The 57671-nt window shown below is 44.6% G+C and carries 53 protein-coding genes and 4 tRNA genes (1 of these 57 running past the window's edge); 18 read left to right on the top strand and 39 right to left on the bottom strand.

Features of this window, described 5'->3' with window-relative positions; translation table 11 throughout:
• Positions 1-1103: the 3' portion of a CsiV family protein gene (locus AACP44_RS00285; protein WP_339337837.1), read on the top strand. The gene continues 43 nt to the left of window position 1, outside the view; only the last 1103 of its 1146 coding nucleotides appear in the window; its start codon lies beyond the left edge, outside the window; the stop codon is at positions 1101-1103.
• Here the strand turns inward: AACP44_RS00285 and AACP44_RS00280 are convergent.
• Positions 1063-1794, bottom strand: coding sequence for an S-methyl-5'-thioinosine phosphorylase (locus AACP44_RS00280; RefSeq protein ID WP_339337835.1), 732 nt, complete (start codon positions 1792-1794; stop codon positions 1063-1065). The two genes, AACP44_RS00285 and AACP44_RS00280, sit on opposite strands and share 41 nt — an antisense overlap.
• A 23-nt stretch (positions 1795-1817) precedes the next feature.
• On the bottom strand, positions 1818-2942 hold the full coding sequence (locus AACP44_RS00275; protein ID WP_339337833.1) for a mechanosensitive ion channel family protein: 1125 nt from the start codon (positions 2940-2942) through the stop codon (positions 1818-1820).
• A 339-nt stretch (positions 2943-3281) separates the two neighbouring features.
• Here AACP44_RS00275 and AACP44_RS00270 point away from each other — a divergent pair, with 339 nt between their 5' ends.
• Positions 3282-3599 (top strand): DUF6763 family protein, encoded by a 318-nt coding sequence (locus AACP44_RS00270; RefSeq protein WP_339337831.1) that lies wholly within the window; start codon positions 3282-3284, stop codon positions 3597-3599.
• A gap of 403 nt (positions 3600-4002) precedes the next feature.
• Here the strand turns inward: AACP44_RS00270 and AACP44_RS00265 are convergent, their stop codons facing one another.
• Both AACP44_RS00265 and nfuA read right to left on the bottom strand, forming a co-directional pair.
• Positions 4003-4212, bottom strand: coding sequence for a cold-shock protein (locus tag AACP44_RS00265; RefSeq protein WP_007224698.1), 210 nt, complete (start codon positions 4210-4212; stop codon positions 4003-4005).
• A gap of 325 nt (positions 4213-4537) precedes the next feature.
• The gene (nfuA, locus tag AACP44_RS00260) at positions 4538-5149 is read right to left on the bottom strand and encodes a Fe-S biogenesis protein NfuA (RefSeq protein ID WP_339337824.1); all 612 of its coding nucleotides are present in this window, start codon (positions 5147-5149) and stop codon (positions 4538-4540) included.
• A gap of 249 nt (positions 5150-5398) precedes the next feature.
• On the opposite strand from nfuA, the gene metH reads away from it, so the two are divergent.
• The 4 genes from metH to AACP44_RS00240 all read left to right on the top strand — a co-directional run bounded on the left by metH (position 5399) and on the right by AACP44_RS00240 (position 12920).
• Positions 5399-9088, top strand: coding sequence for a methionine synthase (metH, locus tag AACP44_RS00255; protein WP_339337822.1), 3690 nt, complete (start codon positions 5399-5401; stop codon positions 9086-9088).
• Between the two features lie 431 nt (positions 9089-9519).
• Positions 9520-11178: a nitrite/sulfite reductase gene (locus AACP44_RS00250; protein ID WP_339337820.1), complete on the top strand. Its 1659-nt coding sequence runs from the start codon at positions 9520-9522 to the stop codon at positions 11176-11178.
• Positions 11168-11650 carry a DUF934 domain-containing protein gene (locus AACP44_RS00245; RefSeq protein ID WP_339337818.1) on the top strand — a complete coding sequence of 161 codons (483 nt, stop codon included), beginning with the start codon at positions 11168-11170 and terminating at the stop codon, positions 11648-11650. The genes AACP44_RS00250 and AACP44_RS00245 overlap by 11 nt, the downstream gene beginning before the upstream one ends.
• 100 nt (positions 11651-11750) lie before the next feature.
• On the top strand, positions 11751-12920 hold the full coding sequence (locus tag AACP44_RS00240) for a cation:proton antiporter (protein ID WP_339337816.1): 1170 nt from the start codon (positions 11751-11753) through the stop codon (positions 12918-12920).
• 71 nt (positions 12921-12991) lie between these two features.
• Here the strand turns inward: AACP44_RS00240 and AACP44_RS00235 are convergent, their stop codons facing one another.
• Positions 12992-13921: an FAD-binding protein gene (locus AACP44_RS00235; protein WP_339337814.1), complete on the bottom strand. Its 930-nt coding sequence runs from the start codon at positions 13919-13921 to the stop codon at positions 12992-12994.
• A complete protein-coding gene (locus AACP44_RS00230) occupies positions 13921-14670 on the bottom strand; it encodes an electron transfer flavoprotein subunit beta/FixA family protein (protein WP_339337812.1) in 750 nt (249 codons plus the stop codon). Before AACP44_RS00230 ends, AACP44_RS00235 begins: the two co-directional genes overlap by 1 nt.
• A 349-nt stretch (positions 14671-15019) precedes the next feature.
• Here AACP44_RS00230 and AACP44_RS00225 point away from each other — a divergent pair, with 349 nt between their 5' ends.
• Positions 15020-16663 (top strand): electron transfer flavoprotein-ubiquinone oxidoreductase, encoded by a 1644-nt coding sequence (locus AACP44_RS00225; RefSeq protein WP_339337810.1) that lies wholly within the window; start codon positions 15020-15022, stop codon positions 16661-16663.
• Positions 16664-16720: 57 nt separating this feature from the next.
• On the opposite strand, the gene AACP44_RS00220 is transcribed toward AACP44_RS00225, so the two are convergent.
• The 24 genes from AACP44_RS00220 to AACP44_RS00105 all read right to left on the bottom strand — a co-directional run bounded on the left by AACP44_RS00220 (position 16721) and on the right by AACP44_RS00105 (position 40703).
• The gene (locus tag AACP44_RS00220; protein ID WP_339337808.1) at positions 16721-17260 is read right to left on the bottom strand and encodes a DUF1285 domain-containing protein; all 540 of its coding nucleotides are present in this window, start codon (positions 17258-17260) and stop codon (positions 16721-16723) included.
• 37 nt (positions 17261-17297) lie between these two features.
• Entirely contained in the window at positions 17298-17885 is a 588-nt protein-coding gene (locus AACP44_RS00215) for a hypothetical protein (protein ID WP_339337806.1), read from the bottom strand.
• A gap of 127 nt (positions 17886-18012) precedes the next feature.
• Positions 18013-19194 carry a phosphoglycerate dehydrogenase gene (locus AACP44_RS00210; protein WP_339337804.1) on the bottom strand — a complete coding sequence of 394 codons (1182 nt, stop codon included), beginning with the start codon at positions 19192-19194 and terminating at the stop codon, positions 18013-18015.
• A gap of 43 nt (positions 19195-19237) precedes the next feature.
• Positions 19238-21115 (bottom strand): SurA N-terminal domain-containing protein, encoded by a 1878-nt coding sequence (locus AACP44_RS00205; RefSeq protein WP_339337802.1) that lies wholly within the window; start codon positions 21113-21115, stop codon positions 19238-19240.
• A gap of 155 nt (positions 21116-21270) precedes the next feature.
• Positions 21271-21543, bottom strand: coding sequence for an HU family DNA-binding protein (locus AACP44_RS00200; RefSeq protein WP_339337800.1), 273 nt, complete (start codon positions 21541-21543; stop codon positions 21271-21273).
• Between the two features lie 204 nt (positions 21544-21747).
• Positions 21748-24186: an endopeptidase La gene (lon, locus tag AACP44_RS00195; protein ID WP_339337798.1), complete on the bottom strand. Its 2439-nt coding sequence runs from the start codon at positions 24184-24186 to the stop codon at positions 21748-21750.
• A gap of 211 nt (positions 24187-24397) precedes the next feature.
• A complete protein-coding gene (gene clpX / locus AACP44_RS00190; protein WP_339337796.1) occupies positions 24398-25687 on the bottom strand; it encodes an ATP-dependent Clp protease ATP-binding subunit ClpX in 1290 nt (429 codons plus the stop codon).
• Positions 25688-25836: 149 nt separating this feature from the next.
• A complete protein-coding gene (clpP, locus tag AACP44_RS00185) occupies positions 25837-26466 on the bottom strand; it encodes an ATP-dependent Clp endopeptidase proteolytic subunit ClpP (RefSeq protein WP_339337794.1) in 630 nt (209 codons plus the stop codon).
• A gap of 121 nt (positions 26467-26587) precedes the next feature.
• Positions 26588-27919, bottom strand: coding sequence for a trigger factor (gene tig, locus AACP44_RS00180; RefSeq protein ID WP_339337792.1), 1332 nt, complete (start codon positions 27917-27919; stop codon positions 26588-26590).
• A gap of 80 nt (positions 27920-27999) precedes the next feature.
• Positions 28000-28084 (bottom strand) — tRNA-Leu (locus tag AACP44_RS00175).
• A 188-nt stretch (positions 28085-28272) separates the two neighbouring features.
• Complete coding sequence (locus AACP44_RS00170; protein ID WP_339337790.1) at positions 28273-29652, bottom strand: hypothetical protein; 1380 nt, start codon at positions 29650-29652, stop codon at positions 28273-28275.
• Positions 29653-29692: 40 nt separating this feature from the next.
• A complete protein-coding gene (locus AACP44_RS00165) occupies positions 29693-30778 on the bottom strand; it encodes a beta-N-acetylglucosaminidase domain-containing protein (RefSeq protein ID WP_339337788.1) in 1086 nt (361 codons plus the stop codon).
• A 76-nt stretch (positions 30779-30854) separates the two neighbouring features.
• Entirely contained in the window at positions 30855-31628 is a 774-nt protein-coding gene (locus AACP44_RS00160; protein WP_339337786.1) for a TatD family hydrolase, read from the bottom strand.
• A gap of 95 nt (positions 31629-31723) precedes the next feature.
• Positions 31724-32713, bottom strand: a complete 990-nt coding sequence (locus AACP44_RS00155; RefSeq protein ID WP_339337784.1) for a DNA polymerase III subunit delta' — start codon at positions 32711-32713, stop codon at positions 31724-31726.
• Positions 32713-33354: a dTMP kinase gene (gene tmk, locus AACP44_RS00150; RefSeq protein ID WP_339337782.1), complete on the bottom strand. Its 642-nt coding sequence runs from the start codon at positions 33352-33354 to the stop codon at positions 32713-32715. Before tmk ends, AACP44_RS00155 begins: the two co-directional genes overlap by 1 nt.
• Before the next feature lie 26 nt (positions 33355-33380).
• The gene (gene mltG / locus AACP44_RS00145) at positions 33381-34442 is read right to left on the bottom strand and encodes an endolytic transglycosylase MltG (RefSeq protein ID WP_339337780.1); all 1062 of its coding nucleotides are present in this window, start codon (positions 34440-34442) and stop codon (positions 33381-33383) included.
• Positions 34435-35271, bottom strand: a complete 837-nt coding sequence (gene pabC, locus AACP44_RS00140) for an aminodeoxychorismate lyase (protein ID WP_339337778.1) — start codon at positions 35269-35271, stop codon at positions 34435-34437. Before pabC ends, mltG begins: the two co-directional genes overlap by 8 nt.
• 10 nt (positions 35272-35281) lie before the next feature.
• Positions 35282-36523, bottom strand: a complete 1242-nt coding sequence (gene fabF, locus AACP44_RS00135; protein WP_339337776.1) for a beta-ketoacyl-ACP synthase II — start codon at positions 36521-36523, stop codon at positions 35282-35284.
• Between the two features lie 177 nt (positions 36524-36700).
• Entirely contained in the window at positions 36701-36937 is a 237-nt protein-coding gene (acpP, locus tag AACP44_RS00130) for an acyl carrier protein (protein ID WP_007226680.1), read from the bottom strand.
• Between the two features lie 222 nt (positions 36938-37159).
• Complete coding sequence (fabG, locus tag AACP44_RS00125) at positions 37160-37897, bottom strand: 3-oxoacyl-ACP reductase FabG (RefSeq protein ID WP_339337769.1); 738 nt, start codon at positions 37895-37897, stop codon at positions 37160-37162.
• Positions 37898-37913: 16 nt separating this feature from the next.
• The gene (gene fabD, locus AACP44_RS00120; RefSeq protein WP_339337767.1) at positions 37914-38843 is read right to left on the bottom strand and encodes an ACP S-malonyltransferase; all 930 of its coding nucleotides are present in this window, start codon (positions 38841-38843) and stop codon (positions 37914-37916) included.
• A 36-nt stretch (positions 38844-38879) separates the two neighbouring features.
• A complete protein-coding gene (plsX, locus tag AACP44_RS00115; protein WP_339337765.1) occupies positions 38880-39887 on the bottom strand; it encodes a phosphate acyltransferase PlsX in 1008 nt (335 codons plus the stop codon).
• 20 nt (positions 39888-39907) lie between these two features.
• Positions 39908-40090, bottom strand: coding sequence for a 50S ribosomal protein L32 (rpmF, locus tag AACP44_RS00110; protein WP_339337763.1), 183 nt, complete (start codon positions 40088-40090; stop codon positions 39908-39910).
• Between the two features lie 46 nt (positions 40091-40136).
• Positions 40137-40703 carry a YceD family protein gene (locus tag AACP44_RS00105; protein ID WP_339337761.1) on the bottom strand — a complete coding sequence of 189 codons (567 nt, stop codon included), beginning with the start codon at positions 40701-40703 and terminating at the stop codon, positions 40137-40139.
• A 155-nt stretch (positions 40704-40858) separates the two neighbouring features.
• Between AACP44_RS00105 and AACP44_RS00100 the strand changes: the two genes are divergently transcribed.
• Positions 40859-41437, top strand: a complete 579-nt coding sequence (locus tag AACP44_RS00100; RefSeq protein ID WP_339337759.1) for a nucleoside triphosphate pyrophosphatase — start codon at positions 40859-40861, stop codon at positions 41435-41437.
• Here the strand turns inward: AACP44_RS00100 and AACP44_RS00095 are convergent.
• On the bottom strand, positions 41427-42065 hold the full coding sequence (locus AACP44_RS00095; RefSeq protein ID WP_339337757.1) for an HAD-IA family hydrolase: 639 nt from the start codon (positions 42063-42065) through the stop codon (positions 41427-41429). The two genes, AACP44_RS00100 and AACP44_RS00095, sit on opposite strands and share 11 nt — an antisense overlap.
• Before the next feature lie 5 nt (positions 42066-42070).
• Complete coding sequence (gene rluC, locus AACP44_RS00090) at positions 42071-43060, bottom strand: 23S rRNA pseudouridine(955/2504/2580) synthase RluC (RefSeq protein ID WP_339337755.1); 990 nt, start codon at positions 43058-43060, stop codon at positions 42071-42073.
• A gap of 804 nt (positions 43061-43864) precedes the next feature.
• On the opposite strand from rluC, the gene rne reads away from it, so the two are divergent.
• The 8 genes from rne to AACP44_RS00050 all read left to right on the top strand — a co-directional run bounded on the left by rne (position 43865) and on the right by AACP44_RS00050 (position 50094).
• Positions 43865-46420, top strand: coding sequence for a ribonuclease E (rne, locus tag AACP44_RS00085; RefSeq protein WP_339337753.1), 2556 nt, complete (start codon positions 43865-43867; stop codon positions 46418-46420).
• Between the two features lie 178 nt (positions 46421-46598).
• Positions 46599-46686: transfer RNA gene (locus AACP44_RS00080), tRNA-Ser, on the top strand.
• A 208-nt stretch (positions 46687-46894) separates the two neighbouring features.
• The gene (locus tag AACP44_RS00075) at positions 46895-47584 is read left to right on the top strand and encodes a Bax inhibitor-1/YccA family protein (protein WP_339337751.1); all 690 of its coding nucleotides are present in this window, start codon (positions 46895-46897) and stop codon (positions 47582-47584) included.
• Positions 47585-47653: 69 nt separating this feature from the next.
• Positions 47654-48046, top strand: coding sequence for a sulfurtransferase complex subunit TusD (tusD, locus tag AACP44_RS00070; protein ID WP_339337749.1), 393 nt, complete (start codon positions 47654-47656; stop codon positions 48044-48046).
• Positions 48047-48048: 2 nt separating this feature from the next.
• Complete coding sequence (tusC, locus tag AACP44_RS00065; RefSeq protein ID WP_339337747.1) at positions 48049-48411, top strand: sulfurtransferase complex subunit TusC; 363 nt, start codon at positions 48049-48051, stop codon at positions 48409-48411.
• Positions 48412-48417: 6 nt separating this feature from the next.
• The gene (gene tusB, locus AACP44_RS00060) at positions 48418-48717 is read left to right on the top strand and encodes a sulfurtransferase complex subunit TusB (protein ID WP_339337745.1); all 300 of its coding nucleotides are present in this window, start codon (positions 48418-48420) and stop codon (positions 48715-48717) included.
• Positions 48718-48721: 4 nt separating this feature from the next.
• On the top strand, positions 48722-49054 hold the full coding sequence (locus tag AACP44_RS00055) for a TusE/DsrC/DsvC family sulfur relay protein (protein ID WP_339337743.1): 333 nt from the start codon (positions 48722-48724) through the stop codon (positions 49052-49054).
• Between the two features lie 17 nt (positions 49055-49071).
• Entirely contained in the window at positions 49072-50094 is a 1023-nt protein-coding gene (locus AACP44_RS00050) for a glycosyl transferase family protein (RefSeq protein WP_339337741.1), read from the top strand.
• Positions 50095-50098: 4 nt separating this feature from the next.
• Here the strand turns inward: AACP44_RS00050 and galE are convergent, their stop codons facing one another.
• Entirely contained in the window at positions 50099-51115 is a 1017-nt protein-coding gene (gene galE / locus AACP44_RS00045; RefSeq protein WP_339337739.1) for a UDP-glucose 4-epimerase GalE, read from the bottom strand.
• Positions 51116-51235: 120 nt separating this feature from the next.
• Between galE and trmA the strand changes: the two genes are divergently transcribed.
• The gene (gene trmA / locus AACP44_RS00040) at positions 51236-52333 is read left to right on the top strand and encodes a tRNA (uridine(54)-C5)-methyltransferase TrmA (RefSeq protein ID WP_339337737.1); all 1098 of its coding nucleotides are present in this window, start codon (positions 51236-51238) and stop codon (positions 52331-52333) included.
• Between the two features lie 12 nt (positions 52334-52345).
• Positions 52346-52642 carry a 4a-hydroxytetrahydrobiopterin dehydratase gene (locus AACP44_RS00035; RefSeq protein WP_339337735.1) on the top strand — a complete coding sequence of 99 codons (297 nt, stop codon included), beginning with the start codon at positions 52346-52348 and terminating at the stop codon, positions 52640-52642.
• On the opposite strand, the gene AACP44_RS00030 is transcribed toward AACP44_RS00035, so the two are convergent.
• The 6 genes from AACP44_RS00030 to AACP44_RS00005 all read right to left on the bottom strand — a co-directional run bounded on the left by AACP44_RS00030 (position 52625) and on the right by AACP44_RS00005 (position 57125).
• Positions 52625-53014, bottom strand: coding sequence for a hypothetical protein (locus tag AACP44_RS00030; RefSeq protein WP_339337733.1), 390 nt, complete (start codon positions 53012-53014; stop codon positions 52625-52627). The two genes, AACP44_RS00035 and AACP44_RS00030, sit on opposite strands and share 18 nt — an antisense overlap.
• Positions 53015-53914 (bottom strand): hypothetical protein, encoded by a 900-nt coding sequence (locus AACP44_RS00025; protein WP_339337731.1) that lies wholly within the window; start codon positions 53912-53914, stop codon positions 53015-53017. It lies immediately after the preceding gene.
• Between the two features lie 19 nt (positions 53915-53933).
• The gene (locus AACP44_RS00020) at positions 53934-54557 is read right to left on the bottom strand and encodes a dUTP diphosphatase (protein WP_339337729.1); all 624 of its coding nucleotides are present in this window, start codon (positions 54555-54557) and stop codon (positions 53934-53936) included.
• Positions 54558-55590: 1033 nt separating this feature from the next.
• Positions 55591-55667: transfer RNA gene (locus AACP44_RS00015), tRNA-Asp, on the bottom strand.
• A gap of 104 nt (positions 55668-55771) precedes the next feature.
• Positions 55772-55847 (bottom strand) — tRNA-Val (locus tag AACP44_RS00010).
• Positions 55848-56510: 663 nt separating this feature from the next.
• The gene (locus tag AACP44_RS00005; protein ID WP_339337727.1) at positions 56511-57125 is read right to left on the bottom strand and encodes a hypothetical protein; all 615 of its coding nucleotides are present in this window, start codon (positions 57123-57125) and stop codon (positions 56511-56513) included.
• Between the last annotated feature and the right edge of the window lie 546 nt (positions 57126-57671).

Here is a 57671-nt window from a genome sequence, read left to right as displayed (position 1 = left end):
CCAATGGTGCAGTTTTGGCTCAAAGCGCCAATCAAGAGGTGGCAGAACAGCAATGGTATCAAATTGAAGTACTGATTTTTGCCTATCAAGATACGGCTGATAACACTGCCGAATTATGGCCCAAGGAGTTAGGTTTAAAATACCCCGATCGTATTGTTGAATTAAAAAAAGCTAGCCAAAATGAAGTGCTACTGAATAATTGGCCTGACAATGCAGAAATCATTGAGTCAGAGCCTAGTGCTTCCACGGCTGAGATATTACCCGAGGAAATCGCTGAGCCGATATTTTTAGCAGAACCATCTCTAGCAGCACCATCCTTACCAGAAGCATCCTTACCAGAAGCATCTTTACTAGAACGATCTTTACTAGAGCCATCTTTATCAGAACCACCCTTACCAGAATTATCCTTACCAGAACCACTGTTAGTCACCCTAAAAGAACAACCCTTCACCCTCCTACCGCAAGAAGAGCAGAGCTTTAGCACGATAAAACAGCAGCTATTTCGCCAAAAAGACTTGCGCCAATTATTTCATGGCGCCTGGCGACAACCCATCGGCAAGCGCAATGACTCTGAAAGCTTGCTAATTCGAGGCGGCGATCAATTTGACAATCATTTTGAGCTGGAAGGATCGATTAGTTTTGGGCTAGAGCGCTATCTCCATATCACCACCAATTTATGGCTTAGTACTTTTGTTAGCAATGCAGGCCGCATGGAAAACCCCTGGCCTGTTTTACCTAAAGCCCCAATAGTTTCTAGCGCCAATGACCCCGAGACTGCTATCAATGGACCAGCTCAGGATGTCTTTAATCAGACTAGTTCCAACACAGGCTCTAACATGATTATGGCTAGCAATCATGTTATGAAAAACCCGTTCCTCGATTTGACACACAGCCAATATGCGGTGGATCAAACATCGACCATGCGCCAGTCGCGGCGAATGCGCAGCAATGAACTTCACTATATTGACCACCCATTGATGGGATTATTGGTGAGAATTACACCGTATGAATTTCCTGAACCTGCACAAGAACCTACACAAGACGTCGCTATTGATGCTGAAATTAACCAAGCTCAGCCAGCGCCGCAATCAGTAATGCCCTAACCTTTATCATTCCAGCATCAATAACACAGCGAATATCATCCATCGCAATCAAACCATCACTGCGTCCCGCCGCCGGATTAACCACTAAACAAAGGCTGGCATAATCCATATCCAGCTCTCTGGCTAAAGCGGCCTCGGGCATTGCCGTCATACCGACAATATCACAACCGTCTCTGTCCATACGATTGATCTCTGCCGCTGTCTCCAAACGTGGTCCCTGAGTAACACCATAAACCGCTTTATCTAACAACGGTAGAGAACAACCAACCGCGGCACGTTTTAATACGTCACGTAAATTGCTGGAAAATGGATAGCTAAAATCAATATGCTCTAACTTGTTATCAGTTTGATCATACAAGGTATGTTCTCGGCCATAGGTATAATCAATCAATTGATCAGGTAATACCAAAGTACCTGCCGTCATAGATGGTGCGATACCACCAACCGCGTTAACGGCTAGTATTTTACTAACGCCTAATTGTTTCAGTGCCCAAAGGTTCGCTCGGTAATTAACTTGATGCGGTGCAATAGTATGTGGATTGCCATGACGAGATAAGAAACAAATCTGCTGCCCATCAATCTCTGACTGTATAATGGATGCCGAGGTATACCCGTAGTGATTATGGCGCTCACCCACCACCTCGCCATCGCTAAAGGTGTTTAATCCTGTTCCACCAATGATGGCAATCATCTTGGGCAATCACTCCTTATTATTTATCCTTGTTGCTTATTTTCAGCATTTATATCAACGCCATCAGGAATAACAACCGTCGAGGTCGGAAAGGCAATATCGGCCTTATGTTTAAAAATAATATCCAGAATTTCTAGTAAGACCCGCTGCTTCACCTGATGATATTCCACCCAGTCTGTGGTTTTGGTAAAGGTATAGATAAAGAAGTCCAACGATGAGGCGGCAAAACTATTGAAATTAACAATAAGGGTTTGATCTGAGTCGATGTCTTGATGATTTTTTAGTAAATCTGTCACATCATCCACAATCGCTTTTATTTTGTCAGCATCTTCATAGCGTATACCAATGGTTTCATAGATCCGACGGTTAAGCATACGCGAGGGATTTTCAACCGAAATATGGCTAAAGGTTGCATTGGGAATATAGAGCGGACGCTTGTCAAAGGTACGAATGCGAGTTTGGCGCCAACCGATATGCTCTACCGTACCCTCTATTTCCTGATCCGGGGAGCGAATCCAGTCGCCGACAGCAAAAGGCCTATCAAGAAATACCATTAAACCGCCAAAGAAATTAGCGAGTAAATCTTTCGCCGCAAAACCAACAGCAATACCTCCGATACCGCCAAAGGCTAATACACCCGAAATACTATAACCCAGCGTTTGAAGTGCTACTAGAGTCACCGTAATGACCACCGCAGCTTTAATTAACTTACCCAACGCCAATACCGTTGTGGAATCAACCGGCTCTGCTGAATACTCATCGGAGATTAAACGGCTTTCTATTTGCTTGGTGAGACGAATCAGAAACCATGCCAACAAGGCAATTACTGCAAGTTCCCGTGCTGGCCCCAGCGTGCTAAACACAAAGGCCTCCGACTCAACGACCAACACCTCTAACACCCAACTAAAACCAACAAACCAAACCAGCCAACCTGCCGGTGCATGCGCGGCTTCTAATAAGGCATCATCCCAAAGGGTATGCGTTTTTTGCAATTGTTGCTCCAGTTTGCGCAAAAACAGACCAACCGCATAACGGGCTAGTAATGTTAGCAATACCAGAGTAAACACTTCCCATATCCAAGGGTACTCCACAAGATTAATACCAAACAGTGGCGATTCTATCGATGGTGATTTTGCTGATGTATTCATAAATGGTCACGCAATCGGTTAAGTGATGGACCTAGGTAAAACATAACGAACAATGGGGCCCGCCAATAATCGTTAAACACTAGTTATGTTTAATCAAAATTTTTATACAAATTAATCGAATTCAAAGTTATTTTTAGAGTAAAAAACTCTAAGAAACCCTTTTATAGAACATCACCACTACATTTACAAATTATAAGCCATTGAATCACAATCGGTTTTCACAATTGCTGCCATTATTAGAGCATAGCCAAACTGAAATCGCTAAACCAGCCTGATATGGACAGTTGGATTTTACATGGTACCTTGAATATAAAACATCTAATAAGCAGAGGGCGTGAAATGAAAAGTACCACACCCCAAGTTGGCAATTGGTATAAAGAAATCCAACAAGGATTGACCTTTGAAGTCGTGGCAATCGATGAAAAGACTAGAAGTATAGAGGTTCAACTCATCGATGGAGCCGTGACAGAGTATGACTTCGAAAACTGGAACGAAATGCTATTAGAACAAATCGAGGAGCCTGAAGATTGGCGCAATGCCTATGAGCTTAGCTCTGAAGACTATCTCGACCCTGACGATACAATTCACCCCGAGGAATGGGGTCCGGTCAATATGATAGAAACCGATATTATTAATGGCATGCTTGACGATGTTTGAGAGTAGGATGGATGCCTTAAATTTCGACACCTCTGAAAACCATCCACCTATTAAGTAATTTAGCCTGCCAGATTATTGTCTTTTCCTTTGTTAGGGCGTCTTGGTTAATTTAACTTTTCTTGAAACTTAATATTCAATTACAATGACTTAGGACTAAATCCTAAAGTGAATAATTAAGTATAGACAGAAATTAACCCGAGAAAGAACCTTTAAAAATCCGATCACCAACCCGGCAACTCAGCAATTTTTTAACAGGCACAAAAAAACCGCGACAAGCGCGGCTTTCAGTTCTATTCGCACAAGCGAATAAAAACAATAACGGCCTAACAGCATAACCCGTCACAAGAAACAAGGCTTAACTAAAACCTTATTCCCAAGCAAATTCAGCGTACTTATAAAAAAATTATAGAGGTACTACGTTCTCAGCTTGTGGGCCTTTTTGACCCTGAGTTACTGTGAACTCAACTTTCTGGCCTTCAGCCAAAGTTTTGAAGCCTGAAGAGTTGATTGCGCTGAAGTGTACAAACACATCAGGGCCAGACTCTTGCTCGATAAAACCAAAACCTTTGCTTTCGTTGAACCACTTAACGGTGCCAGTAGTTTGATCAGACATATCTCAATCCTATTTTACTTATTAGCCATTGCTAACATTTAACATTCAACCTATACACACAGATGCATGCAGAGCATTCTAGCCGGGAAATTTGGTATTGATTATGAAGAACAGGACGAACTACTGCAGTTGAAGCATCGTAATGATTGACCATAAAAAAAGCCGTATTTTCAAGCTGAGTAGATTGTAACTACTTTACTAGGCTCGTCAATCACTTTATGCAATATTTTTAGTGGCAAATAGCGGTTATACCGGCGGTTTTGATGAAATTTGTTATTAAAAATCTGTTAGGTAAATAATCTTTAATATATATCGCGTAAGGTAATTATTTGAAATAAGCATGGGAACGGTCGGTGTGGTCGGTCATGTCCATGACTGCACTTAACTCAGGCACCTGCTCTAAAAGACTCTTTTCAACGCCGTCTTTTAACGTAGATTCCACCATACCACAGCCCTGACAACCTCCACCAAACTGCAATATAGCAATATTTTCGTCGGTGACCTCCAGCAGTGATACTTCACCGCCATGAGCCGCCAATGAAGGGTTCACCTCATTAAAAAGCACATAATTGATGCGATCCTCTATTGAGCTATCCGCATTTACCTGAGGCAACTTGGCATTGGGCGCTTTAATCGTTAGCTGGCCTCCCATTCTATCTTTGGCATAATCGACAAAGGCATCTTTAAGGAACGGAATACTCCTAGTCTCAAAGCGTGCGGTAAACTTCTCATAGTCAACAAGAATATCTTCTTGGTTTATATCCGCATCACGACAATAAGCAATGCAAGTCTCTGCCTTTGGTGTGCCAGGCGCATTAACAAACATACGGATACCTAGCACATCGTCTTCCTGACTTTCCAAAAGTTCAGCAAGATAATCCTGCGCTGATTCAGTGATGGTCATCTTTAATTCTGTTGCTGCCTGCACTTCTGACATGACTGATATGCCCCTAAAACTCAACGATTTATCGACTTCAAAACCTCGAAAACTATATCAAAATATTTCAATATAGTTTAAGATGCGTTTTTTTTGCAACCCTGCAGACCTGCATTGGCGCGTTAATCGGCTATTATACTGTGATTGCAAGGATACAGAGAAGCAACTAAATCAGTTAATTTACTATTTCTACCGTTAAACCCTAGATATTTTAAGGGCTTACGGTTGTTTATTACCTACAGGCTACACATGACAAGCAAAAATTCACGTATCGCCACCCTCAAGCAGGCGCTAAAAAATCGTCTGTTAATTATAGATGGCGCCATGGGCAGCATGATTCAATCGTATGGGCTTGAAGAAGCGGATTACCGTGGTGACCGTCTGGCCGATTATGATGTAGATATTAAGGGCAATAACGATCTGCTCTCGATTACCCAGCCGCAGATTATTGAACAGATTCATACCGCCTACCTCGATGCCGGTGCTGATATTATTGAAACCAATAGCTTCAACGCCACCCGCGTCGCTCAGGGTGATTACAAGCTTGAAGACTATGCTTATGAAATCAATGTCGCAGCCGCCAAGGTTGCCCGCGTTGCTGCTGATAAAGCCAGTAAAGCAACACCGGATAAGCCTCGTTTTGTAGCTGGCGTACTTGGCCCTACCCCAAGAACAGCGTCTATCTCCCCAGATGTTAACGACCCAGGTGCACGTAATATCAACTTTGATCAACTAGCTGATGATTATTACCAGTCAACCAAAGGCTTAATTGAAGGCGATGTCGATCTGATAATGATCGAAACAGTTTTTGATACCCTAAATGCCAAAGCGGCTATTTATGCCGTTAAGCGCTGTTTTAGAGAGCTAGGTATTGAACTGCCCATTATGATTTCGGTTACCTTTCCGGATATTAGTGGCCGTATATTATCAGGACAAAGCCCCGAAGCTTTCTGGAATGCCATTGCCCACGCCCAGCCATTAATTGTCGGCACTAACTGTGGACGTCGCTTTAAAGAAATACGCTCCTTTGTAGAAGAGCTAGCTAACGCTGCTGATTGCTATTTTAGCGGCCATTTTAATGCCGGCCTTCCTAATGCTTTTGGTGAATACGATGAAACACCTGAGGATATGCTCGAAGATTTAAAAGGCTTTGCCGACCGCGGCTTTTTAAATTTAGTCGGAGGTTGTTGCGGCACCACACCTGAACATATTGCTGCTATTGCAACTATTGCATTGGACTCAAAACCCAGAGGTATTCATACACCCTCACCAGCCTGTCGTCTAAGTGGTCTAGAACCTTTCACTATTAATCCTGATTCATTGTTTGTAAACGTTGGCGAACGTTGTAACGTCACCGGTTCGGCAAAGTTTAAGCGCCTAATTATTGACGGCGATTATGATACCGCCCTTGATGTCGCCCGTGAACAAGTTGAAAACGGCGCTCAGATTATCGACATCAACATGGATGAAGGCATGCTCGATGCCGAAACAGCCATGGTGACGTTTTTAAATCTGATCGCTTCAGAGCCAGATATTTCTCGGGTACCGATTATGGTTGACTCCTCTAAATGGGAAATTATCGAATCGGGCTTAAAATGCATTCAGGGTAAAGCCGTGGTCAACTCTATTAGCCTAAAAGAAGGCGAAGCGGAGTTTATTGAAAAAGCTCAGTTGTGTTTGAACTACGGTGCCGCGGTTGTGGTTATGGCCTTTGATGAAGAAGGCCAAGCGGACACCCTCGCTCGTAAAAATGAAATTTGCCTTCGCTCTTATAAAATACTGGTGGATACCGTCGGCCTACCTCCTCAGGATATTATTTTTGATCCGAATATTTTTGCTATTGCCACCGGTATCGAAGAGCACAACAACTATGCCGTTGACTTTATTGAAGCCTGTCGGTTTATCAAAAGCAACTTGCCGCATGCCCTGATTTCTGGTGGTGTCAGCAATGTCTCCTTCTCATTCCGTGGTAATAACCCGGTACGCGAAGCGATTCACTCGGTGTTCTTATATCACGCGATCAAAGCCGGGCTGGATATGGGTATTGTTAATGCCGGCCAACTTGCCGTCTATGACGATTTACCTGTCGAACTTAGAGATGCCGTTGAAGATGTAATCCTAAACCGTCGTGATGACAGCACTGAAAGGTTGTTGGATATTGCCAGTGATTACGCTGGCGACGGCGCCAAAAAGCAAGTTGAAAATCTTGAGTGGCGCGAGTATTCCGTTGAAAAACGTATTGAGCATGCCTTGGTTAAAGGGATTACCACTTATATTGTTGAAGATGCCGAAGAAGCCCGAGTTAATGCCGAGCGTCCAATTGAGGTTATCGAAGGTCCTTTAATGGACGGCATGAATGTGGTTGGCGACTTATTCGGCGACGGTAAAATGTTTTTACCGCAGGTAGTAAAAAGCGCCCGTGTTATGAAGCAAGCGGTGGCGCACTTACAACCGTTTATCGAACAGGAGAAGGATGATAGGGCCACAAGCAACGGTAAAATCATCATGGCCACGGTTAAAGGTGACGTACACGATATTGGTAAAAATATTGTCGGGGTTGTATTGCAATGCAATAACTATGAAGTGGTTGACCTTGGGGTTATGGTTTCCTGTGATGAAATTCTTCGTGTCGCCAAACAAGAGAATGCCGATATTATTGGCCTCAGCGGTCTGATTACTCCTTCGTTGGATGAAATGGTTTATGTCGCCAAAGAAATGAAAGATCAAGGGTTTTCAATCCCCTTAATGATCGGTGGAGCCACTACATCAAAAGCGCATACTGCGGTTAAAATTGAACCGCAGTATGATCAGGCACCGATTATTTATGTACCTGACGCCTCACGAAGCGTGTCAGTGGCAAGCGCTCTACTGAGCGAAAATCAGTACGAGAGTTTTTGGCAGCAACGTAAAGACGAATATGCCGTTGTACGCGAACGCGTTAAAAATCGAAAACCTAAAGCCAAGCCGCTGAGCTATGAGGCAGCAAAAGCCAATGCCCCGACCATTGAGTGGGACAATTACGCCCCGCCAAAACCCAGCTTTCAAGGCATCAAAGTTTTTGAAGATTACCCACTTGAGGATTTAGTCGACACTATCGATTGGACACCATTTTTTATCAGTTGGGATTTGGCCGGCAAATACCCGAAAATTCTTGATGATAACGTTGTTGGCGAAGCAGCTCGCAGCTTGTTTGATGATGCCCAAATTATGCTGAAAAAGTTAATTGATGAAAAATTACTCACTGCTAAAGCAGTCATTGGTTTCTGGCCTGCCAACCAAGTCAATAGCGATGATATTGAAGTGATAACCGGTGATGATCAACCAACCACTTTGCATCATATCCGCCAGCAAACAGCAAAGCCCAATGGCAAGCCCAATTTCAGCCTTGCTGATTTTATTGCGCCAAAAAGCACTGGCTTAGAAGATTATATTGGTGGCTTTGTGGTTACTGCCGGCATTGGTGCTGAAGAGCTGGCAAAACACTATCAGCAAGCTGGCGATGACTACAGAGCGATTATGGTTAAAGCATTAGCTGATCGCTTAGCTGAATCATTTGCCGAGCATATGCACTTACGTGTCCGCAAAGAATTCTGGGGTTATGCCGACAACGAAGAGCTAAGCAACGAAGAGTTAATCAAAGAACGTTACCACGGCATCCGTCCTGCGCCGGGCTACCCAGCCTGCCCTGACCACACTGAAAAAGCGACATTATTTAAGCTGCTATCAGCTCAGGACAATATTGGTGTTGAATTAACCGAGCATTTCGCCATGACACCGGCGGCGGCAGTCAGCGGCTTTTATTACTCGCACCCAGATTCCAGCTATTTTGCCACCGGCAAAATCAGTAAAGATCAGGTGGATAGTCTTGCAGCGCGTAAAGGAATGACGGAGAAAGAAATGGAGCGTTGGTTGTCGCCAGTTTTGGATTACGACCGTTAGCAGGCAAAAAAACGGCCATCAAGGCGCTCGACTGAGCGCCTTAGATAGATAATTAAGAGGCCATTCCACTCAGCCAAAACACCACGGTGCCCACAACTAGGACAATGATCGCTGTGGCTGCATAGGCATCATTTAAGCCATCGTTATACTTTGATTCTTGATCTGACATACTGCTCGTTCCTCATCAGGTATTACTAGTTGGGTGATATTTTACGGGGCGGCATTATAACAATATCTCGTTAAATCAAAAAGGGGATTTGGCGTGTAGCCAAAGCTTGTCTTGGTAAGTTGGGCGCATTTTTAAGACAAGCCTAGCCCTTCAGTCAATATACCCAGACATTTCATAAACTTATCTCGCCCAATGCCGCTAAATTTAGTACAATCGCGCGTCATTTTTAACGCAAATATCAGTTTTATACGACAAGGTCCTAATGTATATATACGATGAACACGATCAGCGCCTGGTAGACGAACGGGTTAAACAGTACCGCGGTCAGACCGAGCGCTATCTGGCCGGTGAAATCACCGATGAGCAATTTTTGCCGCTGCGCCTGCAAAATGGCCTCTATGTACAGCGCTTGGCACCGATGCTGCGTATTGCTATCCCCTATGGCACCTTTAACAGCACCCAGATGCGTAAACTGGCTCATATTAGCCGTCATTATGATAAGGGCTATGGTCACTTCAGTACTCGCCAGAACTTGCAGCTAAACTGGCCCAAACTGGAACAAGTGCCTGATATCCTCGAAGAACTAGCGTCAGTACAGATGCATGCCATCCAAACCAGTGGTAACTGTATCCGTAATACCACCACCGACCAATTTGCCGGTGCCGCGGCCGATGAACTGGAAGACCCACGTCCCTATTGTGAAATCATCCGCGAATGGTCAACCTTTCACCCTGAGTTTGCCTTCTTACCGCGTAAATTCAAAATCGCTGTGTGCGCCTCAGCAGCAGATCGGGCAGCCATTCATATGCACGATATTGGCATTGAAGTAGTCCATAATGCTGATGGTGATACTGGCTTTCGCATATTAGTCGGCGGCGGCTTAGGACGTACGCCAGTAATCGCCACAGAAATTATAGATTTCTTGCCTAAACAGCACCTGATCACCTACTTAGAGGCGATCTTGCGGGTATATAACCAACTCGGTCGTCGCGACAATAAATACAAAGCCAGAATCAAAATTCTGGTTCGGGCCACTGGCATTGAAGCCTTTCGTGAAAAGGTCGAGAAAGAATGGGCAACCATCAAAGACGGCCCTGCTACGCTTACTGAGGCTGAATTCGATAGAGCGAAGTCCTTTTTCCATTCTCCGGATTATGCCTGCATTGACGATGATGTTGCTGAAGCCGCTCTTGCCGAACAGGCTGCACAAAACCCTGCTTTTGATAATTGGCTAAAACGCAATGTCGAAGCTCATCAGGCACCTGGCTATGCAATTGTGACCCTATCACTTAAAGCCACCGGTTATGCCCCTGGCGATCTTACTGATAAACAGATGGAAGCTGTTGCCGATATGGCTGATCAATTTTCCTTCGGTGAGATTCGCGCCAGCCACCAACAAAACCTAATTCTGGCCCATGTACGCAAAGATCAGCTACTAGCCGTATTTGAACAAGCCAAAGCGCAAAACTTTGCCACGGCGAATATTAATTACCTAACGGATATGATTTGCTGTCCGGGCGGTGATTTTTGTGCGCTAGCCAATGCCAAGTCACTACCGGTCTCTGAAGCCATACAGCGTAAATTTGATGATATGGATTATCTCTATGATCTGGGCCCTATCGACCTGAATATCTCAGGCTGCATGAATGCCTGTGGTCATCATCATATAGGCCATATTGGTATTTTAGGTGTTGATAAAAAGGGGCAGGAGTTTTTCCAAATCTCTCTTGGCGGCAGTCAAGATAAAGATGCGTCACTAGCAAAAATTCTTGGTCCGTCATTTTCCGCTGCTGATGTTCCAGACGTAGTAGAGAAAATTCTTGATACCTATATTAATAACCGCACCGAAGAAGAAACTTTCCTCGATACCTATCGCCGTGTTGGCATCGATCCGTTTAAGGAGACAGTCTATGCCAAATAAAATCATTAAAGATGGTGCTGTAGTAGAGGATCAATGGCAGGTATTGGATACAGAAGCCACTGAAGTTCCTGAAGGTGCTGTTATCGTTCCCCTATCCTTGTGGACTCAGCAAAAAGACGCGCTGGCACAGCGTGATCAATTAGGAATTTGGCTAAACAGTGATGAATCCCCACAACTGATTGCCGATAGCCTGGCAAACTTTGCGGTTATTGCGATTAATTTTCCAGCCTTTGCCGATGGCCGCGGCTTTACCTATGGCCGTGAATTGCGCGAGCAGCATCAGTATCAAGGTGAAATTAGAGCCATTGGCGAGTTTATCCGCGACCAATTATTCTTTCTGAAACGCTGTGGTTTTAATGCTTTTGCACTTGATGGTGTTGACCTTAATAAAGCACTGGATAGCTTTGCTGACTTTAGTGATGCTTATCAGGCTGCCATAGATCAGCCAGAGCCTTTATTTAAACGACGTTAAAAAAAGACAAAACCCACTATTCAATTGTCTTTTAAGTGGTCTTTTTATAGGTTTAACGTAATAATCCTGTTGTAAAGATTTTGAGCGACCGACAATTATCATGGATCCCAACAGCATCACCTTTGCTTTTTTTCTGATCTTCTCAGGCGCTGCCGTGCTCGCCTCGCTGGCACTCTATACTCGCCAACCGTTGCTGATTGCCTACATCGTCTTGGGTGCGTTGATAGGTCCCTACGGAATGGGCTATGTCACCGACCTAAAACTATTATCGGATATTGCCCACTTCGGTATTATCTTCCTACTATTTTTGCTCGGCTTAGATATGCAACCGCAGGCTTTAATGTCTACCATGAAGAAAGCCTCATGGGTGGCGATCATTAGTTCTATTGCCTTTGCTGCGATTGGTTACGCGGTTGCCTGGAGTTTTAATTTTACCCACACCGAATCCATTATTATCGGTGCGGCCATGATGTTTTCCAGTACCATTATCGGCATTAAATTATTACCGACTACCGTCCTTCATCATCGCCATATGGGTGAGATGATGATTGGGTTATTATTAATTCAAGACGTTATCGCTATCTTTGTCTTGCTAATACTACTCAGCGGCAACCTCGGTGAATTTGATTTGATGTTACTTGGCAAAACGGTTATCGCCCTACCGCTGTTTATCCTTTTTGCCGTTGGCTTTGTTAAATATATTTTACTGAAACTGATTCAATCTTTTGATCGCTTCCATGAGTATATTTTTCTGCTGGCTATTGGCTGGTGTTTGGGAATGGCAGAAGCAGCCCATGCCGTTGGATTGTCCGCAGAAATTGGCGCGTTTATCGCCGGAATCTCTTTGGCCACTAGTCCTATCTCGCAATATATTGCCGTTAACTTAAAACCGCTGAGAGATTTTTTTCTGGTGCTATTCTTTTTCTCACTAGGCGCTCGCTTTGATTTAACTGTGCTGGGGAGTATTTTATTGCCCGCAGTAACATTGGCGATATTAATTATTGGCTTAAAACCGGTAATCTATTATGGCCTGCTACGTAATGTTAGCGAAAGAAAACCCTTGGCCTGGGATATTGGTTTTCGTTTGGGGCAAATCAGTGAATTCTCATTATTAATTGCCTATGTCGCTACAGGTGCGTCATTAATTGGCAAAGAAGCCTCTCATTTGATTCAAGCTACAGCCATTATCACTTTTGTAGTTTCATCCTATATCGTGATATTTAATTGTATGACCCCGATTTCGGTGTCCGATAAAATGCGACGAGATTAACAAAACCAGGCATAATCACCAGCCATAAAAAAACCCGGCAAAAGCCGGGTTTTTTTATCTAACAAATCAGCTTAAAGCGCAGAATCCAACTCAGGTACTGCGTCAAACAAATCAGCCACTAGGCCGTAGTCTGCAACCTGAAAGATCGGTGCCTCTTCATCTTTGTTGATTGCAACAATGATTTTACTGTCTTTCATACCCGCCAAATGCTGGATAGCACCGGAGATACCCACAGCAATATACAGATCTGGAGCAACGATTTTACCCGTTTGACCCACCTGCATATCATTAGGTACAAAACCCGCATCAACCGCTGCACGAGATGCACCAACGGCCGCACCGAGCTTATCGGCAACAGACTCAAGCATGGAGAAGTTCTCACCATTTTGCATACCGCGACCACCAGAGATAATAACACCGGCAGCCGTCAGTTCAGGCCGGTCACTAACGGCAACTTCTTCACTAACAAAGCTTGAAATACCCGCATCATGTGCAGAAGCAACTGTCTCAACAGCGGCAGAGCCACCTTCTGTTGCAGCGGCATCAAATGCAGTACCGCGAACGGTGATAACTTTAATCGCATCAGCTGATTGAACCGTGGCAATAATGTTGCCGGCGTAGATTGGACGCTTAAATGTATCCGCACTTTCAACTGCAGTAATGTCAGAGATTTGTGCAACATCCAACAATGCCGCTATGCGAGGTGCAACGTTTTTGCCGGTAGTCGTAGCGGCGGCTAATACATAACCGTAGTCTTTGGCTAACTCGGCAACCAAAAGACCAACATTCTCAGCCAGCTGATTTGCATAGGCGGTATTATCGGCTATTAAGACTTTACTAACACCGGCGATTTTTGCAGCAGCTTCACCAGCAGCAGCACAATCAGAACCGGCAACCAATACGGTAATATCACCACCAATCGCAGCAGCAGCAGTCACTACATTTAACGTAGCACCCTTGATAGAAGCATTATCGTGTTCAGCTAAAATTAAAATACTCATTAAATCACCTTCGCTTCATTTTTTAGTTTATCAACAAGCGCTTCGACTGAATCCACTTTGATTCCCGCTGCACGTTCTGCTGGCGGCTCAACCTTAATAGTGGTTAGACGAGGTGCAATATCAACGCCTAGGTCGTCAGGTGTCATTACGTCTAATGGCTTTTTCTTTGCCTTCATAATATTTGGCAGAGAAGCGTAACGCGGCTCGTTCAAACGAAGGTCGGTAGTAATAATGGCTGGAAGATTTAAATTAACTGTCTGTAAACCACCATCGATTTCACGGGTTACACTCACTTTACCGTCAGCGACAACCACCTCGGAAGCAAAAGTTCCCTGCGGCAGACCAGCCAATGCCGCCAACATCTGACCAGTTTGGTTGTTATCACCATCGATAGACTGCTTACCAAGAATAACCATATCTGGCTGTTCTTTATCAACAATCGCTTTTAATAATTTAGCGATGGCCAGCGGCTGTAGTTCTGTGTCGGTTTCAACTTGAATACCGCGATCAGCACCCAGCGCCAAAGATGTGCGGATTTGCTCTTGGCAAGACTTATCACCCAAAGAAACAGCGATGATTTCGGTAACGGTGCCCGCTTCTTTTAAGCGTACGGCCTCTTCAACTGCAATCTCACAGAATGGATTGATAGCCATTTTTACATTGTTCAGATCAGCGCCAGTACCATCAGAGTTGGCCCGCACTTTTACATTAGCGTCAGCAACACGCTTAATAGGAACAAGAACCTTCATTAGATTCTCCGTTTTGAAGTCATGAATTTAGCCAACCGCGGTAAAAAAGCCCTAAATAGCGGCTAGCTTCGAAAAAACGCGCGTATGTTGACGCTTGTAGCCCCTAAGGTCAATAACTTTTTATCGCAGCTAAACATGCATAAACTAGCAAAATATAGTCTTAAAAAGCCCTTTTAGCCGCTCCATTGGCTATATCCATCTCTCCTACTTAAAATTCCTGCCATTAAGCATCGCTGCCTGTTGGCACTTTTATAAGTGAACTTATATACTTAGCCACCTTTGAGTGCTCGGGACAAGTCATCAAACCCCGCCTGAGCCGCCATAATTGTTTAGTATGAGGACTTTAGTTGTGGAACGTGAATCTATGGAATTCGACGTAGTCATCGTCGGTGCCGGCCCTGCAGGGCTATCAGCTGCCTGCCGTCTTCGCCAGCTTAGCGAAGATATCACGGTTTGTGTGGTAGAAAAGGGAGCTGAGGTGGGCGCCCATATTCTGTCCGGTGCTGTTATGGATCCCAAAGCGATCACTGAGCTTTTTCCCGACTGGAAAGAGCGCGGCGCACCCCTTAATGTCCCTGTCACCAGAGATAAAGTGATGTTAATGAATAATCAGTCGAGCGCGATTAGTGTGCCACTGCTATTCACACCCGGCTTCCATAACAAGGGTAATTATGTCGTTAGCTTGGCCAATGTGTGTCGCTGGTTGGCGGAACAAGCTGAGGCTATGGGGGTAGAAATCTACCCGGGCTTTGCCGCCGCTGAGGTGCTATATAACGAAGATGGCAGCGTCAAAGGTATTGCTACAGGCGATATGGGCGTTGCCGCTGATGGCAGTCAAAAAGACTCTTATATGCCGGGTATGGAGCTACATGCCAAGTACACGGTATTTTCTGAAGGCTGCCGTGGTCATCTAGGCAAACAATTGATCAACAAATTTAATCTTGATGAAGGTTGCGATCCCCAGCATTACGGCATTGGTTTTAAAGAAATCTGGCAAATCGACGAATCCAAGCATCAGGCTGGATTAGTTATTCATACTACGGGGTGGCCTGCCTCTAAAGGAACTGCCTCAGGCAGTTATCTATATCACTCTGAGGGCAATCAAGTTGCTATTGGCTATGTTGTACCGCTGAGCTATGACAATCCACATGTCTCGCCCTTTGATGAATTCCAACAGTGGAAACAGCATGAAAAAATCAAATCTTATCTCGAAGGCGGCACCCGTATTTCGTATGGCGCCAGAGCTTTGATTAAAGGCGGGCCACAATCTCGTCCCAAAATGAGCTTTCCCGGTGGTTTGTTAATCGGTGATGACGCAGGCACCTTGAACTTCGCCAGAATCAAAGGCAGCCATACTGCAATGAAGTCAGGCATATTGGCTGGCGACACGCTTCACGCTGCATTAACCGCTGAAGGTGCTACTGCCGGCGGGGCTGACCTAGTTGATTATGCTGATCGTTTTAATTCATCCTGGCTTAACGATGAACTGCATAAATGGCGCAACTTTGGCCCACTGCTACATAAATTTGGCGGTATGGTTGGCGCTGCATTGGCCTTTATCGATCAAGGTATTTTTCAGGGCAAACTGCCGTTTACCCTACGCGACAAAACACCAGATCATGAAACCCTAAAACCCGCCGCGGATATGCCGAAAATTGACTATCCGAAGCCTGATGGTGTGATCAGTTTTGACAAGCTGTCTTCAGTCTTCCTTTCAAATACCAACCATGAGGAAGATCAACCGTGTCACCTAACATTAAAAGATGCTGATATTCCACTGTCGCAAAACTTACCTATGTTCGATGAACCCGCCCAACGCTACTGTCCTGCCGGTGTTTATGAAATCGTTGAGGAATCCAGTGGCGATAAGCGTTTTCAGATTAATGGTCAGAATTGCGTGCATTGCAAAACTTGTGACATTAAAGACCCTGCACAAAACATTGTTTGGATAGCACCAGAGGGGCTAGGTGGTCCTAATTATCCTAATATGTAGTGTGAATTCGTATAGAAAATTACTTGCCGGGCATCCACGGATGGATTTCCAAGAAACTCACCCAATGGCAAACTCAAGACCTTCACTAGCAACAACAAACCCCCCGTTTTTTTCAACCGCCAAATCCGCCAGCCGGTAAAATACCGCACGAACAAGTTTGGCTGTTAGCTTCTGCTCCAAACAAACAAAAGGAATGGCTTCATTGGAATTTCCAACACTAGAGACTGTTAAGGGATATTTCTCACCCAGCGTATATTGATCATCAACGTTGCTAGTGAAAATAATTTTTTGATCGGGCTGGCCTGCATTGACAACATCCATATCCACTATAATCAACGCTGTTTGCTCCACCTGAATACGCCATTTCTCAACCGGTGTTAAGAGATAATAATCACCATCCTCTTCGCGTCGCAAAATAGTAGAAAATAATTTAATTAACGATTGACGCTTGATTGGAAACCCATCGTGAAACCAATCACCATTGGCCTTAATCACAATATCGATATCACCACATAACTCTGGATGCCAGAGGTCCAGCGGCGGTTTTTTGGTCTGTTGTTTGAGGTGCTGCTCTATATTTTCTAATCCAGTTTTCATAAACACGACCATTAACGATAACAAGAAAGTAGAACGGCTAATTAACTGCGCGGTAACCCGTCAAACTATTGCCAACAAACGCAACAGGCTTGGCCAATAAACCAGGCATCTCATCGCCCCAGAAACTCCAATGTTGAGTGTTAGCACTCAATAGTATTTTTTCCACGGTAGAAGAGCTGACAACATCAACTACAGTGAGTATTAATTGAATACGGCTATAGTTGGTAGTTGGTTTAACGGTGTCAGGTTCAATAACGGCATTTAAATCAGCCACCTCAACATACACCAAATAGTTATTTCCATGCACTTTAGTCAGAGCTATTGCATCATCTATGGCGTCTTTGGACGCTCCTCCCTGCACATGATTAAAGTAAGGTGCCAGACCCTTGGCAATGACTTCACTTAAAAAAATAACATCGACATTATCGATAGCATCGCTCACTACACTAATACGATTATTGGTACCAATAACTCGGTGATGCCAGCGAGTGACTTCAAATTGATTAATAATGCCAATTGCTCTGGCATAGTGACTTGTTTGATCAACAATAAAAGATGACTGACAGGCCTGTAATAACAGCGCGAAAACAATTAGCAGGCTAAGTTTTATTGTGTTGAATAACATGATGCTTACCCCTTCCACTCGCTGAACATAATTGACAGTAGAACTATGCCCTCTACCTCGTCAATCTTTCGGTACAAAAAAGGGCTCTCGTAAGAACCCTTTGATAGTCGCTGAGGCCAAAGTTAATTTAGCCAATCAAGCGAACATTGATCACACCCTCAATATCAATCATTTGCTGGATGACGCTTGCTGGCGGAACGGTATCAACATCAATTAAATTGTAGGCAATTTCATCGCGACTTTTATTAAGCATATCGACCACATTGATATTTTCATCAGCTAAAATCGACAGGATATTACCCAGAATTTTGGGCACGTTACGGTTGCTGATAGAAATACGAACACTTTCACAATCTGGCGTACGATCAAGATTTAATGGCGGAAAGTTAACAGAGTTTTTGATATTACCGTTCTCAAGGAAATCTTTTAGCTGGTTGGCCGCCATCACCGCACAGTTCTCCTCTGCTTCATCAGTACTAGCGCCGATATGAGGCGTTAACACTGCACCCTTAACACCAATCAATTCAGGTGAAGGAAAATCAGCAATATATTTAGCCAATTTGCCGGACTCTAACGCTGCAATCACAGCTGCAGTATCAACGATTTCCTCACGAGCAAAATTCAGTAAGATAGCGCCCTCTTTCAGGTTTGAAAGTAGATCACTGTTGATCATACCGCGCGTTGCATCCAAGACGGGTAAATGCAGAGTAATATAATCAGAGCGTGAAACCAATGAAGCAATATTATCAACTTTTGTAATATTGCTGGATAAACGCCACGCAGCGTCGACAGATAGCGCAGGATCATAACCTGCAACCTGCATACCTAGATTTAATGCGGTATCGGCCACCATTGATCCAATCGCACCCAAGCCAATAACACCTAGCGTCTTACCGGCTAATTCATTACCTTTAAAACGCTTTTTTTCCTTTTCCAGTAATTTGCTCATCTCCGGACCATCGGTCATATCGGATAAGGTATTGACATAGTCGATACCTTCCAGAATACCGCGCGAACCCAGCGTCAAAGCAGAAACAATCAATTCTTTAACCGCATTGGCATTGGCACCCGGGGTATTAAAAACAGGAATACCCTGCTCCGTACAATAATCAACTGGGATATTGTTATAACCGGCACCAGCACGTGCTATACCCAAAACTGATGAAGGAATATCTTCAGGCTTTAGTTTATGGCTTCGCAATAAAACGCTATCGGGATTTGAAAATTCGCTAGCGATCTCATAGCCATCACGTGGCAGCCTATCCAAACCTTTAATGGATATTTGATTTAAAGTGAGCACCTTGTACACCGTTAAAAACTCCTAAAATAAATATAATCTGTTCTAATCAATATTATAAGATATCGATTTCCGCATTATTTCTCAGCGAACTGATAAAGTTAGCGATGCTACGATTGCTAACGGCACGCTGAAGTTGTTGTTTTAAGTCACGCTGCTCTGCGGTAGAGAACTGTTGCAAATTGCCATTCTTTACTGCTTCTAGCTGAATAACCGCAACATCTCCGTTAGCCAGACTAACGGCCTTATTAACCACTGTATTGCTAGAGGCAGGAATGGCAAATACGGCCGATAACAAATCAGCTGTAACAGAAGCAGTATTACGAGTAATATTTTGTTCAGCCTGCCACTCATAACCTTGCGCTTTAGCTACATCCTCTAACGAAGCACCAGAGGATAAAGCGGCAATATAATCTTCAGATAGCTGAAGGGCTAGTTCCGTCGATTGCTCGGCAGTTAACTGAGTCATAATAGCTGCTTTGACTTCAGCAAATGGTCTAGCTGCTGGCGGCCGATGCTCGACAACATTAATCACGATAAAATGATCCGAGGCCAGCTCCAATACTTCACTATTGTTACCATCTTTTAATACATCCTCACTGTACGCTGCTGCTAACACTTGTGAGTTCGCCAAAATACCATCCGCTGTTGACTGACTGATAAAATTTGACTGGCTACGTTCTAATGAAAGCTCTTGTGCAGTAGCGGAAAGCCCCTCCGAGTTGAAGGCTAGATCGCGCAGGTTTTCAACGGCTTTAATAAAATCAGCTTCGGCAGCGGCAAGCTGTATGCGTTGACTTAATACTAGTTTGCGATCCTCAAATGAGGGCTTATCGCCTAATTTGATGTCAGTAGCCTTAATTAAATGAAAACCGGCATCGGTTAAAACCGGCGCAGATACTTGATCAAGGGCTAATTGCGCCAATGCGGCTTCAAATTCTGCTGGGAAGGTATCACCCTGAGTGTAACCCAGATCACCGGCATTACGGGCAGAGCCTGCGTCATCAGAAAATTCGCTGGCAAGAGCTTCAAATGAATCACCATTATTCAGTTTAGTGACTAACGATTCAATTTTTGCTTTGGCCGCCTTCTTATCATCCTCATCACCAATCTCGATAAGAATATGGGACGCACGACGCTCTTCACCGGTTTCAAAAGATTCCATTTCCTCTTCATAGGCTTGCACAAGGGCTTGCTCAGAAACTGGCTTAAAGAAATCCTGCTGCTTCAGTTCGATATACTCAAGCTTTACTTGATCTTCAGATTGAAAATTATCGATATTGGCTTGGTAATAGGCTTGTAGCTGCTGGTCATTAATCGAAATCTGGCTAGAGATCTTTTCGCTGGGCAGCAAAAAATAACGAAAACTTCTTTGTTGCCCAACTATACTGGCGACTAACTCAAGCTCAGCCTCGGTAACAAACGCAGAACCGGCAATACCTGCATTGAGCTGGTTGGTGGTCATATTGTCGGATACCAACTGCTTATAATAGGTCGATGTATAACCGTTATTGCGCAAAACACTTTGATAAAGCTGGGGCGAAAACTGACCATCTTGCTGATATTGACTCATCGCAACAATAGCCTGATCAATGGCTACAGCGGATACCGTAACCGATTCATCAGTAGCCGCCTGAATAATTAACTTCTGCTGTATTAAACGATCAAGAACAGGCCCACGCAATAACTCATCGGTCAACAACGATGGATCTGCATTTTCCCCCATCTGATTAAACAGTCTGCGACGCTCAAGGTTGACCAACTGATCTAGCTCAAGCAGGGTAATTTCTTCACCATTAACGGTAGCAACAGTTGCTGGACCCCCACCACCAACCAGGCTATCAATACCAAATAAAGCAAACGGTATAATGATTAGACCTATAATAAATTTGGCCACCAAGCCTTGGCTATTATCACGAATATTTTGCAGCATTTGATTCTCCGCAGAGCATTTGCCTTAAACAAAAAAAACGCATCAAAAGATGCGCCTTTAAAATGTTCAAATTTTAGATCAATTGTGAAACATTTGTCGCTGTATTATCTCAGGACCATCGATTGAATCATCAAAAGATAGACCTTGAAGGACAATTAGTTAACAGCGTCTTTCAGTGCTTTACCCGCTTTAAAACCAGGGACTTTAGCCGCTTTAATTTGGATCTCTGCGCCAGTTTGCGGATTGCGACCAGTGCGAGCAGCACGATCTTTAACAGAGAAGGTTCCAAAACCAACCAATACAACTTGGTCGTTTGCTTTTAATGCTTCAGTTACCGCTTCAACCATCGCATCTAACGCACGACCGGCAGCGGCCTTAGGTAGATCGGCAGACGCCGAAACTGCTTCAATCAGTTCAGATTTATTCACATTCATCCCCTTTTAAGAATATGGGCCTTTAGCTTTTCACTTATTATCAACTTACAGCCTGCTAGATCTGTGTTGAGCGATAACAAAAATCTAAAGCCAAGAATTTATTTTTCCGTTTTATTATCTCTAATAATTCGGCTTTATTTACAGCAGGACCCAATTTATACCAATTGCGCCCATTCCGGTCAAGCCGAAAAGCGCTATTTAATGGGCCTTTGGCTGGCTTTTTCCGCCCTTTTTAGGTTTTTCCTTTATTGGCGCCGAATTATCCTCAGACTTACCTAAAAACTCTTCATCCGACAGCGGTTTTGGCACCGTTTCTAGAGCGATCTCCAACACTTCATCGATCCACTTAACCGGCTTAATTTCCAGATCGGCTTTTATATTATTCGGAATTTCTTTTAGATCACGGCTATTCTCATCAGGGATAATGACCGTCTTAATACCGCCTCGATGTGCTGCCAATAATTTCTCTTTCAGACCGCCGATGGGTAAAACTTGCCCACGCAAGGTAATTTCACCGGTCATCGCCACATCAGAGTTAACCGCAATACCCGTTAAAACCGAAACTAACGCCGTGCACATGCCAATACCGGCACTGGGGCCGTCTTTGGGTGTAGCACCTTCTGGCACGTGAATATGCAAATCGTGCTCATCATGGTATCTGGCAGGAATACCTAATAGCTGAGAACGACTGCGAACAACGGTGGTCGCTGCCTGAATCGATTCCTGCATAATGTCTCCCAGCGAACCAGTTTTAACTTGACGACCCTTACCCGTCACTGACACCGCCTCAATGGTTAGTAGTTCACCACCAACCTGTGTCCATGCCAAACCCGTGACTTGGCCTATCTGGTTATCGTCCTCAGCTTTACCATAAGTAAATTTGCGAACGCCGCTGTAGTGTTCTAGATCTGCAGATGTAAGGGTGATAGGAGCTTTTTTCTCGCCTAGCGAGAACTCTTTGACGACTTTACGACAAAGTTTGGCAACCTCCCGCTCAAGATTTCTTACCCCCGCTTCACGAGTGTAATAACGCACCAAATCACGAATCGCTGATTCGGTAATGGTTAACTCAGTGTCCTTAAGCCCATTGTTTTTCATCGCTTTAGGCTTGAGGTAACGCTGGGCAATATTGACCTTCTCATCTTCGGTATAACCGGGGATACGAATCACTTCCATTCGATCCAACAGCGGCGCGGGGATATTCATAGAATTAGAAGTACAAATAAACATGACATCGGAAAGATCGTAATCGACTTCTAGATAGTGGTCATTAAAGCTATTGTTTTGCTCAGGATCTAACACTTCCAATAAGGCTGAGGCTGGATCGCCACGGTTATCCATCCCCATTTTGTCAATTTCATCGAGTAAAAATAAAGGGTTTTTCACCTCAACTTTAGACAGCTTCTGCAAAATCTTGCCGGGCATTGAACCAATATAAGTACGACGATGACCGCGAATTTCCGCTTCATCACGCACCCCACCCAAAGCCATACGAACAAATTTGCGATTGGTTGAGCGGGCAATAGATTCACCCAGTGACGTTTTACCCACACCCGGTGGTCCGACTAAACAAAGCACCGGCCCTTTGATCTTTTTAACGCGCTTTTGAACGGCAAGATACTCAAGAATTCGTTCTTTAACTTCCTCCAAACCATAATGATCATCTTCAAGAATTTTAGAGGCACGTTTTAAGTCATGCTTGACTTTAGAACGCTTTTTCCAGGGAACATTGACCATCCAGTCAATATAACTGCGCACTACTGATGCTTCTGCAGACATCGGCGACATCATTTTCAGCTTGTTAAGTTCTGCACTAGCCTTTTCTTCGGCCTCTTTGCTCATACCGCTTTCTTTGATTTTGTTTTGCAGGTCATCAAGCTCATTAGGTGCTTCATCCATATCACCTAATTCTTTCTGAATAGCTTTCATCTGCTCATTTAGATAGTACTCGCGCTGGCTTTTCTCCATCTGTTTTTTAACCCGGCCACGGATGCGCTTCTCAACCTGAAACAGATCAATCTCAGCTTCCATCAGACCTAAAAGATGGTCAATACGCTCATTGACGTCAGCAACCTCGAGTATGGCTTGTTTCTGTTCGAGTTCTAGCGACATATGAGCGGCAATGGTATCTGCCAAACGACCCGGCTCATCAATACCGGAAACAGAATTTAAAACCTCTGAAGGGACTTTTTTACTCAGATTCACATATTTATCAAACTGGGCCATCGTAGCCTGAACTAGGGCATCTGCATCTGCATCAGAAAGTGGCTCTGGCTCATCGGCCACAGTGACTGCGGTATAAAAAGTTTCGCTGGCATTGACGGCTTCTAACTTTGCCCGATAACCACCCTCAACTAACACTTTTACTGTGCCATCGGGAAGTTTAAGAAGCTGTAACACGGTAGAAACGGTACCCACTCGATAAATATCTTCTTCACCGGGATCATCAATCGAGGCATTTTTCTGGGCGACCAACAGTATTTGTTTATCATTGACCATGGCCTCTTCTAACGCTTCTATGGAGCGCTCTCGGCCAACAAACAGTGGGATAACCATATGTGGATAAACCACAACATCTCTTAAAGGCAATAATGGAAATTCAATGGATGCCATGTTTTCGCCAATGTTCTCGCTCATAGCGGTTTACTCTTTAATTGTAATTTTGATGTGAGGGCAATACGTTTAATGTGCTAATTATGATAACTGATAAGTGTATAAGGTTTTATTGGGTCTATAACCCTGAATTACAAGGGAAATCCGTTTTATTTTATTTAGCTATGAAAACTGGCTAATAGGCCTGACTTGCAGGCACAAAAAAGGGCCATTAAAGACCCTTGCAACAACCCCACTATTCGTCGGGAGAAGCTGATTTTAATTCCTGCTCAGGATTTTTATAAACCAGTAACGGTTCGGATTCACCCTTAATCACCGATTCATCAATGACGATTTTAGACACCGTATCTTCCGATGGAATCTTATACATGGTTTCAAGTAGCACCGACTCCAGGATAGAACGCAGGCCACGAGCACCCGTTTTACGCTCCATCGCTTTTTCGGCAATAGCACGAACACCGTCTTCTCTGAAGTCGACTTCAACGGACTCCATTTCAAACAATTTAGCATATTGCTTGGTTAGCGAATTTTTAGGCTCGGTAAGGATGCTGATCAGAGCGTCAACATCGAGCTCTTCAAGCGTAGCAATGACCGGCAAACGACCGACAAATTCAGGGATAAGGCCATAGCGAACCAAATCTTCCGGCTCTAGATCAGCCAATACTTCACCGACATTCTTCGTCAGATCCTTGCTTTTTACTTCGGCACCAAAACCAATGCCGCCTTTCTCGGAGCGATCACGAATCACTTTATCCAGACCGGCAAAGGCACCGCCGCAGATAAACAGGATATTGGAAGTATCAACCTGTAAAAACTCTTGTTGTGGGTGCTTGCGTCCGCCCTGTGGTGGGACAGAAGCGACAGTACCCTCAATCAGCTTCAACAAGGCCTGCTGCACACCTTCACCCGAGACGTCACGTGTGATGGATGGATTATCAGACTTGCGTGAAATCTTGTCGATTTCATCAATATAGACAATGCCCATTTGAGCTTTATCGACATCGTAGTCGCATTTTTGCAGAAGCTTTTGAATGATATTTTCTACGTCTTCACCCACATAACCCGCTTCAGTCAGGGTGGTTGCATCAGCAATGGTAAAAGGAACATCTAGCAGACGAGCCAAGGTTTCAGCCAGCAGAGTTTTACCGCTACCTGTGGGGCCCACTAGCAAAATATTACTCTTACCCAGCTCAACCCCGTCTTTCTTGGAGTCACTAAAGCGTAAACGCTTGTAGTGGTTATAAACCGCTACGGCGAGTACCTTTTTGGCTCGTTTTTGACCAATAACGTACTCGTCGAGAATCTCTTTCACTTCTACGGGACTTGGCAGACGCTCTTGGTTATTGTCGTCGGTACCTTCCTGTACTTCTTCGCGAATAATGTCGTTACATAAGTCAACACATTCGTCACAGATAAAGACCGATGGACCCGCGATCAGCTTGCGGACTTCATGCTGGCTTTTGCCGCAAAAAGAGCAATACAGCAGCTTGCCATCATCATCAGTATCTTTGGTATCATCACTCATTAAAACTGCACCCTTTTTGAGCCTTTAAAGCCTTGTATCTAGCGAACTACCTACATCTCAGGTCTAAAGATGCTGTCTTTTAGACGATTTTGCAAGTCCTGAAGGCCATATTTAATCATTTGCAAACGCAAGAACTAACCTGCAGCCCACTATCTACGCTCTATAACCTCATCTATCAGACCGTATTCCTTAGAGGTCTCGGCGTTCATAAAGTTATCTCGCTCGGTATCACGAGCAATGGTTTCGAAGTCCTGACCGGTATGGTGAGCCATCAACTGATTTAGGCGCTCACGGATAATCAGGATCTCCTTGGCTTGAATATCAATATCCGTAGCCTGCCCCTGCGCACCACCACTTGGCTGATGAATCATAGTACGGGCGTTAGGCAGCATAAAACGCTTACCCTTGGCACCACCAGTTAGCAGAAAGGCCCCCATGCTGGCGGCCTGACCAATACACATGGTACTGACATCGGGCTTAATAAATTGCATGGTATCGTAAATAGATAAACCCGCTGTCACAGAACCGCCGGGCGAATTAATATACAGATGAATATCTTTATCAGGGTTTTCTGACTCCAAAAATAGCATCTGGGCAACAATCAGATTGGCCATATTATCTTCAACTGGGCCAACCATAAAGATGACGCGCTCTTTTAGCAGACGTGAATAGATATCATAGGAACGCTCTCCTTTAGCCGTCTGCTCGACGACCATAGGAATTAAACCAAGGTTGTTAATTTCCTGCTGATTAATAGTATGAGGATCAAATCTAGACATTCTGTTATCGCTCTTCCGTTTTTATCGAGATTATTGACTGATGGTGTTTATAGACGCCGAAAACAAGCAAGCGACTAAAGTATAGTCGCTTGTTGTTGTTGTGGCTAAACGATTGAAGAACTTATTCTTCGTCCGCTTCCGGCGGCGCCTTTGGCGCCATCACTTCTTCATAGCTACTGGCTTTATCAGTGACCGTCGCCTGCGCCATCAATTTTTCTACAGCGGCATCTTCCAGCACTACTGACTGAACTTGCTGCAATTGTTGCTGGTTGCCATAGTAATAGTTAATCACTTCCTGAGGATCATCATAAGGTGCAGCGATTCCTTCAATAGCCTCTTTTACTTTATCAGGGTCAGCGGTTAAGTTTTCTGAGCCGATATAGTGATGCAATACTAAACCTAAACGGGCACGACGATCAGCTTGCTCAGTAAACATATCATCCGGCAGTAGCGAATCTATATCTAACGATTCGGCCTGAGCGCCAAACTGCTGAACCATTTGTTGCTTTAACGCTGTGATTTCTTGCTTAACTAACGCCTGCGGAATTTGTAGATCATTATGGGCGGCCACTAATGCATCCATAACCTGATTTTTAACTTGGCTCTTTATGGCGTTTTCTAATTCGCGTTTCATATTAGTGGCAACATCTTCGCGAAATTTGGCTTCACCACCTTCATTAACACCAAACTTTGCAAACAGTTCATCATTAAGCTCGGCTAATTTTTTCTCGGCAACAGTATTTACCGAGACGGCAAACTCTACCGCAGCGCCTTTAAGTTCTTCGGCATGATAATTTTCAGGGAAGCTTAAAGACAGCACCTTTTCTTCACCGGCTTTCAAACCAATGATGCCATCTTCAAAACCTGGAATCATCCGATTTGAACCCAATTCTAAAGGTGAATTATCGGCAGTGCCGCCCTCAAAGGATTCACCATCTTTAGTACCAACATAGTTAATATTGACTTGATCGCCTTGTGCAGCTGCACGATCAACCTCTTCCCATGAAGACTGCTGCTCACGAAGCGTTTCAATCATTTTATCAATATCAGAATCAACCACGTCAGCAACCGGCGTTTCAATGGTCATTGAGCTGTAATCTTTTGTATCAACTTCAGGCAGTATTTCAAAGGTAGCGACATACTCAAGGTCAGCACCTTCTTGGATATTTTTAGGTTCAATTGAAGGCATACCGGCGGGCTTGATATTTTCTTGGGTGATGGCCTCACTGAAGCTTTGATTCATCACTTCCTGCAAAACTTCTTGACGAACCCCAGCACCAAAACGCTGCTTCATGACTTTCATCGGGACTTTACCCGGACGAAAACCATCAAGACGAACCGTTTTAGACGCTTTTTGAAGGCGAACATTAACTTCTTTATCAACACGCTCAGCGGGGACGCCGACTGTCAATTTACGCTCTAGACCCGACGTTGTTTGTAATGAAACTTGCATGGAGATTCCTCTAGCCCCGCTGACGTCTTAACTAAGTGCGCCTTAGTGGGACAATCACTGATAGGTGATGTTAAAATAAATGGTGCGGACGGAGAGACTCGAACTCTCACACATTGCTGCACCAGAACCTAAATCTGGCGTGTCTACCAATTCCACCACGTCCGCATACCGAAAACGGTATATGCCAAGTTTAAACAACTTGAGCTAAATCTACTAAGCAATTGAATTTTATTGTTAATCGATGAAATTTAAGCAACTAACCTCAATCACAGGGGCGCTGATTCTGCCACAATGCGGAGACCGGTTCAACAGTCTTATGGGAGCGTTTTAGAACATTATGGCGATTTAACCCATTAATTGGGGTAGGCTAGCAAAAAGGTGTTTTTTTCTGGTGAAGTATTCACCAACTCCACCTCCGCTAACGCCTTTGGAATTAGGACAGCGCGCTCTGGCGCCAATGCACTACCACTAACAACTAGACCTTCGTCTATGGCCATCAATAGACCATAACTTTCAGCCGCTGGCAGTCTATATTCAATACCGCCGGCTAGAGTGATTCTTTGCACCTGAAAATCATCGAAATCGACAATTCGCTCAATATTAATGCCCTCTGATTTATAAAGAGATAAGTGGGAATCCTGCGGCTCTGGCTCAATCGACATTAACTCTACTGCAGCTTCGGTATCCCATTGCTGTTGGGTCAGTACCTTTTGAGCAAAAGAAAGGATTAATCGCTCATACACAGGGGTTTGAAATTCTACGGTTCTAACCCCATGCTGCAGCGAGTGTGGTGTTAGACATGGTACTTTGACCACATCTCCAACTGACAGTGGTAAGGTTTCGGTAAAAGCATCCATATCGGCACGTAGTGCCTTCTCCTGTTGTGCAAGCTGATCGGGAATATTGGCAAGCCATCCTGATAGCATTTTGGCAGAGACCGGCTCATTCAAACCGTAGCCCTCTTTGACCCGCATGGCGTCAATTAAGGTATCCACTTGCCGGCGACAAACTTCATAGCGTTTAACCGCCTCGGCAAAACCTGCCCGAAACTCAGTCTCGGAAACAAAACTTTGGCGTTTATCTTGATTAAAGCCAAACTTTATCCCGCCCTTCCCTGCCGGCCACGCGGTCTTATCGATGTGAGTAACAACGTAAACCTCACGTTTTTCCTGATGCAACTCAAAGTATAGATCGCCCAACACTTCTTCAGGCAACGGGTCTAGGATCTTTAATAATATGAGGGAGCGTTGCTGCGCAGCGCAAAGTCGCTCAGGCAATGCTGACAGAACATAGGGCAGTGATGCCTGATAGGTTTTATAGCCAGCAACGGCTACTCCCCGCTGCTCTATGCCAGTATACCAAATCTCCTGCCCCCAGGGTTTTGGGATATTCAAACTCAGTAATGGTACAGGCCTATCTGGCGACAATACCGGTAGAAATTGAGCATGACACCATTGCGAAAAATCAATGTCGGCTTTAATTGATTGTATTGAGCTGACAACCTGTTGACTGAATTCCGTGACGGTAAATTCAATATCGACAGTACCACCTTCTACAGTCAAACAGTATATTGCCAACAGGCGCAGCACTGGCTGATTTTCTAACCAGTATTGCTCAAAGGGATAAGTCACCAACAGCAAGGACTTTTTTTCATCGGCCAGCTGCTGAATATGACTGTCAAGAACAGACTCGGGATTGGCCCGATCAGTATCAATTAAGGAGCATATAAGCATAAATAAATATCAATATTTTTTTGGGTCAGGCTTAACCAAGCTATCCGGTTAAACACTCGGGATCAAAACGATAACCGCCATTTAGCCAGTCAACCACCTCATCCGCTACTGGGTGTTTGACCGCTTGATACAAACGGCTCTTTTCTGCCAACTCATCTGCAGACAGACCAGTCAAACCATCAAACTGGAATATCTCAATATCGTTGGCCAGTAAGCTAGCCAACCCACTATTGTCCAGCGATGCCAGACTTTGCTTAAGCGCAAGCATGGGATTATACCCAGCCTGCTGCTGATAGACAGCTTGCAGGGTCTGCAAAGGGAGTTGTGATAATAGAGGCTGGTTCATAGGGTTAATTAAATGCCCTCGACACCATTGCGCCATCTGATGACCGCGGCCAGTATAAGCTTGGAGGTGGAGATGATCACTGGTTTGCTTGCCGTCATTAACCGAGAAGTTATCCCAGATAACTGGCTTGCGACAGAGCATATCCGCCACTGTCTTTATCTCCTCGGCGGTGTATTGGCTGGTGATAACTTTCTGCCCCGTCCAAAACACCCCCACTTCGGCTGGAAGCCCAGCGCCCAGTTGATGCAAATAACCTTCCGGCATTGGCCCAAACACCTGCTCCAAAACTGGATCAAAACTATAATACGTTGGGCAAACAATATGCTGGCCTGCGGTACTTGCTTCGATAATATCAGCGGTAATTTCAAGCTGCCTAGCTGCCAGCCCATCAATATCGCCACGAATATCATCAAACAGAATGCAGAGTATATCGGGCGATAGTTCATTAAGGCATTTAACCTTGTCCACTAACTGACGCTTATCAATTGCCGTATAGAACTCGCCTAAACCTAAGGGAGAAAGCCCCAGCCCCCAACGCAGTTGATGTTTTTGGTAACAGGAAGCAAGACTAGCGAGCTGATCTAACACTGACTGGTCATGCGACTCGCGCCACCGACTGCGCAAGAAGGCATCGCCTTTCGGTGCGTAGATATAACAATCATAGCCATATTGTTTTAGAAAAGCGGCGTAATCCTTCCTAACCTGCCAAGACCATTGGCGGCCATAAAAACCTTCTATTACTCCGTAAAAAAAATCGCCCATGGTCATTTTTATTCTCAAAACCAACATCCATGTTACACAAGCACCTTGAACATTAAAACTACTGCTTATTCAGTAAAAGCCTATAGGTCAATTTTTATGAGGCAAAGAATAGCTTGTCAAAATTAGCGGTGGTTATCTCAGCCACCTCAGCCACCGACACACCTCGAAGCTCTGCAATACACTTGGCGACTTCAACAACATATTTCGGCTCATTTTTTTTGCCGCGATAAGGCACCGGCGCTAAGTAGGGGGAATCGGTTTCAATTAACATCCGATCCAGCGGCACCTTTCTGGCCACCTCACGCAATGCGGCCGCATTCTTAAAAGTGACAATACCTGAAAAAGAGATGTAATAATTCTCGTCTAGCGCTTGCGAGGCCATATCCCAACTTTCGGTAAAACAATGGAGTACCCCTGCCACCGAACTATCACCATGCTGACGAATACTAGCGATCGTATCCTCACGAGCATCACGGGTATGCACAATCACGGGCTTTTTTAACTCGCTTGATAGGCGCAGATGCAAGGCAAAACTCTCACGCTGAATCTCAACACTATCTTGAGAATAGTAATAATCCAAACCCGTTTCACCTATGGCGATCACTTCAGGTGCTAGCGCCAGAGCACGCAAATCATCGATATCCACCAATTGATCATTCACATCCATGGGGTGCACACCAACTGAAGCATTGATACCCTCGTAACCAGCAGCAATATCAATAACGGTTTGTGCGTTATTCATATCCACACCGATACATAACATCCGCTCAACGCCGCAGGCTCTAGCAGCTTCAATTGCCGCAGAAAGATCGCCTTCATAAGGCGTTAAATCCAAACGATCTAGATGACAATGGGAGTCGACAAACATAGTTCTCTCAATGAATATAAAAAGGCATAGCCCGATGATAGATCATCCGCTAATAAATAGCCCACTGATAAATGGTCATATTATTTTTAGCGTTTTTAGCTACGAAGCTTGTCACAACTTTCCAATAATAATGCTTCCAAAGCTAGCTGACGATTGGGATTAGCCCCTCTATTAAGCTTATCGACAAGCTCGTTCACTGCATCTAACAGATTAAATAAACTCTGCGGATTAACACTCGCGGTTAATTGCTGCCAATTCTCATCGACATCTATGGCTCCGGCAACATGACCAGCAATAACACGAGAAAGCTTTCTTGAAAGCCAAGTCAATACTTCGCCCAAATCATACTCCAACCATTTTTCAGCCAAACTCAACGCCGATAGCTGCCCAGCAATTAGCGCCAGATAGTCTTGACTCCATTGCTGGAGCCGTTCCATACCCTCATTTTCAAGCAAGGCTAAAGCCGCTAAGGGACGATTGGCAGACTCATGTAGCAACGCCTCAACCGGTGTTTGAGCAGGCACATGAGTGCTTAGCCAATCTAGGCTCTGCTGCTTGGACGGTAACGGAAAATCAATTCGTTGGCATCGGGAGCGAATAGTCGGCAGTAACTGGCTTGGCGCATCAGTCAGCAGTAACAACAACGTATTGGCGGCCGGCTCTTCAAGACTCTTCAGTAAAGCATTGGCCGAATTGATATTCATTGTCTCGGCAGGTAAGAGAATACAAATCTTATAACCGGCCTGCTGTGCGGTTTGCCCTAGGGATTCAACGAGAGCCCGAACCTGATCGATTTTGATATGCTTGGATTTTTCTTCAGGAGTCACCCATTTTAAATCCGGATGAGTGCCTGCCAAATTAAACCCACACTGACGGCACTGACCACAGGCCATACCCTGCTGAGGCGACTCACACATCAGATACTGTGCCAACGCCAAGGCAAAGCGCTGCTTACCTACCCCGGCGGGCCCTGCCAATAATAATGCATGGGGTAGCTTGTTATGCTGAAACAAATCATCAACACGCTGCCATTGCTGTTGCTGCCAAGGGAGCTTTATTGCCAGGGGACCGCCCGCTAAATTCATTAGGCACCACCTGCCGTCATCATTTCATCGATAACCGTCAGCAGAGATTGCTGTACCTGTGCCAGCGACTGACTGGCATCAATCACTCGATATCGATGGCTATGCTGCTTGGCTAAATTCAGATAGGCCGCCCGCACGTTTTCAAAAAAGTTTTGCTGTTCTTGCTCAAAGCGATCCAAAGCGCCTCGCTTACTCGCTCTGGACATTCCCACCTCAATAGCGGCATCAAGCAGCAGTGTAAAATCCGGTCTTAAATCACCCTGCACCCACTGTTCAAGGTCTGCAATTTTAGCCATTGGAATACCACGACCTCCACCTTGATAGGCAAAGGTGGCATCAGTAAAACGATCACAAACCACCCATTGACCTTTGGCCAAGGCAGGCTCAATAACTTCAGCAATATGTTGGGCGCGTGCGGCAAACATCAGCAGCAATTCAGTATTTTCAGCAACCGCCTCATCTCTTGGCGTTAATAATAACTGTCGAATATCTTCAGCCAAAGGCGTGCCGCCAGGCTCGCGAGTCAAGATAAAGGGGATGCCCTGACGCTGCAAACGCTGCGCAATAAAATCAATATTGGTGGACTTGCCAACGCCCTCACCGCCTTCGATGGTAATAAATAAACCTCTAGTAGATGACAAGCCTATCTCCGGTATTTGTCGTGCGCTTAACCCGCATTATTTTTTTTCGGTGTTGATGAATAATTTTTTTTGCGCTGCTTTATTTGATATTTTCTCACCGCCTTTTGATGCTGTTCCAGCGTATCAGAAAAATAATGACTGCCGTCGCCTTTGGCCACAAAATATAACGATGAGCCGGCTTTGGGATGCAAGGCTGCCAAAATAGCCTCAGCGCCAACCAATGCAATGGGGGTTGGCGGCAACCCTGAATGACGATAGGTATTATAAAGGTTACTGGCATCTTTTAAATGCCGGCTTCTCAAATTACCATCAAAGCTAGCACCCAAGCCATAAATAATCGTGGGGTCGGTTTGCAGACGCATATTTTTTTGTAGGCGGCGTACAAATACTCCGGCAATTTCAGCTCGCTCACTGGTCATACCCGTTTCCTTTTCCACCAGTGATGCCAAAATCAACGCCTCATAGGGCGTTCCGTAAGGCAGGTTATCGGCTTTTTTCTGCCATTCAATAGCCAGAAAATCTTGCAATTGGACGTAGGATTGCCGCAACAGCTCCACATCAGTGGTGCCACTATGGTAGCGGTAGGTATCTGGAAAGAACAAACCCTCCAGTTGATTATAAGGTACTTCAATACCCAGATCAGAGGGGGTGATTGTTAGTGCATCACTGGCAATGGTTTGCTTTAATTTGGGCTGGGATCGTAATGCCGTTAATACTTGGGTGAGATTCCAGCCCTCGACTAGGGTAATCTGATAATACTTCATATCACCCTGCTCGAGCTTATCTAGCAAGGTCAATGGTGTTAAACCTTGATCGAACTGGTAATCTCCGGCTTTAATTACTGTGCCACGCTGGGTTAAACGACTATAAGTCATTAACCATCGTGGAGAAGTCAGCAAATCCTGCTTATAAAGGCTATAAGCCAACGCATTTAGTGAACTCCCTTTTGCTAAGGTATATTCCACACCGCCAGCGGGAATCGGTAAAGCGGTATGTAAATAGCGCTGCATTTGCATGTAACCGAAGCCAATCGCAATAACGGCAATCAGTACTAAAATGGCCAGCAATTTTCCTAACAATCTAGTCATGCACTTCACTCTCTCGAAGCAAGGCTTGCTGCAATGATTGAGTAATATAACCGACGCTTTTTGCATGACAACCGATAGCCACCACTGGAATTAACCCCATCAAACTATTGCAGATAAATACCTCTTGGGAATGATATATATCGTCTATAGTTAAATCCGCCACTTGGCATGATAACGCTAATTGTTGTGCTAGCTGATTAATAACGACCTGCCTGATTACACCATTCACACCACAACGATAGAGGCTAGGGGTTAACAACACCTTATCTTTAACAACAAAAATATTAGACATGGTGCCTTCAACTAAACGACCATCGGTGTCAAGCATTAAGCCTTCGGCAATACCCGTATCACTCCATTCCCCGCGAGCAAGCACATTCTCCAAGCGTGACAAATGTTTAATGCCAGCCAGCTGGGGATTGACCCCTAGCCTGGTATCACAAAGTCTAACCGCTATGCCCTGACTCTGCTCAATAGCATAATCGTTAGTCAAAAGCTCAACCGTTAGTATGCGATTAAAACCGGCCTGACTATCGGGCTTGTAACCTCTGCCAGTAAACTTCCTAGTGATAATGATTTTTAATACTGCCGTTTCTTTAGTAACCGTTGGCAGTATTTTTTCTATATCGTGCTTTATGGTTTGCAAACAAAAAGAAATACCGAGTCGAGAACAGCCCAGTTGAAGTCGCTCTATATGAAGTGACAAAAATTCTGGGTGGCCCTGAGTTATTTTTATTGTTTCAAAAAGACCATCACCATAGGCAAGACCTCTATCATTCACATCAACAGAGGAACAAAAATTACCATTGACTAACGCTTCAAGAGGCATGAATAAATATCTAGCTTAATCTGCTAAACAATAAACTACCGTTGGTTCCACCAAAACCAAAGGAGTTGGACAAGGCGTAGTTAATCGTCATTTCTTGCGCTGTATGCGGCACATAGTTTAGATCACAACCCTCACTGGGGTTATCTAAATTAATAGTCGGCGGGGCCACTTGATCCCGAATAGCTAAAACAGAGAACACCGCCTCTACGGCGCCGGCTGCACCTAACAAATGACCGATCATGGATTTAGTCGAACTGACTGCTACATTATTTGCTGCATCACCTAATACAGATTCTATCGCTTTGCTTTCGGCAATATCGCCCGCCGGTGTCGATGTCCCGTGAGCATTAATATAATTTAATTGATCGTTATTAATACCTGCATCAAACATGGCATTACGCATGGCCTCAGCGGCACCACGACCATCTTCAGGGGGTGAGGTTATATGATAGGCATCACCACTCATGCCAAATCCAGCCAGCTCGGCATATATATTGGCCCCACGTGCCTTGGCACTTTCATACTCTTCTAACACCAACATACCGGCTCCATCGGAAAGGACAAAACCATCACGATCTCTATCCCAAGGACGGCTGGCGCGTTGCGGATCATCATTGCGGGTCGACAAGGCGCGAGCTGCGGAAAAACCACCTAGGCCCAAAGGTGTTGATGACATCTCAGAACCACCGGCCACCATAGCATCGGCATCACCATAAGCAATGACACGAGCCGCGTGACCAATATTATGTGTACCGCTGGTGCAAGCGGTGGTGATAGCAAAGTTAGGCCCCTGCAAACCATATTTAATGGATAGGTTTCCCGCCACCATATTAATCACAGCACCGGGAACAAAAAAAGGTGAGATTTTCTTAGGGCCGCTATTAATCAGTTTTTGATGATTATTTTCAATATAGCTTACGCCACCAATGCCCGAACCAATGGCCACGCCGATACGATTGGCATTTTCCTCGGTCACTTTCAGACCGGCATCTTCAATCGCCTGAATAGCTGCAACCATGCCATATTGAATAAAGGCATCCATCTTGCGAGCATCTTTCGCGCTGATATATGCTGTAACATCAAAATCCTTTATCGAACCACCAAAACGTGTACCATAAGCAGCAACATCAAAATGTTTCAACGGACCAATCCCGCTTTGCCCATCAAGGATGTTTTGCCAAGTAGTTTTTACATCATTCCCTACTGGTGTGATCAAACCCAAACCAGTGATTACTACTCTTCGCTTTGACACGACCACCCCCTATGCAATGCTCGACACAAAAAACTAAAGACAAGAATTATACGAATAAGGCATCTCTAACAATAATACGCATTTAACCATTTGCAACATAAAGCCCTATAAAAAAGCCGTTCTATTATAAATAGAACGGCTTTTTAAAACTCTTGCATCAGCTAGGCAGACGAGAACTTAGCCCAGATTTTTGTTGATGTAATCGATAGCCAACTGAACAGTAGTAATTTGCTCGGCTTCTTCATCAGGAATTTCAGTTTCGAATTCTTCTTCCAGAGCCATTACCAATTCAACGGTGTCTAGAGAATCTGCACCCAGATCTTCTACAAAAGAGGCTGAGGTTTGTACTTCATCTTCTTTAACACCTAGTTGCTCTGCAACAATTTTTTTTACGCGCTCTTCAATGCTGCTCATGGTCGTAATCGACTCCTGTTTTGATCATGCTATAAATAGTTAGACGTTGTTGTTTCAGCTTTCAGCTACGAAAACCAAATCTTAGTGAGTATAGCCAATACCTACATTACTACTGATTTTCGGCGGGCATTCTACTCGATTTTATAGGCTGTGTACCACGGTTTTCTAAAAAACCTTAATTAAAACGGTCAAAAAATTAATAAAGCCTTATATTTCAGTTGCTTAGCCCATATACATGCCACCATTAACATGGATGGTCTCACCGGTAATATAACCCCCAGCGTCACCCGCAAGAAAGCCAACCACACCAGCAATCTCCTCAGGCCGCCCCAAACGGGACAACGGGATCTGTGACAACATCTGGGTTTTGTTATCTTCCGGTAGTTCTTTGGTCATATCGGTATCAATAAAACCAGGGGCTACCGAGTTAACTGTAATATTACGAGAGCCAAGCTCTTTGGCCAAGGAGCGGGAAAAACCTTCCATACCAGCCTTGGTCGCGGCATAGTTGGACTGACCGGCATTACCCATAGAACCCACCACAGAACTAATATTAATAATTCGACCCCAGCGTGCTTTTGACATACCGCGAACACAGGCCTTGGAGAGACGAAAAATAGCGGTCAAATTGGTAGCCACCACATTATCCCACTCATCGGCTTTCATTCTCATCAACAGATTATCTTCGGTGATACCGGCATTATTGACCAACACTGTAGGCGCCGAATATTTTTCAGCAATGGTTTTTAATACATCAGCGACTGAATCAGCATTCGCAACATTTAGTATCATACCTTCACCGGCAACACTAGCCTCTGCCATATAGGCGCTGATTTTTTCTGCACCACCTTGCGTGGTGGCCGTACCAATCACGGTAAAACCGTCTGCGCCCAACTGCTTAGCGATCGCCTGCCCAATACCACGACTAGCCCCTGTCACTAATGCCACTTTATCCAACATATTACTCTCCCATTATTTACTGACACTCTGCCAAAGATTTTTCTAAACCGGCAGGATCTTCAATACTTAAACTAGTTAACGAACGATCAATACGACGACTTAAACCGCCCAATACCTTACCCGGACCACATTCCAATGTTTTGCTAATACCCATCGCCACCATCGTTTGAATACAGTTAGTCCACTTAACTGGACTATAAATTTGCTCGACCAATAAAGTTTTGATTTTTTCCGGATCGGATTCAGTCTGCGCATGAACATTGTGAACCACAGGAATAGCTGGAGCGCCAATGGTTAGCTCTGCCACTTTTTCAGCCAATTTTTCGCCAGCAGGTCGCATCAATGTAGTGTGGAAAGGAGCGCTTACCGGTAGCGGCATCGCTCGTTTGGCACCCGCTTGTTTTAACAAATCAATCGCCTGATCTATGGCTGCAACCTTACCAGCAATAACAACCTGACCTGGCGAGTTAAAGTTAACCGCTTCGGCACCTGTTTGCCGACAGATATCAACAATCACGTCATCATCCAAACCCAACACGGCTGCCATTGCACCCTCACCTACCGCAACGGCTGTTTGCATAAACTGACCGCGATCACGCACCAATGTTACCGCATCGGTAAAAGATAAACTTCCGGCGCAAACCAGAGCAGAAAACTCGCCCAAGCTATGCCCCGCCAATACGGACGGCTGCACCCCTCCTTGCTGCTGCCAAACACGCCATAGCGCGACACTGGAGGTTAACAAAATGGGCTGGGTTGTTTCGGTAAGGTTTAATTGCTCTTGCTGACCATTTTGTATCAGATCCCAAAGATCGTAAGCTAATGCATCAGATGCCTCGCTAAAGGTTTCTTTAATCACTGCATGCTGCTCAGCAAGTTCTGCCAACATACCCACTTTTTGTGAGCCCTGACCTGGAAAGACAAAGGCAAGCGTTTGATCACTCATAAATGGTTTATCCTTTCTTTAACAACAGATTAATCATCATTTTGGTAAAGCCGCTAGGCGCTGTTCAATGATATCCAGCATATTGCTATTAACTTCCATTCGCGCTTGCCCAATCGCATGTACAAAACCTTTTACATTGCTGCTGCCATGACTCTTTACTACGACACCCTGTAAGCCTAAAAAACTGGCGCCATTATATTGCTGGGGATCCAGCTTTTGGTAAATACTGGTTAATATCGGCAAAGCAAAAAAACCGGCTATACGACTCAGCCAGCTCGCCCTAAAACTGCCATCGACAATAGAGGAGATATAATTGGCAGTACCTTCACAAGCTTTTAATGCCACATTGCCGACGAAACCATCAGCAACAATCACATCGGCACTTGCCGCAAACAGCTGATCAGCTTCTATAAAACCAATATAGTTTAATTGCTGATTAGCCTGAAGTAATGTGTCCGCCAATTTTACTTGCTCATTACCCTTAATGGCCTCTTCACCAATATTGAGTAATGCGACTCGGGGGTTTTCAATACCATCGAGAGCGGTTGCCAATGCCGAACCCATCAACGCAAATTGATGTAAATGTTCAGCACTACTATCAACATTGGCACCAAGGTCTAACAGATAGCTATAGCCGGTTGCGGTGGGCACTGCAGAACAAATTGCAGGACGACTAATGCCGGGCAGCGTTTTTAACACATAACAGCCCATCGCCATTAAGGCGCCAGTATTACCCGCACTGACCAACGCATCCACCTGTTTGGCATGCAATAGATCAATGGCAACACGCATTGAAGACTGGGTTTTGTGCCTCAGGGCATGGGAGGGCTTGTCTGACATTGAGACAACATCGGGAGCATCCACAATAGTAAAACGCTCTCGCATCGCAGGAGCCAGAGCCGATTCAATAGCAGACCGATCACCGACCAGTGTGAGATCGATATCAGAAAATTGACCAAGGGATGTTACAGCGGCAGGGATGGAAACGCGGAGACCAAAGTCCCCGCCCATACAATCAATAGCTATGCGCATTGGCGAAGCCATTTATCAATCTAAAACTATGCTTACTCGTCGTCTTGGGTATCAACAACTTTTTTGCCACGGTAAAAACCGTCAGCTGATACATGGTGACGACGATGAGTTTCACCGCTAGTAGGGTCAACAGACAACGTTGGGCCTGATAGCGAATCATGCGAACGACGCTGACCGCGGCGTGAACGGGTTACTTTACTTTTTTGTACGGCCATGGCCTTAACTCCTCTACTGACATAGATAGGTCATTGCATCACGCAATTACTTATCGAATTTTAACTGCTCTAAAACCTGAAAAGGATTATCCCTTTCTTGCTCAACATTGACCTTTCCAACCGCATCGGTGTGCTCAGGGTCAACACTGCTATAACCTATATTTTGCTTGCAATCTGCCGGCGAGTGATAATTCACATAAGGCAAACTGAGGATAAGCTCATCCGAGACAATATCCGCAAGATCAACTAACTCATCACCAACAATTAACGGCTCTAATGATTTGGGCAACCGTTCTGCATCCTCTTCGGACCAGACAATACCCAACTCAAACTTCATATCGACGTCAACCGGCATTGGCTCCAAACAACGTTGGCAGGTCATTTTCACAGTACCTGTGATCTGACCATCGACTCTGCGCTGGCGCTCATCATCAATATAAAACCGCAGATTAACCGCTAAACTGCCGGCTTTATCTTCTGTATCGCTATCGCCCTCAGCCAACAAATCGGCTATGCGAGGCAGTGATGAAATCGGCGGATTAGCACTGATTTCAGCACCTTTCACCACCAATTTGCGGATATCAATCTGACTTGGCAAGGGGGCGGTCAACATAAGCGCGCAATCATAGGGCCGCAGGCTGGGACTGTCAAAGGAAAATACGGGCAATTACTGGTTTTTGTAGGGAAATCAGTGATTTCTATCTATAATCCGCTAAAATCACGACATCTGACAACAAATACACCTACTACCTAACAATATAGCCTCTTATGTTACCTATCATACTGGCCTCGAGCTCCCCATACCGCAGAGAATTATTGCAGCGACTGGCTATAGACTTCGATTGTATCAGCCCTAATATTGATGAATCCGCGCTACCCACTGAATCGGCAGAACAACTGGTGAGCAGACTAGCCCAACAGAAAGCGCAGGCGGTAGCAGCCGATTATCCACAACAGCTAATTATTGGCTCTGATCAAGTGGCCAGCCTCGGACAAACCATTCTCACCAAACCAGGCAACAGCGATAAAGCTATGGCCCAGCTTAGTGCCTGTAGCGGTAAAACAGTGACTTTTTACACTGGGCTCAGCCTGCTCAACAGCAAAACCGGCCAACAGCAGACTTGTGTTGAACCCTTTTCAGTGAAGTTCAGGACATTGGATACGGCAACGATCAAGCGCTATATCTCAGCAGAACAACCTTTGGATTGCGCCGGCAGTTTTAAGGTAGAGGGGCTGGGCATCAGCTTGTTTGAGCAATTGATTGGCGATGACCCTAATAGCCTGATGGGCCTACCGCTGATTAAACTGGTGGATATGCTAAAGACAGAAGGCGTCGCTATTCCTTAACCCCAGCTAATAACTGATCGAAACGATCAATAATTCGCTCCGGTTTATGCGGCAATAACCGCTCAACAGGATGAGCGCCGTAACTGACACCAATACTCTTCATACCCGCATTCGCAGCCATTTCCAAATCAAAATCGGTATCACCCACCATCACTGCTGCACTAACATCAACATTTAATGTTTGCAAAAGCTGGTGCAACATCAGCGGGTCAGGCTTTGAAGCGGTTTCGTCTGCGCAACGAGTGGCATCAAAAAAATCTGTTAGTGACATATTGGTCAGCACGCGATTAAGCCCGCGACGACTCTTTCCGGTGGCCACGGCTAATAAATGCCCCTCAGCACGCAACTGATTTAATACCTCATCCACATAAGGATATAAATTACAGGGTGTTTGATCGGCAATGACAAAGTGACTTGAATAAGCAGCTGTCACTTTGGCAATCATTGCTTCTTCGATATCAGGAAACAGTGTTCGCACCGCTTGCGCCAAACCTAGGCCGATAATGCTTTTAACTTCCGCAACACTGCGTGCTGGCAAGCCTAATTCGGCAATCGCCTGCTGCATACAGCGAGCAATTTTATCGGTGGAATCTATTAAGGTTCCATCCCAATCAAAAATATATAACATAAAATTTACTCGACAGGCAGGTTATCTAATACGGATTGTAACTCGGGGCTTAAAGCAGCCCTGATATTAAGCTCTTCTTCATCTTCCGGCATGGGCACACGCAAACTGGCGGCATGCAGAAACAAACGTTTTAAACCCTTGTGTTTAAAAACTTGACAGGCAGCCTGATCACCATACTTGTCATCACCTAACAAAGGATGGCCAACATGCAGCGCATGCACTCTAATTTGGTGAGTTCGACCAGTCACTGGCCGCGCCTCAACCAAAGTGGCCTGAGGGTAGCGCTGGACAATGGCAAACCCGGTTGTGGATTTTTTCCCCTCCGGTGAGACATTGACCATGCGCTCACCAGAACGCAGTGTATTTTTTAATAAGGGAGCAGTAACTATTTTACGGCGATTGGGCCAACGTCCAGCCACTAGCGCTAAATAACGCTTGTCAATCGTTCCCGTGCGCAACTGTTGGTGAAGAAAGCGGAGCATGCTTCGTTTCTTGGCAATCATAATACAACCGGAAGTATCTCTATCCAGACGATGCACCAACTCCAGAAAGCGCAATTCCGGACGCATCACCCTTAGCGCCTCGATTAAACCCTGATTAATCCCACTTCCCCCATGCACCGCCAGACCCGAGGGCTTATTCACCACCATTAAACGATCATCTTCAAACAAGATCGACGACGTTAGCAGCTGATGGAGACTTTTTGATACGCCTAGTGTGGCTTTTTCCTCTGCCACCCTAACTGGCGGAACTCTGATGACATCATCCTCAGAGAGCTTATACTCGGCTTTCACCCGTCCTTTATTCACCCGCACCTCGCCTTTGCGAATAATGCGATAGATCTTGGATTTGGGCACACCTTTAAGGTGACGTAGCAGAAAGTTGTCTATTCGCTGACCAGCATAAGCGTCGGTCACCTCGACAAAACTAACGCCATTACTGGGCTGGGTAGATTCTGGCTTATCACCTTTATCCGGAGAAAAAAGATCAGTCATTAAAATTCCGCTGTAAGTATTTGATACGCTTAATAAATCCTGCTATAGTGCAGTCACATTTGTTGGGTCAGGATTCCACCTCACAAAATTCTACGTCATATCATCGGCCAGTTGCCGAGTAGATTAAACAAACTATTATTCATTAATCGACAAGATATCACGTACATCAAGATCGGGTTGTTAGGAAATACCGCCAAAGCAAATGTTGTAACGCAGTCGCTTGTTTCTGAGAGTTAATCCATGATTTCAGAGTAATGATTTCAGAGCGATGCGAAGTAAAAAATTTATCAGTCCACTTACACTATACCAAATACTGCAAAGCCAGATTTGAAGGTAAGTGAATTAATTAACAATGCAGACAAAATGTCGCAAGCATCGTTTAAACTGTTTTGTATTTGAGACGCAAGTGAAGCACAAGCCAGTATCCTCGGCTTAACATTAAGGATAACTGGACCGGTTAGATAGCAAGGCTGATTAAACCAATACCCTCTGCTAAACCGCAACACTTCACCAAAACTATTGCTAAATAGAAACGTCCGTTAGCCGTGGCCCCCTCGATAAGAGCGGCCCACAATAATCGCGGCGATTATAACGAGGTTAGTGCTGAATTAAGAGTACTAACGCTCATTTTACTGAACATACTGGCTTTACCGTGTATTAATGACGTTAAAGCCCTAGTTATCAGTAACAAGGTTGTTAAAGCTTTGGCTTACCAACCCCAAATAGCATTAGCTCGACGCTCTCCTTCCAACACCGTTTGTCGGTACTGCGCAAATCCTCTGCCACTTTGGGATTTGTTCCACCATGAAAAGAATGCTTATTAATGCAACTCAACCTGAAGAGTTGCGCGTTGGTCTTGTCGATGGCCAGCGCCTGTATGATCTAGATATAGAAAACCGCACCCGCGTACAAAAAAAATCAAACGTTTATAAAGGCACTATCACCCGGGTAGAGCCAAGCCTTGAAGCCGCTTTTGTTGACTTTGGGGCCGAGCGCCATGGTTTTTTACCACTGAAAGAAATTGCCCGTGAATACTTTTACCGTCAACCTCAAGATGTCGGTGGTCGCTTTAAGATCAAAGATGTCGTTAAAGAAGGCACTGAAGTTATTGTGCAGGTCGACAAAGAAGAACGGGGCAACAAGGGTGCCGCTCTAACGACCTTTGTGAGCCTGGCTGGTCGCTATCTGGTACTGATGCCCAACAACCCTCGCGCCGGCGGTATTTCTCGCCGCATCGAAGGTGACGAGCGCACCGAACTGAAAGCAGCACTAAACTCAATCACTGTACCTAACGGTATGGGCGCAATCGTACGCACTGCCGGTGTAGGTCGCAGTGGCGAAGAACTACAATGGGATCTGGATTATCTGGTACACCTCTGGGAAGCCATTCAAAAAGCTACTGCCGAGCGTAAAGCTCCCTTCCTATTACTGCAGGAAAGCAACGTTATCATCCGCGCTATTCGCGATTATCTGCGTGATGATATCGATCAAGTGCTGATTGATAATGAAGATGCCCATACCGAAGCACTAAATTTTGTTACTCAGGTTATGCCTCATTACCAGAATCGAATTCGTCTTTATAAGGATCCGGTTCCGCTATTTAATCGCTATCAAATCGAAAGCCAGATCGAGACAGCCTTCCAACGTGAAGTTCAGCTGCCCTCTGGCGGTTCTATTGTTATTGACCCTACTGAAGCACTGGTCTCTATTGATATCAACTCCGCCCGAGCGACCAAAGGCGGCAATATCGAAGAAACTGCCACCCAAACCAATTTGGAAGCCGCTGATGAAATTGCGCGTCAGTTACGCCTGCGGGATATGGGTGGTCTGGTCGTTATTGATTTTATTGATATGAATACCGCAAAGAACCAACGCGCGGTGGAAAACCGTATGCGTGATGCCTTGAGTATCGATCGTGCACGGGTACAGGTCGGCCGTATATCTCGTTTTGGTTTATTGGAAATGTCTCGCCAGCGCCTTCGCCCCTCACTCGGTGAAACCAGCGCCAAGGTTTGTCCACGCTGCAGTGGTCATGGCACCATCCGCGACACAAAATCGCTTTCCCTATCTATTCTACGCCTGGTTGAAGAAGCTGCCAGCAAAGAACGCAGTGCAGAAATTCGCGCCTTGGTGCCGGTCAGTGTAGCTTCCTATCTGCTGAACGAAAAGCGTCAACCAATTCATGATATTGAGCATCGCACTAAAGTTCGTGTGGTTATCGCGCCGAATCCGCAACTGGAAACACCGCATTTCGAAGTACAGCGATTACGGGACGATGAAATCGGTAAAGATATTGAGCTGAGCTATAAGATTCAGGCCGAGCAGCCTGAAGACGTTTTGAGCCAAGAACAATTACAGATACCTGTTGAACAAGCTGCTGTTCAAGGAGTAACACCAACAGCAGCGGCCCCTACTGTCAAAAAATCAACTGACACTAAAAAGCCTGGTTTATTTTCCAAAATTATCGATTTCTTTAGCGGCCTTATCGGTGAAGAAGAAGTGGTTGAAGAGAAAAAACCCAACAGAAAGCGCAACAACCAGCGCGGCAATCGCCAGAATCAGGGTCGCCAACAAAATCGTAATCGCAACAGAAATCGCAATAGAAACCGTCGAGATGACGAGCGTAATAATCACAATCGCCAGAAAGACAACCAGCAAGATCAAAAGGCTGAGACTAAGAACAAAACCAGAGAAGCCTCAAAAACCGATGAAAGCAACGGCAATAGCGATGATCGTCCGCAACGTCGTCCATCAAACCGCAGACCGCGTAACTCTGGTCGTCGTCGTAATCGTGGGCCACGTAATGCTGAGAATAAAACCGAAGCAACGAGTCAAAGTGACCAGCCAGCCGCTGAAACAGCTGCGGCATCGACTAATGAACCGGTTATTAATGATATCGTTGAAGCGACGGTTGATAACACGGCTGAGCCTGCAGCCATTATTGAGGCAGCACAAGAACCCGTAACAGAAACTGCGGCACCTGAGCTTGCTACTGAAACCGAAATTCAAGCTGAAGCAGTAGCGACTGAGCCGGCTGCAGAAATTTCCATCGAAGAAGCTGAGCCAGTTGAAAAAGCAACCACTGAGGCTATCACTACAAAACCGGCGAAAGAGCCAACTGCCGCGGTTGAAACACCAGCACCAGTGACTACCGAGCCAGCTCCGGCCACTTTGGAAAAACCTGTAGGCCGTGCTGCCAATGACCCTCGAATCTCACCAAAGGCTGTTACTGAGGTTGATATAGCCACGGCTCAATTGGATATATCACCCAAAACACCGGCTCCGGCAGCAGCTCCTGATCCGACCAAACCGAAAGCTGAGCGAGCTCATAATGATCCTCGCCTGCAACGGTCCGCCTAAATACAACCCAAAAGCCCGATTAAGCACCGGGCTTTTTTTGCTTTAGTTGTTTATTGCTGCAAATATAACCAACAACCGTCAAATGCAATAACGATCATAAAAACAATGGCTTAGTTGCACTGATAATGCTCTGTAACGCTTGTCTCAATAACCAAGCCCTGTATAATCACGCCCCGTTGGTGAGGTGGCTGAGTGGCCGAAAGCACTGGTCTTGAAAACCAGCGAGGGTAACACCTCCGAGAGTTCGAATCTCTCCCTCACCGCCATTTTTATCTCTTCTGTGAACAGCCCACCTTTGTGCAATGTCAGCCGGAACCTTAGCAATCTGTTGAAGTCTCATTCAACTGATTACCAAAAAGCCATAAAATCAATAGCTTAAGCAGCCCAGAAAACCTTGATTTTGAATATCTTGCCGCTATGATGGGCTATAGAAATAGTAATTTTAAAACCCTGTTTACTCTATGGAGATATAACATGCGTGACAACCCAGTCTTTTCATCACAAACAGACGCTACTGATTCGGTATTGTCTACCAACAAGGTATTACGCAATACCTATATGATGTTGGCGATGACTCTGATGGTAAGTGCTATTACTGCCGGCCTAGCCATGTGGATGAACCTAGGTTATGGATCTGCCCTGATCATGATGCTCACCGCTATCGTGTTAATCTGTTTCGTTCTACCCAGAACCGCTAATTCTTCTTCAGGTATTTATGTCGTCTTTGCCTTTACCGCATTAATGGGTGCAGCCTTGGGGCCAACCTTAAATTATTACCTGACAATGGCCAATGGCGGCGAAATTGTTATGCAGGCCTTAGGCGGTACCGCTTTGGTTTTCTTCTCGCTTTCAGGTTATGTCCTAACGACTCGTAAAGATTTTAGCTTTATGGGTGGTTTCCTGATGACTGGGCTGGTGGTACTAGTCATGGTATCACTAGCACTGATGCTGGGCTCAATGTTTGGTTATCATATGCCTGCCGCATCACTAGCCTTAAGTGCTGGTATCGTATTGCTGATGTCTGGCTTTATTCTGTTTGACACCAGCCGCATCATTAACGGTGGCGAGACCAATTATCTGATGGCAACGGTGGCCTTGTATCTGGATATTTACAATTTATTTACTAGCTTGCTGCATCTGTTAGGCGTTATGAACGACGACTAAATAGAGCTTGCTAATTTAACAAAAGCCTCGATTCTATCGGGGCTTTTTGTTTTTAGGATTTCAACTGCTATGCGCTTTTCCTTGCTTATTCTAGGTGCCCCCTATTCCAGCCAGTCGGTATCCACCGCGCTGCGCTTTGCTCAAGCTGCTGTTAATGCTGGGCATAGTTTTTATCGGATATTTTTCTATCACGATGCCGTCAATAGTGGTAACAAGCTGATTACACCACCTCAGGACGAGAATGATATTCCGCTGCAATGGCAAAACCTTGCCAACGATCATGATATTGATCTGGTGGTGTGTATTGCCAGCGCGCTAAAGCGTGGGGTGTTGGATGCAAAGGAAGCTGACCGCTATGAAAAAAACACCTATAACTTAAATAACGGTTTTAAGATATCTGGATTAGGACAACTTATTGATGCATCAATTGAATCTGATCGCCTGATCACCTTTGGGCCTTAACCATGACCAGCAAACGCATTCTACTGATTTGCCGTAAAGCACCCTATGGCAATTCACTGGCCAGAGAAACCGCCGAAATAGCATTAGCCGCCGGCGCCTTTGATCAGGAATTAGCGATAGCTTTTATTGGTGATGGCGTCTGGCAATTGTTGGATCAGCAGGACAGTGGAGATATTCAACAAAAAAACCACCAAAAATTATTAGCGGCTTTTGAGCTTTATGGCATTAATGAAAGTTATGTTGATAGTGAAGCTCTGACAGAGCGAGAGATCGACAACTCGAAGCTTAGTATTAGCGCCAAGCCCGTTAACCAAGATCAGCTGACCGAATTATTCGAGCAGGCTGATATTCTCTTGACGGTATAAACCATTATGATTTTACATACGGTTAACCAATCGCCTTTTAATGACTCGAGTTTTTCTGAGTGCTTGAAATTTTGCAGCAAAGGCAGCTCTGTACTGCTGATTGAAGACGGTGTCTATGCAGGTAAAGATAATACTCCGTACAGCAAACTTATTGAAACCCATAGCGAAATACAATTCTATGCACTCAGTGCTGACGTTAAAGCGCGTGGCCTCAGCCAACATCTGGCACCCGCTATCACGCTAATTGATGATAGTGAGTTTGTTGAGTTGGCAGTAACGCACCATAGTGTCCAAAGCTGGTTTTAACTCAATGGACATCATCATCAATCAGCAAACCATCCGACTGGATAAAGAAGGGTTTTTAACAAACTTATCGCAGTGGAGTGAACAGGTCGCTGAACAAATTGCAGATAACGAAGGCATCATCCTTACCGACGACCATTGGGAAATTATTAGCTTATTACAGCAGTTTTATCGAGAATTTGAATTTTCACCCGCCATGCGCCCTTTGGTAAAATATACGGCACAACAACTAGGTAGCGATAAAGGAAACAGTATTTATTTATTGTCACTTTTCCCCGGCAGCCCTGCTAAATTTGCCGCAAAAATTGCCGGCTTACCTAAACCCGACAATTGTCTTTAAATCAGAAAAAGCCGTACATGTCACAACAGTATCGAAATAAACTCAGCCAAATAAAAACGGGAGAACACCCGTTTGCTCAATATGTCCGCATCCTTGGCAAGGGAAAAACCGGCTCTCGCTCACTAACAGAGCAAGAAGCCTTTGACGCCATGCATATGATATTAAATGGCGATGTTGAGGAAGTGCAACTGGGCGCCTTTTTGATGCTATTGCGAGTCAAGGAGGAAAGTTATCAAGAGCTAACCGGCTTTGTCGCCGCCGTAAGACAATATATAGCCGCCCCTAAGGACATTAATGTACAGCTGGACTGGTCCAGCTATGCCGGCAAGAAAAAACAACTGCCATGGTATTTACTCAGTTGCTTCGCCATTGCCGATCAAGGTATTGCAGTCTATATGCATGGAGCTAGCGGTCATACAGAAGGCAGGCTTTATACCGAACAGGTGTTAAGTTCTTTGGGTATTGCTCCGGCACAGACTTGGCAAACGGTGGAGCAACAATTACACGATCAACATTTTTCATTTATGCCGCTGGAATTTTTATGCCCGCCTTTAAAACACATTATTGATTATCGCTCTTATCTTGGCCTGCGCTCACCGGTGCATACTTTATCAAGATTATTAAATCCTCTGGCAGCCCCCTATTCCATGCAAAGTATTTTTCACCCAGCCTATGGTGACAGTCATCAGCAAGCTGCTGTTAGCCTGCAGCAAACTCATGCCGCAGTCTTTAAAGGTGAAGGCGGGGAAATCGAGCGTCGACCGGAGGCCAGCTGCCTGGTAAAAACCGTCATTGATGGCGTGGCTGGAGAAGAGAATTGGCCAAAAATGGTGGAAGGTCGGCAATCACAGCCTGACCGCTTGGATATTAACCACTTGATCGCCATATGGCGTGGGGAGGTATCCGATCCTTATGCGACAAATGCCATTATTGGCACTCTGGCGATTACCATCCGCCTATTACAAAAAGCGGACTGTCAGCAAGCCGCTTTTGCTCTAGCTAAGCAATGGTGGCTAGAGCGAGATCGCGACCGGCTGTAAATAATCAACTATCACTATAGCCGTCAGGGTTCTGGCTCTGCCAATGCCAGCTGTCGCGGGTCATTTCTTCAATACCCAATTGCGCTGTCCAGTTAAGCTCTTGTTTGGCAAGGGCCGGATCCGCATAACAACTGGCCACATCACCCGCTCGTCGATCAACCAGATTATAGGGCACCGTTTTACCCGACGCCTTTTCAAAAGCAGCTACCATTTGCAGTACTGAATAACCGGTGCCAGTGCCCAAGTTATAAGCTACCGCACCAGGATTGGACGCTAATTTATCCAATGCCTTTAGATGGCCCAAGGCCAAATCCACAACATGGATATAATCTCTAACCCCGGTACCATCGACCGTATCGTAATCACTACCAAACACATTCAGAGCTTCAAGCTTACCTACAGCTACTTGGGTAATATAAGGCATTAAATTGTTTGGAATACCATTGGGGTCTTCACCGATAAGACCACTGGCATGAGCACCCACAGGATTAAAATAACGTAACAGCACGGCATTCCAACGGTCGTCCGATACGTTTAGGTCTCGTAAAATTTCTTCAATGATTAACTTGGATCGACCATAGGGGTTGGTAGCTGATAGGGGGAAGCTTTCAGTAATAGGTACAGAGGCCGGATCACCATAGACCGTTGCAGAAGAGCTAAACACCAGATTAAACACTTCATACTTTGTCATGACATCACAAAGAACCAAGGTGCCATAAATATTATTTTGATAGTAAAGAGAGGGTTTGCTAACCGACTCGCCCACCGCTTTTAGGCCAGCGAAATGAATCACTGCATCGATTTTGTTTTGGCTAAAAATAGACTCTAGAGCCGCGAAATCGCGAATATCGGCCTGATGGAAAACCAGCTCTCGCCCAGTAATTTCCTGCACACGTTTTAGCGACTCAAAATGACTGTTAGACAGATTATCAACCACAATAACGTCATGACCGGCCGTCAGTAGTTCAATACATGTATGACTGCCGATATAACCCGCACCACCCGTTACTAATACCTTCATGCTTCACAATTCCTAAAAATAATACCAACAGATTGTAGTCAAAAAACCGGTGGATTTCATTACGCATCAAGCCAATAAATTCACTATAATGCCCGCACTATTTACTAGATGGCCCAAAATATGCCTCTTAGCAAAGTCGATCCGGCTAATTACCAGCAACAGCTTAACGCCAAAACTCAACGAATTAGCCAGCAATTCAGTGAGTTTTTACCACCCGCACTGGAAGTCTATGACTCTCCGGCACTGCATTTTCGAGTACGAGCTGAATTTAAAATCTGGCATCAAGACGATGATTCATACTATGTGATGTTTAATCAGGCCGAGCCCAGACGACCGGTAAAAATTGACCATTTTACCATTGGCTCAAAGACAATTACCGGCTTGATGGATGTATTGATGGCAGCGATAAAACCATCTCCATTACTGCGTAGCAAACTATTCCAAATAGAATTTTTAACCACCCTCAGCGGTCAGGCGCTGGTGAGCATGATTTACCACAAGGCCTTGGGGGATGACTGGCGACAATTAGCAGAGCAACTACAGCAGCAGTTACAAATTAACATTATTGGTCGCAGTAAAAAACAACGATTAGTGCTTAGCCAGGACTATGTGACTGAAACACTGACCGTTAACGATAAACACTATAATTTCCAGCAAGTAGAGAACAGTTTTACCCAACCCAATGCCACCGTAAACCAAAAGATGCTGACATGGGCGCTGGATAATTCACGACCGTTAGGGGGTGATCTGGTTGAACTCTATTGCGGCAATGGCAATTTCACAACTGTACTCGCGCAAAACTTTAACCGGGTACTGGCTACAGAAATTTCCAAAACCTCGGTCAAATCAGCAAAATATAACTTTAAACTAAACGATATTAATAATGTGGAAGTTGTCCGAATGTCTAGCGAGGATTTTTCCTCAGCCCTAGCTGGTGAGCGAGCCTTTCGACGGCTTAAAGATATCGATCTAAGCAGTTACCAATTCTCCACGGTATTAGTCGACCCACCTCGCGCTGGTCTGGATACATTGACTGAAAAGCTGATCAGCCAGTTTGATACTATTTTCTATATCTCCTGTAATCCCGATACGCTGTATGACAACCTAACAACACTTTGCAAAAGTCATCGGATTATTAAATTTGCCATCTTTGATCAATTCCCCTATACCGATCATATTGAGTGTGGTGTTATGCTTAAGGCAAACTCAATAGACTAAAATAGGTCGCGTATGAATGAGATGGTTGCTTTAAGTGAAGCCGAGATTGAGGCTCGTCTAAAATCGCATACTGAGTGGGTATTACAAGATAACAAACTCTACCGTCGGGTGATCTTTGCAGACTTTGTTCAGGCCTTTGGCTTTATGACCCAAGTCGCTTTAGTTGCAGAGAAAATAAATCATCACCCTGAATGGAGTAATGTTTACCGTACTGTAGAAATGTATTTAACCACACATGATGCAGGCGGCATTAGCCAGCTAGACTTTGAATTGTTAGAAGAAATTGAGCAGTTAATCGGAACGCAATAAGCCATCATCACTGAGCATATAGCGATGATCAGGGTAGACAAACAGCCGTTGACGAAAGGAATCGATTGCTGTGACATCCTTGTCAACAAAGGTATCAATCTTACTACCCGCTTGAGATACCTCGAATTTCAATTCACCTTGCTTTTTTAAGGTCACCGAAACAGCTACGGAACGCCCCGGCATTAACGATTTAACGATCGAGTCATTCTGAGCACCACTACCGAACAGCCTAATATAATCTACCGTTTCGGTGCTTTGGTTGCTGACTTCAAGTGTATAAACGGTCACTTGCCGCGATTGCCAAACCTTGTAAATCAACCCTGATAACAGGACTAATAGAACCAAGCACAAAGCGATCAAGCGATTTTTCATTTAGTACACCCGAATACCCTGTTTGCGCAATTGACGGGTTAATACCTCATCCAACTGCTCAAGGTCTTCTTTTTCAATATCAATCACCGTGCAGCCATGCTGCTGATAGATAGCCTTACGCTGCATACGCTGGTTAAGGGTTGAACCCTCAGCATCATCCCAGCATTCAATATATAACTGATGCGCCGGTAGATAAAAATCTGCCTTTAGCGGCGGCTGGTTTTCTTTATCCACAAAAGGCAAATCACGCTGGCAGGCGTGAGCAATACCCGCCATATATAACCAGTGAGAGATTTGTAAATGGGCTTTGCTACTATGTTGGCGACCATCCAGACCTTGGTATTGGCTTTGGCTAGCAAACATATCGCCAGATTCAGCAGCGGGAGGAGCATAGACCTCCGCTGAGAACATCAACTGCCTGTTTAGCGCTTGATGATTCTGGATATCCTGCGGCCAAACGACATAGAAGGTGCCACTGCTGTCATTTTCCAATTGAACACCACCGCACTGCTCACCAATTGCCGTCAGTTCCCAGCCCTGAAAACCATGTTTAATCCAGCCAAGTTCGGACAAAATGCGGTTAACTTCGCGAGCATTCAGCCCAACTGTTTTGCCAATAATAGTTGCAGAAATATGCCGGCTATCTTCCAACGCCAATAATAACGGGTGGGCTGCCAGTTCTTCAGGCCAAACAATATAACGACCATAGCGCTTGCTATGAATATATTCACCGCCTTCAAACTCTCCTTTGGAGCTTAGCGACCAACCCTCTTCCGACTTGCGAATCCAGCCGTAGTCCTTCAAGGTGGCAAATAGTTGTTGCGAGGGGACATCCAACAGCTTGGCCAAGGCGCTGGTGGATAATTTTTGCGGCGTATCTGGTTGGGGCTTGTCATCCATTGGCAACGTCCATACAGCGTTAGGCTGTTAGTGACTCATAACGCTGCTGCAGTGATTGGTAAACTGTCTCACTGTAGTTTGCAGCACTGCTATCCAGCTCGGCCAGAATATCGACTAGATGTTCATTATCTTCACGGCCCTGCCATTGCTTGATATAAGAGCCATCTTTATAGCCATTATCCTGACGGAAGAAATTCAACACATTTTTACCCACGTACTGGCGATATAACTGATCAAAATCCATCTCCACGGCATTTAGCAAATCCCAGAACAGAGAGACTGAAAAGCTTTTGCTCTCAAGAGTATGCTGTGCAAGCGCTTCAGTGGCCTCACGAACCCCATGACCACGATACTGATAACCGTCCAACTGTTGTTCCATTAGCCCAGCAAGATCATCAACGGTGACACCCTCACTAAAAAGGGCACTCATACCAAAATGCCAGATATCAATCACCTCAAGCTTAACTTGATCCATATCAGGTAGCTGCTTCTTCCACCACTTATAGCCATAGTGCTCAACTAACTCACCGCACTCGATCCAGATGGCCCGATACCACTCAAATTCCTGCGTAATCCAGTCAGCATGCACCTTCTGATTCATCTTATCCTGCATACCTAACATTGTGACAAACGCTTGTTTCATTGAGTCTCCCCTGCCGACTTGAGTAAAAAATTTGATTGCAGGCTGATTATGCCGCAGCCTCACTATGGATGCTATATAAAGCTTTTGATGACTAGTGCATTAATAAAAAATCAACTTAATCTTGGCGCACCAAGCCAGGCCTATAAGCTGAAGTGAAACTGTTAGCTCGCTGGAATTTAAAAATTAATCATCAACGAAGAATCTGGCAAGCAGTAAAGCTGTGGTAGAGAGTGGAATACGAGGAATTGGTCAGGTCATAAACCTGTTTAATTGAGCTATGGTTGATGTTTAAAAAAATTATCCACAAAATCTGTGGATAAGTTCGGGGATAAGTGAAAGTAACGTCAGTTCAAGCCCCAACAAATCAAGACTTACAACTAATTGATTAAATTTTAATCAGCTTATTAATTCCTTATTAATCAATAACTTAAGAAATTTGCACACGTATGCAGGCAAAATGACAAAAAATTGACTCGAAAAATAAATCGACATTTTAGAGTGTGCATAACGTCCAGAGAAAAAGTTAGTGCCCAATGACCTGCAAAGGCAATAAAAAAGGCTTATTTGTAAAATTAGTCCGCTAATTATCTGGACGATAAAGCTATAACATCAAATAAAACCCTGAAGAAGCTTTCCGTTATGGACTTAAAAGTCGCCTGAAAATGCATACCCACCGTCATTTTTTTAACTAAACACTTTTTATTTAACAATTGCCCGTTGAAAAAAACGATACCCAAAATGTGAATGTAATATAGCGTAGATTACTAAGGTAATAACTTTGAAATAGTGAAAAAATGACTTAATTACTAGGGTAAACGATTAGAGACAAGATTTTAGCTTGCGTAATTGATCCTATTTTTTTGAAATATTATTTCTTTTGCTGGACTAACATTACTCGGAAGTCGAATTTCCAAACAACCAACAAAACAGGTCAGCCAGCAAACCAACGGCTTGGTAACTCTTAGGTACAAATTAAGAGCCTTCGGGGTTTTGAGCCTGGCAAATACTTAAATAGAAAAAAACATTGACAAAGTGGCGGACCGGACGGGACTCGAACCCGCGACCTCCGGCGTGACAGGCCGGCATTCTAACCAACTGAACTACCGGTCCGCATAACCGGTCGTTGCTTCCCTCTGTGCAAGAGGCTCAGTATGTCAACACTGAAGCAACATGAAGTTTGAACAGGAAAGTTAAACTTTAAAACCATTCGAAAGTGGTGGGTGATGACGGGATCGAACCGCCGACCCTCGCCTTGTAAGGGCGATGCTCTCCCAGCTGAGCTAATCACCCCTCCCGAACGTTGGCGCATTCTACAGTAATGGCTTTTCTTGTCAAACCTCTAGATAGAAAAAGTGGCTATTTTTTTTAAATAGCACTAATCGATTGTTTTATAGGCATTTTTTAGATAAATATGACTTCGATATAGGGTTCATTTTCTGTGCTTTAAACACCAGAAATCATGCTGAACTTAACCCCCCTACTAAGGCAATAAAGTCTGAAAGCTCTATCCAGAATGATTATCTTATTATCTAAATAATACTACCGGCTTGGAATACCCAACTAGGGAAAACCTTAGTCGCTGAACTGGGAAGTTAAAGACACATGCAGTAATGGCTGCATTTATTAAAATGACTAGCCATGATGAATTTAAGCTCAGGATCAGCTGGATAAACAACAAGACTGTTATTATTTGAAACAAGATGACAATATAAAGAAGCTTTCTTAAAAAAACTTATTCACACCCTTGTTTTTTTTCTTGGGAAGGAGTAAGGAATTTATCATATCAATAAAATAACTTTAACTTATAATTATAAACTATTGATATAAAAGGATTTATATCAATATGATTATTTTTTAAACAATTTAACTGCCTTAAGGCTAGTTATGAGCTAACGTCCAAATCCAACACCTTATCCACCAAGTTATCCACAGAAACTGTGGACAATATAGCTCCTAAGGCAAATCAAAACCTGTTAAAACCAGTGATAAGAAATCCATCATGGCTTTACGGTTCGTAAAGCTTTTTCTTTTCAGTATTTGCCAGTCACCATTGACATGATCTGCTGGCAAAATAATCGACATAATGTCTGTGGTTGAAATAAATACACCATGTACGCCAGAGACTGGGGCAAAATCTGGTGCAACCACCACCTCAAACGATGGTAAACCGCGACAATGCTGGGTTTGAGTAAAATCCAAAGTCCGAGAATCTGAAAAACTGCTGTAAACCAACCCGACTCTATCCGCAAAACCTGCCACAGCCAGGGCTGAGATAATGTCATCCCTGCTCTTAAAAGGGCTATTCAATTGACTGGACTGATCAGTCGCATCTAATTCGGTGACACTATTCAAGGGTAAAAGATTCTGATCGGAGGCGTTGGCATTGCTAGTATAATAATCAAGCGGTTCAGTTGGGCGTTTAAAAGCTATCTGCAAAGAATTCAAAACATCCTTCAACTTCTCCACCTCTAAGACGTCATGACTGAGAACCTTTTGAAAATCGATACGCTTAAAAGCTGATAACAAGGCTTCAGCATTCTTTAAAATAATATCTGAAATAAGACCCACATTGCCTCCCACACACTAACAATAAATGACAACCAAGACACTGAACATAGACTGCAAACAGCATAGGTACCAACTAAAAGACTCTTGATTGGCTTTTATTTCACAAATAATTATCCCTTAAAACTCATTAAATCGAATAAAAATTTTTACATAGCGTTACTATTAGCACCATGACAATTGAGCCAGTAATCATACGCCAGCACTTATTCATGCTAAATACTTGATTATCAATGGATAAATTAGATTTCTTACCTAATTCAACTATACTTTTCTGGACTTCAAAATATGCTCAAGTTGTCATATTTCTGAAATATCTATGTTGCACAATCGATTTATTCAAAACCTACAGGGTGTCGGTTTTGGAATGATATTTAACATAGCGTGTAATACCAGTGCTATAAAAATAAACTTTTGGGAGACAAACTGATGAACTATAAATTATTACCTGCTGCCATCGCTGCCGCTACAGTTATGGCGTCTTCAGCTAATGCTGGCGATATTGTAACTTACGGTAAAATCAACCTGAGCTATGTTCAAGATGAACAA

Origin of the sequence: uncultured Oceanicoccus sp. (assembly GCF_963968385.1) — a bacterium.
Lineage (GTDB): Bacteria > Pseudomonadota > Gammaproteobacteria > Pseudomonadales > Dasaniaceae > Oceanicoccus.
This window is presented reverse-complemented; position numbering and strand designations above follow the sequence as displayed.

Bases quoted from the DNA above. Each gene is read 5' to 3' on its own strand.
- AACP44_RS00280 (WP_339337835.1), bottom strand. From the start codon at position 1,794: ATGATTGCCATCATTGGTGGAACAGGATTAAACACCTTTAGCGATGGC.
- AACP44_RS00275 (WP_339337833.1), bottom strand. From the start codon at position 2,942: ATGAATACATCAGCAAAATCACCATCGATAGAATCGCCACTGTTTGGT.
- AACP44_RS00270 (WP_339337831.1), top strand. From the start codon at position 3,282: ATGAAAAGTACCACACCCCAAGTTGGCAATTGGTATAAAGAAATCCAA.
- AACP44_RS00265 (WP_007224698.1), bottom strand. From the start codon at position 4,212: ATGTCTGATCAAACTACTGGCACCGTTAAGTGGTTCAACGAAAGCAAA.
- nfuA (WP_339337824.1), bottom strand. From the start codon at position 5,149: ATGTCAGAAGTGCAGGCAGCAACAGAATTAAAGATGACCATCACTGAA.
- metH (WP_339337822.1), top strand. From the start codon at position 5,399: ATGACAAGCAAAAATTCACGTATCGCCACCCTCAAGCAGGCGCTAAAA.
- AACP44_RS00250 (WP_339337820.1), top strand. From the start codon at position 9,520: ATGTATATATACGATGAACACGATCAGCGCCTGGTAGACGAACGGGTT.
- AACP44_RS00245 (WP_339337818.1), top strand. From the start codon at position 11,168: ATGCCAAATAAAATCATTAAAGATGGTGCTGTAGTAGAGGATCAATGG.
- AACP44_RS00240 (WP_339337816.1), top strand. From the start codon at position 11,751: ATGGATCCCAACAGCATCACCTTTGCTTTTTTTCTGATCTTCTCAGGC.
- AACP44_RS00235 (WP_339337814.1), bottom strand. From the start codon at position 13,921: ATGAGTATTTTAATTTTAGCTGAACACGATAATGCTTCTATCAAGGGT.
- AACP44_RS00230 (WP_339337812.1), bottom strand. From the start codon at position 14,670: ATGAAGGTTCTTGTTCCTATTAAGCGTGTTGCTGACGCTAATGTAAAA.
- AACP44_RS00220 (WP_339337808.1), bottom strand. From the start codon at position 17,260: ATGAAAACTGGATTAGAAAATATAGAGCAGCACCTCAAACAACAGACC.
- AACP44_RS00215 (WP_339337806.1), bottom strand. From the start codon at position 17,885: ATGTTATTCAACACAATAAAACTTAGCCTGCTAATTGTTTTCGCGCTG.
- AACP44_RS00205 (WP_339337802.1), bottom strand. From the start codon at position 21,115: ATGCTGCAAAATATTCGTGATAATAGCCAAGGCTTGGTGGCCAAATTT.
- lon (WP_339337798.1), bottom strand. From the start codon at position 24,186: ATGAGCGAGAACATTGGCGAAAACATGGCATCCATTGAATTTCCATTA.
- clpX (WP_339337796.1), bottom strand. From the start codon at position 25,687: ATGAGTGATGATACCAAAGATACTGATGATGATGGCAAGCTGCTGTAT.
- clpP (WP_339337794.1), bottom strand. From the start codon at position 26,466: ATGTCTAGATTTGATCCTCATACTATTAATCAGCAGGAAATTAACAAC.
- tig (WP_339337792.1), bottom strand. From the start codon at position 27,919: ATGCAAGTTTCATTACAAACAACGTCGGGTCTAGAGCGTAAATTGACA.
- AACP44_RS00170 (WP_339337790.1), bottom strand. From the start codon at position 29,652: ATGCTTATATGCTCCTTAATTGATACTGATCGGGCCAATCCCGAGTCT.
- AACP44_RS00160 (WP_339337786.1), bottom strand. From the start codon at position 31,628: ATGTTTGTCGACTCCCATTGTCATCTAGATCGTTTGGATTTAACGCCT.
- AACP44_RS00155 (WP_339337784.1), bottom strand. From the start codon at position 32,713: ATGAATTTAGCGGGCGGTCCCCTGGCAATAAAGCTCCCTTGGCAGCAA.
- mltG (WP_339337780.1), bottom strand. From the start codon at position 34,442: ATGACTAGATTGTTAGGAAAATTGCTGGCCATTTTAGTACTGATTGCC.
- pabC (WP_339337778.1), bottom strand. From the start codon at position 35,271: ATGCCTCTTGAAGCGTTAGTCAATGGTAATTTTTGTTCCTCTGTTGAT.
- acpP (WP_007226680.1), bottom strand. From the start codon at position 36,937: ATGAGCAGCATTGAAGAGCGCGTAAAAAAAATTGTTGCAGAGCAACTA.
- fabG (WP_339337769.1), bottom strand. From the start codon at position 37,897: ATGTTGGATAAAGTGGCATTAGTGACAGGGGCTAGTCGTGGTATTGGG.
- fabD (WP_339337767.1), bottom strand. From the start codon at position 38,843: ATGAGTGATCAAACGCTTGCCTTTGTCTTTCCAGGTCAGGGCTCACAA.
- plsX (WP_339337765.1), bottom strand. From the start codon at position 39,887: ATGGCTTCGCCAATGCGCATAGCTATTGATTGTATGGGCGGGGACTTT.
- rpmF (WP_339337763.1), bottom strand. From the start codon at position 40,090: ATGGCCGTACAAAAAAGTAAAGTAACCCGTTCACGCCGCGGTCAGCGT.
- AACP44_RS00105 (WP_339337761.1), bottom strand. From the start codon at position 40,703: ATGTTGACCGCCCCCTTGCCAAGTCAGATTGATATCCGCAAATTGGTG.
- AACP44_RS00100 (WP_339337759.1), top strand. From the start codon at position 40,859: ATGTTACCTATCATACTGGCCTCGAGCTCCCCATACCGCAGAGAATTA.
- AACP44_RS00095 (WP_339337757.1), bottom strand. From the start codon at position 42,065: ATGTTATATATTTTTGATTGGGATGGAACCTTAATAGATTCCACCGAT.
- rluC (WP_339337755.1), bottom strand. From the start codon at position 43,060: ATGACTGATCTTTTTTCTCCGGATAAAGGTGATAAGCCAGAATCTACC.
- rne (WP_339337753.1), top strand. From the start codon at position 43,865: ATGAAAAGAATGCTTATTAATGCAACTCAACCTGAAGAGTTGCGCGTT.
- AACP44_RS00075 (WP_339337751.1), top strand. From the start codon at position 46,895: ATGCGTGACAACCCAGTCTTTTCATCACAAACAGACGCTACTGATTCG.
- tusD (WP_339337749.1), top strand. From the start codon at position 47,654: ATGCGCTTTTCCTTGCTTATTCTAGGTGCCCCCTATTCCAGCCAGTCG.
- tusC (WP_339337747.1), top strand. From the start codon at position 48,049: ATGACCAGCAAACGCATTCTACTGATTTGCCGTAAAGCACCCTATGGC.
- tusB (WP_339337745.1), top strand. From the start codon at position 48,418: ATGATTTTACATACGGTTAACCAATCGCCTTTTAATGACTCGAGTTTT.
- AACP44_RS00055 (WP_339337743.1), top strand. From the start codon at position 48,722: ATGGACATCATCATCAATCAGCAAACCATCCGACTGGATAAAGAAGGG.
- AACP44_RS00050 (WP_339337741.1), top strand. From the start codon at position 49,072: ATGTCACAACAGTATCGAAATAAACTCAGCCAAATAAAAACGGGAGAA.
- galE (WP_339337739.1), bottom strand. From the start codon at position 51,115: ATGAAGGTATTAGTAACGGGTGGTGCGGGTTATATCGGCAGTCATACA.
- trmA (WP_339337737.1), top strand. From the start codon at position 51,236: ATGCCTCTTAGCAAAGTCGATCCGGCTAATTACCAGCAACAGCTTAAC.
- AACP44_RS00035 (WP_339337735.1), top strand. From the start codon at position 52,346: ATGAATGAGATGGTTGCTTTAAGTGAAGCCGAGATTGAGGCTCGTCTA.
- AACP44_RS00030 (WP_339337733.1), bottom strand. From the start codon at position 53,014: ATGAAAAATCGCTTGATCGCTTTGTGCTTGGTTCTATTAGTCCTGTTA.
- AACP44_RS00025 (WP_339337731.1), bottom strand. From the start codon at position 53,914: ATGGATGACAAGCCCCAACCAGATACGCCGCAAAAATTATCCACCAGC.
- AACP44_RS00020 (WP_339337729.1), bottom strand. From the start codon at position 54,557: ATGAAACAAGCGTTTGTCACAATGTTAGGTATGCAGGATAAGATGAAT.